The following is a 57,671-nucleotide window of genomic DNA, read 5'->3' on the forward strand; positions in this document are numbered from 1 at the left end:
TTTGCGCCTGCGATCGCGTAGCCAACAAGGCAAAAGCCAGAAGCGCAGGTGCAAGGCGCTTCATGCGCCCACCAGCGTGATGTTGATGTCCGCCAAACCTTCGCGCAACGCCTTCGCTTTGGTATATTCGGGGGAGTTGTAAAAGGCCAATGCTGCCTGGCGGGTGGGCCATTCGGATACTACCACCGATGCACCTTCTGCGCCCTCACCTTCGAGCACCGTGGCACCGGGCGCGCGGATCACATAGCGACCGCCGTGCTGTTCCAGTATTTGCGCCGCTTGTTGTGAATAACCGCAGGCCATAAAGGCATCACGGTCCTTGAGCGTTGCGGTGACGACAAGCCATGCGGCCATTGGGTAACTCCTGCCCGAAAATGCTTCAGCGCAGTCGACACCCGCCGCAGGGGGCCGAACAGGTCTGTCCTCGGGTTATCCGCAGAGCGGATGAAGCGCCACGGCTTGTCCAGCACTTTTCGCAACGCATTGAAATTACAGCGTGCCTAGCGCCAGATCCTGCAAAGCACCCTGAAACCGGAAGGGGGTGCTAATATCGCCCCCCTTGTCGTTGAATTCGCTGCAACGTGCGCATCAAACGCAGGCGCAAACCGTCTTCCATTCAAGGTAATTGTCCATCGCTTGACGCCCGCTATCGCGGCCCCAGCCCGATTGCTTGACCCCGCCAATCGCCAGCGATGCATCGTACATCGCATGACTGTTGACCCACACTGTTCCAGCACGAATATCGGATATCATCCGGTGCGCGGTTGAAAGGCTTTCGGTCCACACGCTGGCGGCAAGGCCATATTCGCTGGAGTTGGCCGCAGCGACCACTTCTTCGGCATCATCGAATGCCTGCACCACCAGCACCGGGCCGAACACTTCCTCGCGCACGATCTCCATGTCGGGCTTTACATCCACCACCACGGTTGGCGCAATAAACGTGCCCGCATCGCCAAACCGCTCACCGCCGGTCAGCATCGTTGCGCCGTCTGTCTTGGCGCGGTTCAAAAAGCCCTCCACCCGTTCGGCATGGCGGGCAGAGACCACTGGCCCCATCTGCGTATCAGGCGCAAGGCCATGCCCAAGCTTCAGGCCTTTGGCATAAGCCGCCACGCCTTCGACCACTTCATCATGCACACTGCGATGCACATAAAGCCGCGATCCGGCGATGCACACTTGCCCGCCGTTGAAGAAGATCGCGTTGGCAACGCCCGGAACGGTGATGCCCATATCGGCATCGGGAAACACGATGGAGGGCGATTTTCCGCCCAGTTCCAGCGTCACCCGCTTGAAATTGGTCTTGGCCGCATCCAGCACCGCGCGGCCCGTGGCAGTCGATCCGGTGAATGCGATCTTGTCCACCTGCGGATGCGCGGCCAGCACGGCACCTGTTTGCCCGCCAAGCCCCGTCACCACATTGAGCACGCCCGCAGGCAAACCTGCCTCGGCCATCAGTTCAGCCAGACGCAGCGCGGAAAGCGAGGTATCTTCGGCAGGCTTCAATACCACCGTACACCCTGCCGCCATCGCCGGGGCCAGCTTCATCGCGGTCAGCACCAGCGGCGAATTCCACGGCACGATGGCCGCCACCACGCCCACCGGCTCGCGCACGGTCCACGTCCGCATCTGGCGTCCGGCGGGCTGATAGTTAATCGAGCTTTCGAGCGTTTGCCCTTCAATCGCCATCGCTTGGCCCGCAAAAAAGCGGAACTGGTTCACCGCGCCCGGAATCTCGGCCCAGCGCCCTACGAACAGCGGCTTGCCCTGATCCAGCGTTTCCAGCTCGGCCAGATCATCGATATGCGCCTCGATCAGATCAGCAATCTTCCACAAGATGCGCGCGCGCTCCACCGGCATCGTCGCGCGCCAACCGGCCAAAGCCCCACGCGCCGCCGCCACGGCGGCATCAACATCACTCGCGCTGGCCGCTGCGATTCGCCCGGTTTCGATGCCGGTTGCAGGATCAAGCGTGGCAAAGTCTGCGCCGCCCTCGGCCTGCCCCCAAACCCCGCCAATAAACAAACCTTCGCCCTGCGCACGGCGGACAAGGAATTCGACGTTACCGGGGCGAAGCTTGATCGGATCGAAAGCCATGACTGCATTATGCTCCTGATGTTAGGGCCAGACTGCCCCCCTGCCCGCATCGGGACCAGAAGGGCATGCGTGAAAAGTCGCCAGCCGGATAACTCTGTCCCGAATCGTACAGCCACGCGCGCTGGCGCATAGCAATCAGGAATCAAACGACGCGGCGATTGTGCTGCATATTTTAGACAGACGCGGGGAAGACATGACCTACAGATTGGGTGTGGATGTTGGCGGCACGTTCACCGACCTTTTGCTCTTTAACCAGAGCACGGGCGGATTCTGGCGCAACAAGACGCCATCGACCCCGCACGACAGTTCGGAAGGTATCCTGAACGGGGTTACCGCGATCTGCGAAAGCGCAGGGATCAGCCCGTCGGACGTCGAATTCTTCCTCCACGGCACCACGGTTGCCACCAATGCCGTGCTTGAAGGCAAAGGCGCGCGCGTCGGCCTGATCACCACCGATGGCTACCGCCAGGTCCTGCAAATCGCGCGCAGCTTTGTGCCCGGCGGCCTTGCCGGATGGATCGTCTGGCCAAAGCCGGTGCCATTGGCCGCATTGGAAGATACCATCGAAGTGCGCGGGCGGATCGATGCGCAAGGGCGCGAAATCGCCCCGCTTGATGAAACGCAAGCCCGTCAGGCACTCACCACTTTGCGCGATAGCGGCATCGAAGCGCTCACCATCAGTCTGGTCAATGCCTACCTCAACGGCGCGCACGAACAACGCATCGCCGAACTGGCGGCAGAGCTCATGCCCGACATTCCGCTCTCGCTCAGCCACGCCGTCCTGCCCGAAATGCAGGAATACGAACGCACGCTGACGACCGTAGCAAACGCTGCGGTGCGCCCCGTCGTGGGCAAATATGTGCGCAACTTGCGCGACAGGCTGCGCGGCGCTGGCATGGCAGGATCGCTCTCGCTGCTCCGCTCCGACGGCGGCTTGATGTCCTCTGAAAAGTCCGAAGAGCATCCCGTATCGCTGCTGATGTCAGGCCCCGCAGGCGGCGTCACCGGCGCGATCTGGGTGGGCCGCAACGCCGGGATCAAGAACATCCTCACCTTGGACGTCGGCGGCACCTCGACCGACGTCGCCCTGATCGAAAACCTCGAGGCGCGCCGCCAGCGCACCACCGAAGTCGGCCACCTCTCGGTCCGCGCTTCGGCCTTGGACGTAAAGACGGTTGGCGCGGGCGGTGGCTCGATTGCCTATGTGCCCGAACTCACCGGCGCGCTGCGCGTGGGACCACAATCGGCAGGCGCCGTCCCCGGCCCTGTCGCCTATAGCAAGGGCGGCACCTTGCCCACCGTCACCGATGCCAATGTCGTGCTCGGCTATCTTCCCGAAAACCTTTTGGGCGGCAAATTCAAGCTCGACCGTGAAGCCGCAAAAGTGGCCGTGCAGACCATCGCCGATGCGCTCGGCATCGGCCTGATGGAAGCCGCGCGCGGAATCATCGATATCGTCAACGAAAATATGTTCGGCGCTTTGCGCATGATCTCGGTCCAGCAAGGTTACGACCCGCGCGATTTTGCGCTGATGGGCTTTGGCGGCGCTGGTCCGCTCCACGTCAATGCCGTCGCCCGCCTGATGGGTTCATGGCCCGCGATCTCGCCGGTCAGCCCCGGCGTGCTCTGCGCGTTGGGCGATGCCACCACCCGCATGCGCACCGAAACCGCGCGCTCGTTCAGCCGCCGCGTCGATGAAACCGATGAGGCCGAAGTTCTCGCCCTGCTCGATAGCATGGCCGCACAGACCCGCGCCGAATTGACCGCAGAGGGCATTGCCGAAGCCGACGTCACCAGCCTGTTCGAACTCGACATCCGCTATGAAGGCCAAGCCTTCGAAGTGCCGCTCTCGATCGATGCCGAAGTCTTGCGCCGCGATGGCCTCAACGGCGTCACCGCGCGCTTCGATGCGGAACACTTGCGCCTGTTCACCTTCAACATGGACAGCCCGCACGAACTGGTAAACCTGCGCGCCGTCGCCATGGGGCCAGCGCTCGATCTGCCTGCCCAAAAGCTGGAACAGGGCACAGGCGATCCCTCCGCCGCCAAAATCCGCGATCACGAATTGTGGGCCGATGGGGCGATGGTCCCGGCGGTGATCTATGACCGCGCCAGGCTGCGCGCCGGAGACGTGGTTCCCGGCCCCGCCATCGTGGTCGAAATGGATTCCACTACCCTTATCGAAGCCGGTTGCACCGGCACCGTCGACCCTGTCGGCAACATCCTGATCAATCTCGTTTGAGGAGGCAGGCCGATGCCCGCAACCATTATCCAAGCCAACGCCACCCCCTTCAACGCGGTCCCGGTAGACCCCGTCACGCTCGACATTATCGAAAACGCGCTGCGCAATGCGCGCATCGAAATGGACGCCACCCTCGTCCGCACCGCAATGTCTCCGGGCATCCGCGAACAGGGGGATGCCTTCCCGCTGATCGCCGATCACACCGGCAAGATGATTGTTGGCCAGTTCGGATCGTATATCGGCCCGTTCCTCGATGGTTTTGATGGCACGGTCGAAGACGGCGATCTGATCTTCCTGTCCGATCCCTATTCGGTGCAGGGTGCAATCAGCCACTCGAACGATTGGCTCGTCCTGCTGCCGGTGTTCAAGGATGGCCGCCTGATCGCCTATACCTCGATGTTCGGCCACCAGTCCGATATCGGCGGCATGGTCCCCGGCTCGATGCCGATCCACGCCACCAGCATCTTTCAGGAAGGCGTGCGCATCCCGCCGGTCAAGATCTGGAAGCAGGGTGTCTATAACGAAGACCTGATCAAGCTGGTCATGCACCAGACCCGTACCCCCGATTGGTGCAAGGCCGATCTCAACGCGCTGATCGCCTCGTGCCGCGTCGCCGCGCGCCGCGTGATCGAAATGGCGCACCGCTTTGGCGATGATGTGTTCACCTCGGCCACCACGCTTTTGCTTGAACGCAATCACCGCGCGATGAAGCAATTGATCGCCAGTTCGATCAGCGAAGAGCCGGTGACGTTCGAGGATTACATCTGCGACGATGGCATGGGCTATGGCCCCTACAAGATCAAATGCACGATGTGGCGCGAAAATGGCCGCGTAGTGCTCGATTTTGCGGGCACCGATCCGCAAAGCCGCGCCTCGATCAACATGCTGCTCAATGAAAACATGATGCGCATGTTCTTCGGCATTTACATGATCATGATCTTCGATCCGCAAATCCTGTTCAACGATGGCTATTACGATCTGATCGATATCCGCATCCCCGAAGGATCGCTGCTCAAGCCGAAATTCCCTGCCGCGCTGTCGGGCCGCACACATGTGCTGGGCCGCCTGTTCGATATCCTTGGCGGCTTGCTCGGCCAGAAGACGCCCGAATTCCTCAACGCCGCCGGGTTCTCCTCGTCGCCGCACTTGTTCTATGCGGGCACCGACAAGCAGGGCAAATGGTTCCAGCTCTTCCAGATCGGCTTTGGCGGTATTCCGGGCCGTCCGATGGGCGATGGCCCCGATGGCCACTCGCTGTTCCCCGGCTTCACCAATGTGCCCAACGAATTCCTGGAACGCTACTTCCCGCTGGTGATCGAACGCTATGAAACCGTTGCGGATTCGGGCGGCGCGGGCCTCCATCGCGGCGGCAATGGTATCGATATGGTCTATCGCTTCCTTGAACCCGGCACCATCGCGATCCACGATGACCGCTGGTTCGTGCCGCCTTGGGGCGTCAACGGCGGCCAGCCCGGCGCCCGCGCACGCAAGGTGCTGATCAAGGCCGATGGCACTGAGATCGTCGTCGGCAACAAGATCGAGGATTACCCGGTCGAACCCGGTGACCGCTTGCACTTCATCACGTGGGGCGGCGGTGGCTGGGGCGATCCGCTCGACCGCGACCCCGCATTGGTCGCGCTCGAAATCGCACAAGGCCTCGTCACCGCACAGGGCGCCTTGCGCTATGGCGTGGTGCTGGCGGGCAGCGCTGTGGACGAAGCCGCCACGCAAGCCCTACGCACGAAAATGCGCACCGAACGCGGTGCAATGGGCGTATTCAACTTCGGCCCCGATCTCGAAACCCTGCGCGCCAATTGCCTCGCCGAAACCGGCCTGCCCGCCCCCAAGCCGCCGCGCTGGGCCAACGCATAAGGACCAAAACAAGTGGCCAATCCCATCCTCCGCCAGAAGCTCGCTTCGGGCAAATTCTTCGTCATCCCCGGCATTCAGGACATGATCACGGCGGTCATCGCCAACAAAGTCGGCTTCGATATCGTCTATGGCACGGGCTATTGGCTCACCGCCTCGGCCTATGGTCTGCCCGATGCCGGGATCGCCACTTACACCGAAATGCGTGATCGCATGGCAACGCTGGTGCGCACCAGCAATGCCGCCGTCATCGCCGATGGCGATACCGGCTATGGCGGGCTGCTCAACGTCCACCACACCGTCAAGGGCTATGAGGCAGCAGGCATCACCGCGATCCAGATCGAGGATCAGGAATTCCCCAAGAAGTGCGGCCACACCCCGTTCAAGCGCCTGATCTCTACCGATGACATGGTCGAAAAGATCAAGGTCGCCATCGATGCGCGCACCTCTGACGATTTCGTGGTCATCGCCCGCACCGATGCGCGCGAAAGCGAAGGCCTTGATGGCGTGCTGCGCCGGATGGAGGCCTATTCCAAGGCAGGGGCCGATGTGCTCTTCCCCGAAGCGCTGCACAGCCATGACGAAATGGCCAAGGCCTGCGCCGTGCTCGATAAACCCTGCATGGCCAATATGTCGAACCACGGTAAAACCCCGGTCCCGCCTGCCGAGGTCCTCAGCGAAATCGGCTATGCCTATGCCATCTACCCCTCGCTCACCAGCCTTGCCGCCTGCGCCGCGATGGAAAAGGCGCTGCGCGATCTGAAGGATCACGGCATCGGTCAGCCCGATGGCCTGTTCGATTTCTCCGAGTTCTGTTCGCTCATCGGGTTTGAAGATGTGTGGGCATTCGAAAAGAAATGGGGCAAGGCGGGGGCATGACCACGCGCAAAATAGCCGCCGCCGTGCTGCATCAAAGCGGCAATAACCCCAGCCCTTACGCCGACAACAAACCGCTTTCGGTCATGTCACTCGACCTCGCCGATCCCCGGCCCGGCGAAGTTCTGGTGCGGATTGATGCCGCAGGCCTGTGCCATTCCGACCTTTCGGTGATCAACGGAGACCGCCCGCGCCCGATGCCGATGGCACTGGGCCATGAAGCGTCTGCTACCGTGCTCGCGCTCGGCGATAAGGGCGATGGCAGCCTGTCCGTGGGGGATCGCGCCGTGCTCGTGTTCCTGCCCTCGTGCGGCCACTGCGTTGCTTGCGCATCGGGCGAGGGATACCTCTGCGCCAATGCCGCCGCCGCCAATGGCAAGGGCGAATTGATGCACGGCAGCTCGCGTCTGTCTTGTGACGGCAACCCTGTCCACCACCACCTAGGCGTCTCTGCCTTCGCCACCCAAGCCGTGGTAGACCGCCGCTCGCTGGTCAAAATCGATAGCGATATTCCCCCTGAAACCGCCGCCCTGTTCGGCTGCGCGGTGCTCACCGGCGTTGGCGCGGTGATGAACACCGCTCAGGTCCGCCCCGGCGAATCGGTGCTGATCTATGGCCTTGGCGGCGTCGGCCTTGCCGCACTGATCGGTGCGCTCGCCGCAGGCGCGCAACCCGTCGTCGCGGTCGATCCGTCGCCCGAAAAGCGCGCGCTCGCATTGGAACTCGGCGCTGCCGCCGCCGTCGCTCCGGGTGAGGACACGGTGCTGTTCGGCACCGATGTCGTCATCGAAACCGTCGGCAAGGCCGCTGTCTTGGCCCAAGCCTATAAAGCCGCGCGGCGCGGTGGCCGCATCATCACCGTCGGTCTGCCTAACCCTGCCGAAATGCTTGAAATAAATGCGCTTTCACTGGTGGCCGAGGGCAAGACCCTGATCGGCAGCTATATGGGCTCGTCCATCCCCTCTCGCGATATCCCGCGCTACATCGCACTCTGGCGCGCAGGCCGTTTGCCGGTTGAAAAGCTGCTCACCTCGGTCAGTCCTCTCGAAGAAATCAACGAGCTGATGGACAAACTGGCGCAAGGCAAAGCGGTCCGGCAGGTGATTATTCCGGCTTGGTGACACAATCTCCGAATTCGGACAGATTTTATCCGACAGGCGGATAAACGCTTGAACAATTCGGTCAAATGCCATTCTCTTGTCACTCTGCGCCAACGGCACAGGGCTTCAGGAGACTCACATCATGGAAAAAGGCGTTCCAATCCGCTCGATCACGCGGTCCATCGCCGCGTTAAAGGCGATCAACCGCCACGGCTCGCTCTCGATGATGGAGATCGCCAAATCCGCCGAAGTACCCTACCCCACCGCCTGCCGCATCGTGCAAACGCTGCTGTATGAAGGCCTGATCGAACAAGAACCCGCGCGCAAACGCTATCGCCCCACCGCGCTGGTGCAAACGCTCGCCACCGGTTTCCAGCATGATGATGAACTGGTGCGCATTGCCCGTCCGCACATCGTCGCGCTCACCGCGCGCGTCGGTTGGCCCGTATCCATTGCCATCCGCGTGGGCCGCGAAATGATGCTGCGCGATAGCACGCACGCCAATTCCTCGCTCACCTTCGAACACTATTATCCCGGCTTCACCCTGCCGATCCTCGATAGCGCCTCGGGCAAAGTCTCGATGGCCTTCGCCGATGATGAAGAGCGCGAGATGATCCTACGCTTCATGCGCGTCTCGCAGGATATTGATCTCAATTACCTCGCCACCGCCGAAGTCAGCCTCGATGTCGCGCGCATCCGCGCCGAAGGCTATGCCATGCAGGGCCGGAACCACTTCAACCTGACGCCGGGCAAAACCTCGTCGATTGCGGTGCCCATCTTCAAGAACGGTCACTTCCAGGCCGCGATGACCATGGTCTTCTTCGTCGCCGCGATGAAGCTATCGGCTGCACTTGAAATGTATCTTGATGAGCTAAAGGCCACCGCCGCCGCGATCAGCCACGATCTGTCCAACACCCCCATGGGCAACGCGTAATCATCCTCCCTGTTTTGCCAAAGGCAAAACGGGGAGGAAAAATCGCCCCCGTCACAACCGCGCCGTCACCGCCTTTGTCTCAAGGTACGCGTCCAGCCCCTCTTGCCCGAATTCGCGGCCCCAGCCTGATTGGCCATAGCCGCCGAACGGGATGTTGGTCCCCACCGCGCCGTGGCAATTGATCGAAACGTGGCCTGAGCGGATGCGTTTGGCCATGCGGTGCGCGGTCGAAAGATCGCGCGTCCACACACTGCCCGACAGGCCAAAGGGCGTATCGTTGGCAAGGGCGGCGATCGCGTCCAGATCATCGGTTTCGATCCTCTGCACCGCCATCACCGGACCGAAAATCTCCTCGCGCATCAGCGGCATGGCATTGTCACAGCCGGTGAAGATGGTGGGCTTCACGAAATTGCCCGCACGATCCAGCCGCTCACCGCCTGCCACCAGCGTTGCCCCATCGGCCTTGGCGCGCTCAATATAGCCCATCACTTTTTCGGTATGCGCCGCTGAGATCAAGGGGCCTTGCGTGGTCGCAAAGTCCAGCCCGTGGCCCAGCGTCATACTACAGGCAAAGGCGGCAAGGCCTTCCACCAATTCGTCATGAATGGCCGCATGCGCAAATATGCGTGTGCCCGCCATGCAGTTCTGCCCTTGCAGAAAGAACGTCGCCATCGCCACGCCGGGAATGGCGAGCGAAAGATCGGCATCGGGCATCACCACCACCGGACTTTTGCCGCCCAGTTCAAGGCTCACTTTTTTCAGGTTGCCCAGCGCCGCCTGTACGATCCGCCGCCCCGTCGCGGTCGATCCGGTAAACGAGATCTTGTCCACACCGGGATGCTCGGCCAGCGCCTGCCCCGCCTGCGCGCCAACGCCGTTGATAATATTGACCACACCCGCCGGAAGCCCCGCATCGAGCACGATCTGCCCCAGCGCCAGTGCCGAAAGCGGCGTCTCTTCCGATGGCTTGACCACCACCGTGCAACCCGCCGCCAACGCCGGTGCCAGCTTCAGGATCGCGGTGGAAAGCGGCACGTTCCAAGGCACGATCTGCCCCGCCACGCCAATTGGCTCGCGCAAGGTATACGTCAGCGCCTCGGTCTCTGCCGCGATGTGGCGCGGGGGCGCGATGGTCGTGCCCGCAATCCGCATCACTGCGCCCGCGTAGTAATCGACCATTTCGACGCAATTGGCGGTGGTCAACCCCGCGATGAAATGCGGCATGCCGTTGTCGATAATGTCGAGTTCGGTCAGCAGCGTGGCATGGGCATCCATCACCCGCGCCAATTTGTGCAGCATCGCGGTGCGGTCGGCCACGGTCATGCGCCCCCACGGCCCTTCAAACGCCGCGCGCGCTGCTTTCACCGCGCGGTCCACTTCTGCCGCGCCGCCGGTGTGGAACTGCGCCAATACCAGCCCCGTGGCCGGATCGCGCGTTTCCATCTCGCCTGCTCCGTCCACCCATGCGCCATTGATCAACAGGCGGTGCGGCCGCGCCAGAAACGCCGCCGTTTCAGGCGCAATCGCGTGTCCATCAAAGGGTTGGATCATACCGCCACCGTCCTTGGATCATAGGTGAACAAGCCCAGCGATTCCTCGTCCTTCATATCCTCAATGCCGAACAAGTCCGTATCCTGCCCCTGCATCCGATCAGCATTGGCGTTCGATTCAAGCTGGATAAATGTCGTGCGTTCGTGCCGCGCCTTTTCATACCGGGCAAGGCCTTCGGCAACGCTGCCCGATGCCGACAGCGCGCGGGCCAGCACGATCCCGTCCTCGATGCTGCTGGTCGCACCCTGCCCCAGAAACGGCGTCATCGCGTGGGCGGCATCGCCCAGCAGCGTCACATTGCCATCCACCACCCAGCTTTTCAGCGGACGCCGCGCATTCAGCGCCCATTTGTACATCGGTTGGCCGAACGCGGCATCAATCAACCGCTGCGTATCGCTGCACCATTCCGCATAGATTCCGCGCACTTCTTCAGGGTCGGCCAGCGTGGTCCAGCTTTCATCCTGCCAGCCTTCCTGGCGCGCAAAAAACACCAGATTGAGGATCTTGGCATGGCGCACATTATAGCGCGATATCATCCCGCCCGGGCCGATGATGATGCCGGGAAAATCGGAAAGGTCCTGAATCTCCGGCGTCACCGGCACCAGACAGCGCCATGCCACATGCCCGGTGAAATACGGCGGCTCCCCCTCAAACCGCTGGCGGATAACACTTTTAACGCCATCTGCACCCACCAGCACATCGCCTGTAACAGTCGTACCATCGGCCAGCGTCACGCTACTGCCAGCGCTTGCCACCACGGGCGATCCCGCGCGCATATCAACGCCCGCCTCCCGCGCAGCGGTGCACAGCACATCGTGGATATCGGCGCGGTGGATGGTGATATAGGGCGCACCATATTTAGCGCGCTGCACGCTGCGATCAATCGCCACCAGCGTGCGGCCATCGCGCCAGTGCTGAAAGCGTTGGCGCGATGGCTCAACCCCCACCGCCACCGCCTTGTCGCACACCCCAATGAAGTCCAGCCCCTTCATCGCATTGGGCGTGAGCGTCAGCCCCGCGCCGATTTCGCCAAAAGCAGGTGCCGCTTCCAGAACCGTCACGGGGAAGCCCTGCTGCGCCAAGGCGGTCGCGGCTGTCAGTCCGCCAATGCCACCACCCACGATCAGGACGTGCTCGCTCCGGCTCACTTCAGTTGCCCCGGAATATGGCTTTCATGGTTGGCCAGATACCACTCGGCGATCTCCTCGCGCGTGGCCCACCACACGCCGGGCAGGCTCTTGGCGTGTTCGATGAATTCGCGCAGCGCCCGCACGCGGTGGGCGCGGCCCGATACGTGGGGATGCAGCCCCACATTCATGATCCGGCCGGTCTTCGCACCCTCGGCATAAAGTACATCCAGTTCCTCGATCAGCGCATCGCGGAACTGGTCAGTCGTATAATTCTTGCGCGTGATAAACGTGAAGTCGTTGATCTCGTTCGAATAGGGCACTGATACGATCGGACCGCTCGGCGTGCGCAGCAAATAGGGCTGATCATCATTCATGATGTCGCAGTAAAACGTGCAGCCATATTCGGCGAGGATATCGGCGGTCTGCATCGTTCCGCGAAGGCTCGACGAAAGCCAGCCCTTGCTCTTGCGCCCGGTGAACTTTTCAAACTGGTCAAGGCTGCGCAGGATGATGTCGCGCTCCTTTTCGGGCGCATGGGCAAAGCTCGATAGCAGTTCGCCCTGCTCCCAGTTGTGCGTCAGCAGTTCCCAGCCGCGCTCCAGCACCGCATCGGTCATCGCGCCGCGCCGTTCGAACGTGACCGCATTGGTCGTGCAACTGGCCTTCACGCCCAGTTCGTCAAACAGCTCGAACAACCGCCAGATGCCCACCCGCTGGCCATATTCGCGCCAGGTGAAGTTGGGAAAGTCGGGCGTATTGCCGGGCAGCACATCGGGCAGGATCGCAGGACCGCCCGCGTAATAAGGCTTGTCGGTATCCTTGGTCAGATCCCACGTTTCCAGATTGAACGTCAGAATCAGCGCCACTTGCGCGCCATTGGGCCAGACCAGCGGCTTGCGCTGCGGCATCGGGATATAATCGTATTCCATCAAGCGTTCCCTGATTCCTATGCCGCGCTCAGGCGGTCACTATCTCAACCGCCACGCGCTCGGCTGATTCCAGCGCGCCTTCCAGCCCGCGTGATGCAATCGCGGTATGTTCGCCGCAAAAGTGCACGCGGCCAGCAGGCTTGGCCATTTCATCCACCCAGCGCACCTGACCCGGGCCAAAGTACGACACATCGCCGCCGTTGAACCGCTCGCCAGCCCAACTGAAATAGCTGTGCGCCGCGATCTTGCCCTTGGCCGCAGGGCGCAAGGTTTCCAACTGGCGCACGACCATCGCCTTGGCCATATCCGGCCCCATGCGGTCCCAGTACAGCGCCAGATTGCCGCGCGATTGCACGATAAAGCCGGTGATCTCCTCCACACTCGCGCCATAACGCTGCGGCATCACATTGCCCAAAGGCCCGTCGGTCCACATGCCCGGTGCCAGCTTGTCCTCTTCCCAGAACGGCGCGGTGGCGGTGACGAACACCATCGACAGCGGCTGATAGCCAAGCTGGCCCACCGCCTGCGCCTGAAGCCCCTCCAGCGCGGGCAACATCTTCACATTGCGCAGCGCCGAAAACGGCAGCGAACAGACCACACGGCCTGCCGTAAACATCGCCCCATCAGCGCAATGCACGCTGACTTGCGCCCCGGCCTGCGTCACCGCCACAACCTCGCGCCCCAGCAGCACATCGCCTTTCAGCAGCTTGGCCATGCCCGTGGCCAGATGGATATTGCCGCCCTTCACCCCCAAAGACTTGGTGCCCGCCGCAATCTGCGCTTTCACAAAACCGTCGTTGTATTCCATCATCAGCGATGATGTTTCCCATGCATTGCTGCCGTAATAGGGCGCGATATCGTTGCACAGCCGGATCGCGGCTTCCGAGAGCCCTTGCGCGCGCAGCACTTCATGCAACGACACATCCAGCGCCGCATTGACTGGCTCGTGCCACGTCGTCCAATCGGCCAGCCGGTTGCCGTCAGACACCGCTTTGCCCACCACTTCTGCTGGCAACAGCATCTTGAACTTGTCGGGCAGCGGATTGCCGGGGAACTGCGCCCACTCCGCCCGCGTCATCGGCTTGCCGTTGATCCACAACAGCGGCGGCGCACCGTGCCGCCAGCGCGATCCCACTTCCTGCATTTCCACCCCGGCACGGGTCGCCGCATCAAGGCCCCGGCCATAAGCCTCACCCATCGAATTGAAGCCCATTTCGGGATAGCCCGGCTGATCGAGCAGCGTGCGGATGCGCCCGCCTACCTCGGCCCGCGCTTCCAGCACGGTCACCTTCATGCCCTGCTGTTCCAGCATCCACGCCGCTTGCATGCCCGATACGCCCGCGCCCAGCACGATCACGTCGGCCTGCCCGGGCTTGGCCAATGTCGGCGGCTTAGCCTTCTCTTTCAGCGTAAATCCGGCGAATGCGGGATTGCTCGCAACCAGACCCAGCCCAGCTGTTGCCAAGGAGAATGTGCGCCGGTTCATCGCCATTGTTCTGCAATCCTTGAAACATCCGGCGCCAAGGCCGCTAGCAAAGGGAGCTGACCTTCACCAATCCTTGCAATCTGTGGCCGATCAGGCCCCGCTGTCGATCAACCGGATATGGCTCACCACCTGTCGGATAGAGACGCAAGGCTTTCGGAAATTTCGCCAATCGCCGATAGCGCATATCCTATATCCGATACGAACTTGGCCGAACCGGAGGCTTCATGCAATTGATCAGAACTCTGAGATACTTTGGCCTTGGCTTCCTTCTGGCATTCACGCTGCCGATCACGGCTGTGTTTGCGCAAACCGCTGCCAACGCGCCCGATTCGCCCACCACCCCGCGCCTCACCGTCGGGCAATTGCGCACCAAATACGCCGATAAGCAAAGCCGCTTCATGCCGGTCAAAGGCATGGAGATCCATTACAAGGACGAAGGCCCGCGCCGCGCCCCCATACTGCTGATGATCCACGGTTCGCAAAGCAGCCTGCGCACGTGGGACCGCATCACCGCGCTGATGAAAAAGCGTTACCGCGTGATCCGCCTCGATATCCCGGGTTATGGCCTGTCCTCGCACACCACCGATGAAGCCGCCCAAACCGTGCAGCCGGTCGAAGTGGTCGAAGGCCTGCTCGATGGCCTTGGCATCAAAAAAATCGCCGCCGCCATTGGTGTCTCCAGCGGTGGCACCATGGCGATGTATCTGGCGGCCAAGCGCCCCGAACTGGTCGAGCGGCTGATCCTGTCGAACACCCCATCTGATCCGGTTGATACCAGCCATCTGGTGCAAACCCCGGCGTTCCTTGCCGCGCAAGACCGCGCGCGCAAAACCGGCTATCAGGACCTCGATTTCTGGGACCAGTACCTCTCGTTCTTCGCAGGCGATCCCGCACGTATCAGCGCAAAAACCAAGGCCGAATACTGGGACTTCAACCGCCGCAGTCCCGAAAAGCATCCCATCGCCATGGTCGCGCGCATCGGTGATGGCAAACAGGCTGCTATCGAAATGGCCAAGATCACCGCCCCCACCTTCCTCCTCTGGGGCAGCGGCGATCCGCTCCTGCCCGAAGCCGCCGTCCATGCCATCACCCGCTATCTGAAGAACGCCACGATCTCCAAAGTGCTGATGCCCGATGTCGGCCACTATCCCCCCTTGGAAGTGCCAGACCGTTTCGCCCGCTGGATCGAAACATATGTCGAAGCCGGAGTGCCAAAACCGTGAAACCGCGCACGCTCTACGAAAAGCTGTGGGATGCGCACATCGTCGCCGAGCTGGGTGCTGATGAAGCGCTACTCTATATTGATCGCCACATCGTCCACGAAGTTTCCAGCCCGCAATCCTTCGTTTCCATGCGCAAGGCAGGTCGCCAGTTGCGCCGCCCCGAAACGCACCTTGCCGTGGCCGATCACGCCATCCCCACCCGTCAACGCGATGTGATCGATGAGCCACAGGCCGCTGCGCAAATCGCCGAACTTGAAGCCAATGTGGCCGAATTTGGCCTCCCCTATGCCGCGCTGTCCGGTCCCGAACAGGGCATTGTCCACGTCATCGGCCCTGAAACTGGCTTCACCCTGCCCGGCACCACCATTGTCTGCGGCGATAGCCACACCACCACGCACGGCGCATTCGGCGCACTTGCCTTCGGCATCGGTGCTAGCGAACAAACCACGGTCATGGCCGCACAAGCCCTGCGCCAGACCAAAGCGCGCACGATGAAGGTCGAACTCATCGGCCACCGCCACCCGCTCACGTTCGCCAAGGACATTGCGCTCGCCCTAATCGCCAAGATCGGCGCAAATGGTGCGGTGGGCTATGCGGTCGAATATGTCGGCCCCGCCGTTTCCGCCATGGCGATGGCCGAGCGCATGACCTTGTGCAACATGACGATTGAGGCCGGCAGCCGCATCGGCCTTGTCGCGCCCGATGAAACCACTTTCGCCTTCATCAAGGGCCGCCGCCTTGCCCCCAAGGCCGCCATGTTCGATGCTGCCTGCGCCTATTGGCGAACCTTGCCCAGCGATGCAGGCGCGCATTATGATAAAGTTGTCACGCTCGATCTGGCGCAAATCGCCCCGCAAGTCAGTTGGGGCACCAGCCCGAACCAGACCCTGCCCGTCACCGCGCACCTGCCAGACCCTGCGCAAATCACTGACCCATCCGAACGGCGCGAGGCGGAAAAGGCGCTGTCCTATATGGGCCTTACCCCCGGCGCGGCACTGCAAGGCACGCCCATCAGCCACGTCTTTATCGGATCGTGCACCAATGGCCGGATCGAGGACTTGCGCGCCGCCGCCGCGATCGCATTAGACCGCAAGGTGGCAAGCGGCGTTAAAGCTATCGTCGTGCCCGGCTCTGCTGCCACCCGCGCCGCTGCGCAAGCCGAAGGGCTTGACCGCATCTTCACCGCCGCCGGTTTCGAATGGCGCTTTGCCGGGTGTTCGATGTGCGTAGCGATGAACGATGATCGCCTTGCGCCCGGGGATCGTTGCGCCTCCACCAGCAACCGCAATTTCGAAGGCCGTCAGGGCGCAGGCGGACGCACCCATTTGATGAGCCCTGCCATGGCCGCCGCTGCCGCCATCGCGGGCCACATTGCCGATGCGCGGGAGTATATCGCATGACCGGCTTTACAACCGTCACCGGCCCCGCCGCCGCAATGCCGGAAGAGAACATCGATACCGATATCATCTTCCCCGCGCGCTTCCTCCTGCTCACCGCGCGCGAAGGCTTGGGGAAACACGCCTTCCATGATCGCCGCTATCATGCCGACGGGACCGAGGTGGCGGGCTATGTGCTCAACACCGATCCCTTCCGCGCACCTCCGGTCATTGTCGCAGGCGCAAACTTCGGTTCGGGCTCCAGCCGCGAACAGGCGGTCTGGGCGCTGCACGGCCTTGGCGTGCGCGCCGTGATCGCGCCTGCGCTGGGCGAGATTTTTCACAACAACTGCCTGCGCAATGGCGTGATCCCGGTGATCTTGCCGCCCGAAACGGTCGCGCAAATGCTCGGCTGCGCCGCAGCGGGCACGGCTTTCACCGTCGATCTTGAAGCGCAAACCGTCACCGTCGCAGGCCAGCCCCCCACCCCCTTCGCCATCCCGCCCGAAAGACGGCTTGCCTTGCTAAATGGTTGGGATGAAACCGACCTCGTGCTAGCCCGCTTTGCCGATGACATTACCGCTTTCGAGAACACCCAACGCCAGACCCAGCCCTGGCTCTATGCTTAAGGACCCCGCCGCATGAGCAACGACGCTGCTGACCTGCTCGCCAATTACAAGAAAGCTTATGATCGCCGCGTCGGCTTCGGCAGCCGCCCGGCGCTGATCCTGATCGATTTCTGCATGGGCTATTTTGACGAAACCTGCGATCTTTACGCAGGCGTCGATGATGCGCTCGCCTCGGCCCTGCGCGTCCGCGCCGCCGCCCGCGCTGCTGGCGTTCCGGTCATCCTCACCAATGTGGTCTATCACCCCTTGGCGCTCAACGGCGGCCGCTTCTTTGAAAAAGCCGCCCCGCTCAAAAACTTCCTCGAAGGCAGCCCGATGGGCGCATGGGGGCCGGGGCTGGAACCCTTCGCCGATGAACTGGTCGTCTCCAAGCAATACCCCAGCGCCTTTTTCGGCACCTCGCTCGCCTCAACCCTCACCGCCATCGGTGTGGACTCGGTCCTGCTCACCGGCCTCACCACCTCGGGCTGCGTCCGCGCCACCTGCGTCGACGCCATGAGCCACGGCTTCCGCACCGCCGTCATCGCCGACGCCTGCGGCGACCGCCACCCCGCCCCCCACGAAGCCAACCTGTTCGACATGAACGCCAAGTATGCCGACGTGGTGAGCGAGGATGAGGCGGTGGCATTTTTCGCCGGGTTAAGCCGCTAGTACCGCAATGTCAGGCCACCTTGGATCATCAGCGGTTGTCCCGGCAAATTGCCCCGCACCCGGTCAACGATAAACATCTTGTCAAACAGATTGCGCGCCGAAACAAACACTTCCCAATTGCCCTGTGGCGGACCGTAGGACGCCGCCAGATTGACTTGCGCCCAGCCGTCAATGCGCCCGCGCTGGCCATCGGGCGTTTGCGCGATCAGGTTCACGTCATCGGCGAACATCGATGATTGGCTGACAACCTCAACTTGTCCGGTAAAGCCCTTGTGCTCTATGCCCAACGCCGCAGAAAACAGCCATTCGGGCGAATAGGGCAGGCGATTGCCTTGAACATTGCGGGCTACACCGCAAGGAATCACACCGCTGCCTGTCGCAACATTGCTGCCAGTCGTTGCGCCATCAAAACACGGCGCAGTTGCGATCCGCGTGCTGTTGTAGCGTGCGGTGGCCACCCAAGTTGCCGCCATCCGGCCAAACACATCCGTTTCGCGCGTGGTCCAGCCGGCATCGCGCGATGAAAGGTTAAGCGAGAGTTCCCCGCCCCGGTGCAAAGTCCGGCCCGCCGATGTCAGCGTCGCCCCGATCCCGCCAGCCACAGATTGCGCGATGATCTGGTTTTCAAAGTCCATGACATAGAACGTGGCATCGGCGCGCACACCTTTCACCAGATCGCCGCGAATACCCGCTTCCCAATTCCAGCTCAGCTCCGCATCAAGATCAACCGATCCCCCTGTTGCGGTGATGATATCTTCCACGCGCGGCGGCGCAAAGCCGCGATGAACCCCGCCATAAAGTGTAACCGCAGGTGCAATATCAAAGGTCGCGCCAATGCCCGGCAACACTTTATCAAGACTCTGGCGGGCCGCTGTTAAAGCGGTCACCGCGCCGGTCGGACGGCCCCCGGCAATCACATCCACCGGCAGATTGCGCCGTTCGAAATCGATAAACTCACCACGCAGGCCGGGGGTGATCGATAGTTTGCCAAATTCGAAACGCGATTGGATAAACGCAGCAAAGGCCGTCGCATCACGCTCGTTGTTTTCCCGAACGCCAGCGTTCACGCTCGTTCCGGGCGCGCGCGCATTGGGAGTGTCACCATTCCACTGGCGGCGGCGCTGGCGCTCTTCATGATAGCGTACACCCAGTTCGGTTTCGCCGCCAATGCCCAGCAAGGCATGGTCAATCGAGAGGCGCGTTTCGGCACCCCAAGTATCATAATCACGCAAACGCCCTTCGTTGCCGCAAGTTTGCAGCAAGTTCGCCATGCCCCCGCAGGCCGGATCACTGGCATCGTTTGGCCGCTGGCCGCTGTTCGATGATTGCCGCCACCAATCACGCGTGAAATAGTGATAATAGGCCGAAGTCTTGAGCGTCAGCCCTTCGCCCAAGGCCCAGCGGTGCGAAAGCGTCCCATTCCAGCGTTCGGTCTGGAAATCGTCGTTCGCAAACAGGTTCCCGCGCGGATCGGCATTGAACTCGGCCCGCGTCAGGCCGGAATAGGTCACCTGGCTGTTCTCGTTAAAGCGCGATACCTTGAGCGTCACTGCGTGGTCTGCGCCAAACTCCCAATCCCCTTTCAGGAAGATATCGGTAAAGCGCAGCGCCTGATTGTCGCGATTGCCGTCTGTCTGCTTGTGATTGACATGCAGCAGCATCCGCCCGCCCAGCGCACTGCCGCCCACCATACCATCCAGATTCAGCGTATCTCGGTTGCCATAACTGCCGGTCACCCGCGCCATCAGCTCTTCGGGCGCGTCAGGGGTTATGTAATTGACGACACCGCCGATGGTCTGCGGGCCAAACCGCACTTGCGCGGCCCCCTTCAGCACTTCAATACCAACAAAACGCTCGATCGGCGGATGATAATAAGCCGCATTATCGCCATAGGGCGCATAGCCTAGCGGGATGCCGTCTTCCAGCAACAGCACTTTGGTTGAACGCACCGGGTTCAGCCCGCGAATACCGATATTGGGCCTTGCCCCTGCGCCTTCTTCATCGCGTGCAAAAACGCCCGTCACCTGCCGCAGCGCATCATTCACCGTGAACACGCGCGAACGCTTCAAGTCCAGTTCGGAAACCGATGATGCTGATCCGGCAATGCGCGATGCTGCCAAATCATCCCCAATCACAACGATATCTGGCTTGTTTTGGGAGATGTCTCCTGCGTCCTCAGTTTCGGCAGCATAGCTCGACACCGAATATCCTGATGCGGCAGCGCAAAGCGCCCATGCCAGAACGGTCCGTGAGCAGCGACTGGACATTGTCGTAACTTCCTTTGATGCAAATGACTCGCAGAAGCATTATTAGTTACGCCAGTGTTCCACAATCCTGATATGAAATGTTACAATCTGGAGATAGGCGGCAGCACAAATTCGCCATCACACAACCTGCCGCGTGGCAAACTCACCCCCTTATCGCATCGGCGCTATTGGCGCGCGCCGATGCTTTAACCTGGTCAATCAGTTCAATCAGCCGCGCAGCATCGTGGCCGGTGGGGCAGCGGTGCGGTGCCCCGCGCACCGCAGCGGCAAATTCGCGCAACTGCTGTTCAAAGAAGTGGCCCGTGCGGCGTCCGCCCATCCGGCGCGGATTGATGAGCACGCCCTCGGACGGGGACACCAGAACCTCGCCATTCCATTTCAGCACTTCGCCATCCTCGATCTCGGCCACACCGCCTGCAAAGTGCAGGACCTTGCGATCAAACACGCTGCGCTGGTTGTATGAGATATGGACGCTGGCCATGCGCCGTCCGGGATAGGCCATAAGGATCATCGCCTCATCTTCACCGCGCCAGCCCGGCTGCCAACGCGCGGCTTCGGCATGGACCCGCAGAGGATCATCTGCACCCATCACCAGTTGAACAAAGTCCAGCGAATGGGGCGCAAAGAGGGACAGGATCAGCCCGTCTTCGGGCGAGCGCGTTGCCCACCACGGCGCTTGCGGCCCGTCCCAGAACACGCAGGATGTTACCGAAACCGCGCGCAGCGGCCCCCAGTCCGGCATCCGGTCGAGCAGCGTGACAATCGCTCTATTGTGCCGGTAGGTGTGCCCTGCGGCCAGCACGAGCCCGCGCTTGGCCGCCTCAGCCTCAAGCAAGCGCGCCTGCGCCCCGGTTTCAGCCAGCGGCTTTTCCACCAGCGCGTGGCGTCCGGCGGCAAGCGCCGCCAGCGCCTGTTCGCCGTGCAGCGCGTTGGGGCTGGCAATCAGCACAGCCTCGACTTCCGGCATCGCCAAAGCATCCGCCATCGACGTAAGCGCCGCGGCCCCGAACGGCCCCGCTGCTGCTTGCGCCGCTGCCGGATCGGGATCGACCGTAGCGACAATCCGCACTGCATCAGGCACCGCAGCCGCTGCCGCCAGATGCGCGCCCGAAATCCGCCCGCAACCGATCAAGGCCACGCCCACCGGCTTGACCACCGGATCAGGCACGCGCCAGTTCTCCTGTGGCTACCGCTTCGCGCTCATGCACAAAGCGCCAGATCATCAGCGCGGCAAACAGCTTGGTCAGCCCCGGCACCACCGAATAAGCCACAATCGTGCCCGCAATCGCGCCTGCACTTTGCATGAGCCCTGCGCGTGCCGCGGCCGAATCAAAACCCCAGCCCGAAAGGATCGCACCCACCACCAGCGTGCCGCCCAACGCAATCCCGGCCTTTTCGATAACCGACCAGATCGCGGAATAGGAGCCCGCACGGTTTTCGCCATGCACATCGCGCGCCTCGGCAATGCAATCAGACAGCAGCGATAGCACAATCGTGCCCCACCCCGCGTTGCAGGCCGCCATAAGCGCCGCCATGGCATAGGCCACCGGCATCGGCATATCGGCCATCAAACCCCACGCCAGCGTCACCATTCCGTGCCCCGTTGCGGCGATGACGTAAGTCTTCTTTTTGCCGATACGTTTGGAAACCATCACCCACAGCGGCGATCCGGCCATCACAGCCACAGCCATGATGGCAGACATCACGCCAATATCGTGCAACGGTTCGGGACGCGCCATCGCGTATTTCACAAAGAACGGGAAGCTGGCGTAAGAAATCCCCGCCCCCACCGTCATCAGCACGGCTGATGCACACAAGATGGCAAAGCGCCGGTCGGCAAAGGCACGTGGCAAATCGCGCAGGCCCAAAGTGCGCCCGGTGTTCGCCCGATCCGGAATGCGCGCAGCAAAGCGCCATGCCACCAGCAAGCAGCCAAGGCAGATCAGCCCCAATACGACCATCGTGATCAGATGCCCCTGCCGGTCCATGCCCAGCCGGTTCACCAGCATCGGCGCAAATGCGGAAGAAACCAGCACACCAAGTCCGGTAAACCCATGCTTCCAGCCCATCAGTTCGGTCCGCTCTGCCGGATCGGCCGACATTTCGGAAAACTGCGCCAGATAGGGCACCGAGAACATCGAATAGACCACCATATAGACGCTGAAGGTGACAAACACCCACGCCACCTGAAATGCGGTTGAGGCTTCGGGCACAGCGAACGGCCCCAGCATCGCAAATGGTGCGCACAGCCCGCCAATCAACAACCAGCGACGGCGCGGAAAACGCGATGCGATGCGATCCGAAGCAATGCCGATCCACAAATCGAACACCGCGCCAAAAAACACTTTGGGCACGAATATCGCCATGCCCGCAATCGCAGGCGGAATGCCCATCACGTTGGTCAGATAGAACAGCAGCAGCAACGATGGCGCATCACGGAACAATTGGCTGGCCACCTGGCCCAAGCCAAAACCCGCCTTTAGCGATGTTGGCAAACGGCCTGTGGCCGATGGGTTAGCCGCCACACCTGTTTCTGCCGCCATGGTCGGGGAATCCTTTGCGCAAGATCGCTATCTGGTCAGCGTTCCCGATCCTGCCAGAATGCCTTGGCGCAGCGCCTATCCCCACACCTAACGCAAACTGTCCGATTGGCGGATAACACTGTCAGATTCGCTTCAAAGCGCAAGGATGGCGGCGGGGTCTTTCAGCACCTCGGGCCGCTTCGCCGCTGTTGCCTCGATCCACGCCGGTGGCAGCGAATCCATCGTGGCATTTTGCCGCCCGATGCCGATGGCGGTCAGGTGGCCGGGGCGGTCTCCCATTTGCATCCAGGGCCGCCACGAACATACGTTGGTAAAGCTCACTTCGCTCGTCACGCGGGTTGCACCGGGACGCTCCAGATCGCTTTTCTTGGCGTGGAAGGTGTTGCTTTCGGAATAGCGGAAAGGCCGCGCCGCGCCGGGAAAGGTCATCGCGGTGCGCGAACGCTCGGTCACCCACACATCATCGCCGCGCACATCAAACGGCAGCACGTCATGCTCCATCTGCAACCCCGGCACATCGCGGCCCAGATGGAAGGAAAGATCGCGGCCAAAGCGGAATTTCGATGGCGGCAATCCGCCTGCGGGCACCTTGCAATCCTGATTGGTGTAAGGGTTGCGGAACGTCTCCAGCGCCTTGCCCGTTTCGGGATCGGTAAACCACGCCAGTTCAAAATTCACCACCGCAAACCCGTCGGCCACTTGGGTATAACGCGAGAACACGGCTGATACGACCGCGAACAGCGGGTCCATCCGGTCCTCCACCACGCCATAATACCGCGCCGAAACCCAACCAGTGATCAACCCCTCGTCCAGCGCCCCGCGCATCATGATGAAGGTGCGCAGCCGTCCTTCTGCGCTTGCCACATCAAGCGCCACTCCCGCCTTGCGCCGCGCACCCGCCACCGGGCTTGCCAGCGCAACCGCACCAAGGCCCATCCCGGCCAAAGCAGTCCTGCGATCCATCGTCATACGCGGCGTCCTTCAAGCATAGGGAAAGCTTCCATGCCACGGCCACCCCCGCCACGCTCCCGCCCGCTCTATCCGCAAGGCGGACAGGTGATCTAGTCCTGCCCTCATGTGCAAACGCAATTGCGCCTAAGCGCGGCTTTGTGCATCACGCGGGCCAAGCAAGCCCACCCGTGAGAGGAACCCGCACGTGTCCCAACCCTTTTTGCTGATCGAACGCGATGGCCCCGTTGTCATCGCCACGCTGAACCGCCCGGAAGAGCGCAATGCCATTTCCGAAACCGCCTATAGCGAAGAGATCGCCGATTTCTGCGCCAAGATGACGCGGGATCGCTCTGTGCGCGCGGTGGTGCTGACGGGCGCGGGCAAATCGTTCTGCGCAGGCGGCAATATCAAGCACATGTCTGAAAAGACCGGCATGTTTGCAGGCACACCCTATGAATTGCGCAATTCCTATCGCACCGGCATCCAATTGATCCCGGCAGCGCTCTATGAACTCGAAGTGCCGGTTGTGGCCGCAGTCAATGGCGCGGCCATCGGCGCGGGGCTTGATCTTGCCTGTATGTGCGATGTGCGCATCGCATCGGAAAAGGCCGTGTTTGCCGAAAGCTTTGTAAAGCTGGGCATCGTCCCCGGCGATGGCGGCGCATGGCTGCTGCCGCGCATCATCGGCATGGCCCGCGCCAGCCTGCTGACTTTGACCGGCGATACCATCGATGCCGCCAAGGCGCTGGAATATGGCCTCGTTGCCGAAGTCGTCGCGCCCGATCAGGTCATGCCGCGCGCGCTGGAAGTGGCGCATTCGATCGCGGTGAACCCCGGCCACGCCACGCGCATGGCCAAGCGCCTGCTGCGCGAAGGGCAGGATATGAAGCTGGCCCCGCTGCTCGAACTCTCTGCCGCCTATCAGGCACTGGCGCACCACACGCACGATCACTCCGAAGCCGTAGCCGCCTTCGTTGAAAAGCGCCCTGCCGCTTTCACCGATAAGTAATCGCAGGCCGGATATTCCACGGGGCCATTGCCGCAGCGCGCGGCCCCGTGGCAAAACGCCGCGATACGATCTTTCGGGGCGATTTAGCGATGACGGCCGATGCCACTTTTCTGGATGCCTTGCGGCAAGCGCTCGGTTCCGATGCCGTCGATATTGCGGCAGATTCGCTCGCCTACTTTGCCAACGACGTTTATCGCACCGGCGGGCTGCCGCTGGCGGTTATCCGCCCCGCCAGCGTTGAGGCGCTGGCCGAAGCAGTAAAGCTGTGCGCCGGTGCCCAAGTGGCGATGGTGCCGCGCGGCGGCGGCGCATCCTATACCGATGGCTATATCCGCCCCGAAGGCGGGCACATCCTGATCGATACCGGCGCGCTGGACGATATCGTGATCGATGAAACCAATGCGGTTGTCACCGCAGGCGCGGGCGTGACTTGGGCAAACCTCAAGATCGCGCTTGAGGCCAAAGGCTTGCGCACGCCATTCTGGGGACCATTCTCGGGCATCGCCGCCACCGTCGGCGGATCTATGAGCCAGAACACGCTCAGCCACGGCGGCACCGCGCATGGCATTTCCGCGCAATCGGTGATCGGTTTCGATGTCGTGCTGGCCAGCGGCGAAGTGCTTACGACCAACGCCTGCGATGGCATGCGCTTCTATGGGCCGGATATGACCGGGCTGTTCACCGGCGATTGCGGCGTCTTCGGGATCAAGGCGCGCATCCGCCTGCCACTCTTGCCAGTGTTGCATCATGCCGAGACGGTATCCTTCGCGTTCGACAGTTTTGCCGATTACCATACCGGCGTGCGCAAGGCCCAGCTCGCGCGATTGGACGACAGCCACTTCGGCCTCGACCTGGCCCTGTCCCAAGGCCAGATCGCGCGGCAGGAAGGTGTTGGCGCTCGGCTGAAGATCGCCCTGCAAGTGATGCAGAAAGCGCCGGACAAGCTCAAAGGCCTTGCCACGCTCGTCAAGATGGGCCTCGCCGGAGAAGACCCGATGCGCGCGGGCGCTTATATGTGCCACTTCATCGTCGAAGGCTTCGACGGCCAAGACGCCGCGCACAAGGCCAAACAATTGCGCCGGATCGTGGGCGCACATGGCCGCGAGATTGCCAATTCAGTGCCCACATTCGTGCGATCCGTCCCCTTTGCGCCGCTGTTCAACATCCTTGGCCCCGGCGCGGAACGCTGGGTGCCGATCCACGGCGTCTTCGCCCACGATAAAGCCGTAGCCTTCGACACCGCCTTCAAAGCCCTGCTCGCCGCGCGCAAAGCCGATATGGACAGGCTGGGCGTGTGGACCGGCACAATGTTTTCCCCCGTTGGCGCATCGGGTTTCCTCTATGAAATCGCGCTCTATTGGCCCGACGCCCGCACGCCCTATCACCTCACCACGCTGGGCGATGAATATATCGCAGGCCTCAAGGATTTCCCCGCCAACCCAGCAGCCCGCGCCTATGCCGATGACCTCAAGGAAGCCATCGTCAGCCTGATGCAAGACCACGGCGCAGGCCACTTCCAGATCGGCCGCGCCTACCCCTACCAATCCCGCCTCTCCCCCGCCGCCAAGGCCCTGCTGGGCGCGATAAAGCGCGAACTCGATCCGCAAGGCCTGATGAACCCCGGCGCGCTGGGGCTTTGAAGAGGGGCGGCTTTTCGGGATTGCGGCACAAAAGATGCCGTTCTGGAAGCGACCCCGTATTCGCCACTCCCGGTCGCTCGCTGGCGCCTATTCCCTCCTGAACTCGAAGCGACAAGATCCAGCGCCTTGCGCGATAGTCGAAGGGCGGCTGAAGCGGATGCCTTTTGGGATGCTGTCAATCCAGACCCGGTCCCATTCGCAAAACAAGTCGAGCAGATGTTCAGCATCGTGACGTGCCAAGAAGGCTTTGTAACCACAGACCTTTACGACCGACACGAAGCCATCCTCCAGCTCCGAAAATGCGATATCGAACATCGCCCCATAGGTTTGGTTGATTTGGGCTGTATACCTTCGGGTTGCTTCGAATGGGTCTTTGGACAAGCGATACCAAAGCCAGATTAGAAGACGGCTTACACCGTTCGAGAATGTCGTGATTGACCGGCCAACTGCGGTCTTTGCGGCGGTTTCATCCAGCCCATAGGCTCGCCATTGATGATAGGCGCACACGGCACAGCTTCCCATAAGGATATGCTGCTGCGAAGGCCGATCTACAGCAAACCTTGTCTCGGTTTCCATGAGATTGGCCACGGAAGCGTCAAATTGCGTTCGCTGGTGCTTGGGAAGGCTGTTTCTGAAATGGCGCAGCATCGAGCGATCAGCCGCAGTCATGGGAAATGCAAGATCATGCATCCCGGTTCTCCGAGGACAGTGGATTCAACTAGTGCGAGAGTCCAGCCCGCACAGCGAACCGGGACGTCAGAATGACGACACGGCCTCCTCCTCCATCCTCAGCTATTTACAGCAGCGTCGGCCTCGAAAAATTAACGCTAGATCAGTCGAATTGCAATCAAAGTCATTGGTCCTGCCCGGCCTCAACCCGTCCAGGGTGGGACGGCAGGAATCCACCCACTTTCAGCCATTCGACATCAACAACCCTTGCCCTAAAAGCAGCCGTCCCACCATCGTCGCCCCGGGCTTGACACGGGGTCAGGCTTTTCTTTGCGGCGTGCGGTAAGAAAAGTGGTTCGCGCCAAGACCGCAGAGACATATCGTGGGGAGGCACAGGGGATCGCGGATCGGTTGGAGGTTCCATACATTCTCCACATCTCTGCGCTCTTGGCGGTCTCTGCGCGAAACGAAAAAGCGGGACTCGGGGTCAAGCCCCGGGTGACGGTAGAGGGGGGAGATGTGGGCATGGCAGCATCGCCAAAAGCTGCCGTGCCAGACAAACATCCTCCCTGTTTTTGCGAAGCACAAACGGGGGGGTGGCAGGCACCGCAGGTGACTGACGGAGGGGTTGCTGCCCCTCCACCACCAGCTCCGCTGGCGGTCCCCCTCCCCGATTGTCCTTCGGAAAATCAGAAAGGATCAATGCGCTTCCTCGCGATAGGCCCCCAGCGTCGCGATCAGGACCACGACCACCGCCAGCACTGCTGCCGAGGATAGCAGCGCCGCGTCGTAGCCGCCCAGCGCGTCATAGGCCTTGCCGAACAGCAGTGGCCCCAGCCCTGCGCCAAGGCAGAACACGCCCAGCACACCGCCATAAGTCGCGCCGTAATTGGCAATCGCGGCATAGCGTCCGGTGAAATAGGCGAGCATGTCCACTTCGGCCCCGGCGGCAAGGCCGAGCATCAGCGCCGCTGGCACCACCGGCCCGCTACCCCACAGCAGCAGCGCGGCCACGACCGGTGAGAGCAGGAACAGCGCTGCCACATAAGGCGCGTGGAACCGGTCGAACAGGTATCCCACCACCAATCGCGCCACGAGCACCGCCGCGCCAACACCCGCCGCCACGCGCGCCGCCTCTGCCGCTGCCATGCCGCGATCCACCAGCATCGGCACCAGATGCACGATCAATCCGGCCACGATCAGGCCCAGCAGGAACGCGATGACCAGCAGCAACAGCGTCTGGCGGTTCGCCTCGAACCGGCCCTGTTGCTTTGCGCCTGCCACGGGCCGGTCAGACGTGCCGATCATCAGGCTGGCAGGCAGGCCGACCGCCAGCGTCACCGCCGCCATCACCAGCACCGCGCTGCGCCACCCGCTTTGCGCAAAGACCGGGCCGAGCAAGGCAGGCGCGAGCATCGCCGCCGCGCCTGTGCCCATCAGCATCAGCCCCAGCGCCAGCCCGCGCGCCTGATCAAACTTCAGCAAAACGATCCGCGCCCAGATCGCAGGCGTCGTGCCCGCGCCCGCCAGCGCCACCAACAGCCACAGCCCGTCCCACGCCAAGACAGAATTGCCGGTGCGTGATAATGCCAGCAGCGCGAGCGGCGTCAGAACGAAGCTGGCGACTGCAATCGGCCGCGCGCCCACACGATCGGCCAGCCAGCCTACCACTGGCGCGGACAGGAATATGCCGAACTGCTGAAACGTCGCCGCCCCCGAAACCGCCGCGCGGCTCCACCCGAATTCGGCCTCCAGCGGTTTGACGAACAGGCCCAGCGAATAGAACCCGATGCCCATCGTGCCCACACCAATGGCCAATGCGGCGGCCAGAACCAATGGCCAGCCTTGCGCCAGCTCCGCGCGGGCTTGGGGGGTAAGGGTTAGGGCCATGGCTTATCCTTTATCGGGCTATCAAGGAATGCCCACCCCAAACCAAAAACCCCCGCACGGCACAAGTCCGTACGGGGGCTGGCCAAGCAACACGTGAGAGGGCGCTGCTCAGGACTGGTTATTCGGGCTTGCGCATCGGCAGCGCACTGGGCGCGGGCGGCGGTTTGGGCGGGGTCCAGCCCGCTGGCACCGGTGCAGGCTTTTGCTCGCGCGCGTAATTCTCAAGGCTCGACAGCGAAGGACCGTAATCCTCGGTCGGCGCATGCAGCCACTTTTCGTCCATCGCGCGGGCAGCGGCCACGATATCGGCGGGCAGTTCTTTTTCACCGGCCACGGTAGTGAAATGGGTGAAGTAATTGATCATGCCCTCGGCCTGGCCCATCAGCATCCACGGTAACCACGGCGTCACGCGGCTCCACGCACCGATGTGCGGGATATGCGTCAGGTGCGGATTCTCAACGTCTTCGCGCTTTACCGTATAGATGAAGTGTTCCGAAACGCGGTTCATCACGCCCGAGCTTTCGCGCACCCACTTATCGGGCTGCAAGGCATTGGGATAGATCATGTCGATCCCGGTTTGCAGGATCATCGAACCATCGGGTCCATATTCCCAGTTTTGCAAGAACGGGATCTTGGTCGGTTCGGCCTTTTGCAAGCCGCCGTACGATGGCGGGCCCTGGATGAATTCGCTGATAGTGAAGTTGAACGGATCATTGGCAATCGGCACCACCTTCACCCGTTCACCGGTATAAGGATTGTCCCATTCCTTCATGATCTCGCCCGTCACCGGATCGCGATAGAACACGATTTCACGCAGCATCCGGCGATAGCTGCCGTCTTCCAGTTTCTTGGTCCGGACAAAGCTGAAGCCTTCGACGCCAAACAGCGTGCGGACTTTTTCGTTGGGCCGTACGCCCATCGCCTTACCCTTGATCCAGCCACACTTCTCCTTGGCCGGATCAATGTCGGCATCGATGCGGGCATATGTATCGCGCGTCCACTTGGGGTCTTTGAAATCGATCTTGGTGATAAAATCGAACTTCGGTTTGCCCTTGGGTGTTTTGCCCGCAGCAACAGCCGCAGTCGGCACAGCAGCCATGCCCGCCACCAGCGCGGCAAGGCCCAAGCTCTCACGGCGGGAAAAAGTGTTATCGTCCATTCGCGCCTGTTCCTTTGAAACCGGAATATCTGTATGGCCAACTTTGCGCCGTTTCATACAGCCTGCACTGTCCGGCCCGTGGTTGTCCGCCAAGCGGATAGCACCCCGCTGTGACCCTTGCCGAACAGTGCCCCGGCGGGCCATGTCAGCGCAAGCTTGATCGGGTTTGGCGCGATCAGCCAAGCGGAGTCGCTTCAATGCTCAATACTTTCCAGCAAGCCGATCATCCCATCCTGCCAAAAGCCACGGCTGATGAAGCCGCGCGGCAAGAATTCACCAAAAGCTTCAAGGGCTTCATCCAGTCAACGCTGCTTCCGGGCCTCACCCCGGTCTATCAGGGCCGCGTATCGAAGCGCTTTGAAAAGGACCATGGCCGCGCGCCGGTGGATCGCCGCGATATCCGCAGCGGCATGGTCAAGGACATGTATTTCCAGCATTATGCCGCCGCCAACCGCATTGCGCAGGAATTGCTGTGGGAATCGGTCACTGGCTCGATCGATCGCCAATTGCCCGAACTGATCGCCAAAGCGCGCGAACTTTCCGCCTCGACCAAGGCCGAACTGGTCATGCCCGAGGGCTTTACCGCGCCGCGCTATATCACCGCGCTCGACATTCACTGCATGCCCGGCGGCTATTGCGGCGAAGTGGCAGCGGGCGATATCTCGGTGGGCGCGCTCTATGATCGCGGCGTCTATCTTTATGCGATGGGCTATACCGGGCCGGACAACGATGATCTGGGCCGCTCGGTGGTGAATTATCTGAAGCGCCACAAGCCCGATTTCAAACCGCGCCGCATTCTCGATATGGGCTGCACCGTTGGCCATTCGACCCTGCCCTACAAGGAACTGTTCCCCGATGCCGAAGTGTGGGGCATCGATGTGGGCGGTCCATGCGTGCGCTATGCCCATGCCCGCGCGGCCGGAATGGGGCTGGAGGTAAACTTCGCGCATATGAATGCCGAAGAAACCACTTTCCCCGATGAGCACTTCGATCTGGTGGTCAGCCACATCCTGCTGCACGAAACCAGCGGCAAGGCCATGCCCCGCATCTTCAAAGAGGCGCACCGTGTGCTCGCGCCGGGCGGATTGATGATCCACGCCGATTTGCCGCCGTTCGACCTGATGGACCCGTTCACCCAGTTCATTCTCGACAATGAAACATGGTACAACAACGAACCGTTCTGGGGCGCAATGCGCGATATGGACCAGTTCGCGCTGGCGCAAAAAGCCGGGTTCGATCTGGCAAACGTGAAGTTCGATACGGCGCCGATGGCGGTGATGGAATTTGCCGCCGCCGCCGAAGGCTACAGCCAGGAAGCCTCCGAAGCCGTGGCCGAGCGTGATTTCACCGCCGGTGAATTTGCCCCCGGTGGTGGCTGGGAAGTGCTGATCGCGCACAAACCGTTGACACAGCAGATTGCCGCATGAACGGAATTGATATGACCGAAGCTGAACGCCCTCACGTCATCCGCCACGCGCGCGGCAAACGACCCGAATTTTATGATACGCCCGGCCTCGATCAGGCGATGTCGATGATCATGGTCTTGGCCAACGAGATGTCTGTGCTGCGCGACCGGCTCGACAGCGCAGAGCGCGCAGCCAAGGCAGCAGGCCTTGATCTTGCCGCCGGAATCGAAGCGCTCGAACTTGATCAGGCTGCATTGGAGGAGCGCGAAGAACGCCGTCAGGACTTCCTGCGCCGCCTGTTCTATCTGCAATTGAAAGACGCTGACGAAGCCGCGCAGGCCCAAACGGCCGAAGGCTTTACCGCGACGATTGAAGAGATCGCCCTACAGGATTGAGCTTGTCGAGGGGGAGCGGTGGGGAACGCGATCCCCGCCTATTTCCGCATCAACCGCACCGGCAGTTCATCCCGCACAAGCCCGTCCAGCTTGACCCGCGCGCGCCGATCCGCACGCCCGAACGCATCGACAAACAGCGTTGAAATCCGGGCGGCATCGGCCAGTTGCTCCACCTGCTTTGGCCCCGGCAGATCATAGCGGCAGATCGCACCGCCAAAGTAATGGTCCACCCCGTCCAGCACCAGACCATAGCGATGGCTGCCCGCCGCCGCTGCCTCAAACGGCATCAGATGCCCGCGCCAGCCTTCGCCATTGGTGGCGGTGATGCCGGGCACGATGTCCTTGGTGCCGGTTTGCACCAGTGCCGGAACCGCCAGCGCGGCATAGCCTTGCGCGGTGCACAAGGCCGGGATCGGCGCAGGCGGGCTGAACGCCACGACCGCGCGCACATTGGGATCGGAAAGAGGACCGCTCAACCCTTCGGGCACAACCGCTGCCGCGCCGCCCATCGTCAAAGCCACCAGCCCGCCATAGGAATGCCCTGCGGCAATCCACGGGCGTTGGCCAACATACGCTGATAAAACCCGCATATCCTCGATCCGCGCCTTCCAGCTGGCAAGGCCGGGAAAGTCCTTCGTGCGCGGATGTTCGACTGAGTCGACGTGTAGCGGCGCAAGGATTTGGAAGCCCGCCGCTGCCCAAGGTGCGAACACCCCTTCATAAAAGCGCGGCGATGATGCCGCACCATGGCTGAACAGGATCTGCGCCTTGGCTTTGCCGCGCGGTTTCCATTCACTGATGCGCACCTCGCGGCCATCCGGCCCCGCTAGCGTGAACTGGCGTTCCACCACTGGCGCTGACGCCATCGCGCCTGCTTGTGATGCCGCCAGCAGCGCACCGCTACCCGCCAACATGTCTCTGCGCGACATCTTCATTTGCGCCGAACCTTATGCAAAGCTTGCGCGCGCAATACAGCGTTGGCGCGAATGTCGGCCCAGAACTGACCAACGTCATGAAAATGCATCGATCCCCCCGGCAACGGATCAAGCCCCAATCCGGGCGCGGGCCACGCCACGGCAATGCCGCGCTGGCATTCCACAGCCACGGCCTGCCCCTGCAAAGCCTGCATGGCCCCCAGCCCCAGCGCACCGGGCACCACGCCTTTCGCTTCGGCTGAAAGCGCCAGCGGGCGACGCGCATCGAAAGTCACTGGATTGATGCAAGCAGGCTTGCCACATGGGCCGCGCCCTCGCTGTGACCCGCCAAAATTAACGGGCGGCCCTTGTTCTCGTGCGCCAAGTACCAGTCAAACGCCCTCGCTACATTTCCATAGGCCAGCGCGTTTGCTTGGTGCTGCCGCTGCACCGCGCTTTCATCGGTCCATTTTGAACCCATCAGATCCAGCGGATCAGGATTGAAAGCTGTGGCCGAGCGAGTCGTCGTCGGGTGAACCAAGAACACATCCACCGCTTGGCCAGACTGGGTATTCGCCATGCCTTGTGGTGCCTGTGTTAGTGGTGCCAGTGCTCCCTGTGTCCAATAAACCGATTGGCCATAATCCGGGATCGCGATTTCTGCCGCACGCCCGCGTTCCGGCGCAACCAACGCCATCAGCAAAAGCGTAAAGGCGAACTTCACCGCGCCAGTCCGGGCAGAGGGTGCAAAGTTTGCGTGCCAAAGAGCATCAGGGCCATCGGTAAAGGCGTCTCCCTTCGCGGCCAGCCAGAAGCGGCCAACGAAGGGAGACTGCCAGTGCAGGCGCGCGAGGCAAAGGCACGCCTACGGTTAACCGCGCATCGGATAAAGGTGCGTCCAAGTATCCGCACCAAACGCCCCATGCCCGAAAACTCTATAGTAAAGATATAGTTAACCAGCTGGAAAACGCACCTCTTACCATGTCGGAAATGGAGGCATAAACGCTGAAAGCGAAAAGAGGCGACCGCGCTCCAGAGCCAGATATGATACATACCAAAAGTTAATAGGTATCTGTCGATCGTTAAGGAAACAAACTTGCATCGGCTTTGCCAGTTGTTCAACAGCCCCGGCCTAATCCAGTATTTCCGAATATCGGAGGGGATTTTAAGATGTTAGCGTGGTTCGAGACGGTTGCTCCTATCCGTCAAAAGTTCCGTATCCTGTTAATCGTTTTGACGCTGGCCGGATCGCTCAACTTTGCGGGTGGTGCTCTGGCCACGGTCTTTCCGCAATCGGCCCAAGCTATCGGGCTAGGCTTTGCCGCCCTTTCCACCGCGCTCATCGTTGCGATCATGGTCATTGCCTCGGACCGGGTCTGCACGCCTTATGTCAACACGGTTGTGCGGATGGAGGCCCTTGCCGATGGTGATACCAACAGTCCTATCGACTACGGCCATCATGGCGATTGTGTGGGCCGAATGACCAGAGCCATGACCAAATTCCGGGCAAACAGCATCAAGGTTGACGAACTCGGCACTGCGCAAAAACGCATCATTGATGCAATGAACCATTCGCTTGCGCGTCTTGCCGAAAATGATCTGACTGTCGAAATCCACGACCCCTTCCCCGGCGATTACGAAGATCTGCGCATCAATTACAATCGCGGTGTCAAAACCATTGCCAGCGCTTTGGGCGAGATTCGCGGCCTGGCCGACAGTGTCTTGCGCGGGAGCGACGAAATCAACGCGGCTTCGGCCGATCTGGCCCAGCGTAACGAACGCCAGGCGGCCAATCTGCAAGTCGCTTCAAACGCAATGGGCGGCGTCACCGCCGCTTTGGCCCACACCGCAGCGCAAGCGCACGATGCGAACAAATCCGTCGCCAGCGCGGTTGGCCGGGCGCAGGAAGGGCAGGATATCGCCTCGTCGGCCACCACATCGATGCAGGAAATCGAGCGCTCATCTGAAGAAATCTCGCGCATTGTCAGCCTGATCGATGGCATTGCATTCCAAACCAACCTGCTCGCACTGAACGCCGGGGTTGAAGCGGCACGTGCTGGAGAGGCTGGCAAAGGCTTTGCCGTGGTCGCCACCGAAGTGCGCGCGCTAGCGCAACGCTGCACCGATGCCGCGCGCGATATCAAAGTGCTGGTCACCGCCAGTTCCGCCACGGTCTCGCAAGGCGTCAACACGGTGGAGCGCACCCGCGAAGTGCTCGTCGAATTGTCCACGCGCATCTCGGAAATCGATACCTTCATCAGCGAAGTGGCCAGCAAAACAGGCCAACAAGTGTCGCAATTGCGCGAAGTGACCGCCAACGTGGCCGAAATGGACCAGATGACCCAGCAAAATGCCGCGATGGTGGAAGAATCCGCCGCCGCCGCGCGCAGCTTGGCACGGCAGGCCAATACCCTGTCATCCAGCGTCGGCGCGTTCCGGATTGATGACAATGTGCGCCAGATGGCCCCACGCCCCGGTCAGCCACACCCCGCCACCCGTCCGGCCCCGATCGCCGCCCCTGCCCCTGCCCCTGCCCCTGCCCCTGCCAAGACGCTGCGCGCGCCAATGGTGCAAGGCAACCTTGCCGTTGCCGGTGAAGATTGGGACGAATTCTAAAGCCACGCTATTTCAACAATTCGCGCGCCTGGTCCCTGATCCGCATGGCCAGCGCGCGATACTCTTCGGCATTGGCGGATCGCGCGCGCCATGCTGCGGCAATCTGGCGGCTGCTTGACCAATCACTGACGGGCAAGCGCACCACCATCGCATCGCCGCCCACCTCGGATCGCAGATAGAGTTCGGGCAGGATTGCCAGCCCCACCCCGCTGCCCACCATCTGGTGGATCGAATCAAGGCTCGTGCCTTCGTAATCATGCAGGATTTCTGCACCGAACAGCGCACAGGCGCTTTGCACGATCTGGTGAAAGTGATGGCGGTGATCCAGCGTCAAAAAGCGCGTGCCCGCAAGATCGGCGCACTCCAGTCGCGGCTTGGCGGCCAGCGGGTGATGATCGGGGGCCACCACCGATAGCGGTTCATTAAACAGCGGCAGGATTTCCAGATCCTCGCCCGCAATCGGCTGCGGCCCCACCAGCATGTCCAACCGCCCCGCCACCAGATCGCGCGCTTGCTCGGCCGGAATGCCATCGCGGATATACAACCGCAGGTCCGGCTGTTCGGCATGGAGCGCGCCGATGATCGCGGGCATCAGGTATGGCCCCAGCGTCGGCGTCACCCCGAATCGGACAATCCCGGCCAATTGATTGCGTGATCGCGTGGCAAGCGCGCGAATATCGCGAATCTCCAGCATCACGCGCTTGGCCCGTTCGGCAATTTCTCGCCCCACGGGTGTCAATTCAGGCAGGCTTGACCCGCGATCAATCAAAATCGCGCCCAACCGCTCCTCCAGCGTTCGTAACTGATGACTAAGCGTTGGTTGCGAAATGTTGCACAACTGCGCTGCACGGCCAAAGTGTCGCAACTCGGCAACAGCAAGGAAATACTCGAGTTGTCGTAATGTTGGCACAAGGCCTCCGATAGATTTTATCTATCCTTTTGTGCCCAATCTTTCGATTAGACGCAAGGGCGGTTGCTTGTCATGAAAGACTCGCAAGGGAACAGAAAGGATGCCCCCCAGCAATGGCCCAGTTCCAGCAGTCCGGTCTAGTCACCCCGATGAAGTGCCGAACAGACGCTGGACTGACCGCCCTTTCCCCCTTGTCCGGAGACGGTGCGCAGCCAATCCGCGCCGTCTCCGCGCAGATTTTTGAAGACCAGTTTTCGAACATGCCGCGTGGTCGACTGACCCAACCCCCGGCGCGCGGCGTGCCACAGACCGGATGCCTGAACAGCGATGGCTCCCATGCCACTGCCGGCACCTGTGGACTACTGGCAGTGCGCGCCAAACACCCTGGCGGCGCGCACTGCCAGACCAATTACCAAGAGTGGCTGACTCCCGCCTGAAAGGCACCAAGACCATGTTCGCCCTGCTCACCGCCGCTGTTCTGTCGCTGGCTCCGCACACGCTGGAGGCCCACCACGATTATCGCCTGGCCACCAGCAATGGCCCGCAGGCGAACCGCGTTGAAAAGGACTGCCGCGCCACCGAAGGCATGGTCGTTTGCGCCAATCGCGCCAAGGCGCACCTGCGCTGGCGCATTACCAGCGATGATCTTGATGGGCAGGATAGCGCCAAAGGCCACCATGTCACCGCCTTGCGCACCCAGCACTTGCGTTGCGCCAATCCGGTGGAAGATGGCCTGCGCTGCATAAAGCCTACCCCCGCCCGAAGCTTCACACTGGGCAATTAGGGTCAGGCCCCACGCTCCAGCGCAGCGATGATGTGCTGGGCCAGCAAATGTGCCGTGCCTGATAACCCCGGCGCTTCAATCAGCGCAATTTCTGTATCATACAGTGGCGGCAGGCTGGCCCCTTCCGGCCCCGCATCGCCGCCCACCGCCATCAATCCCGGTGGCACCATTTCCAGCGGCAGCACGGTGATCCCCAGCCCCGCCCGCACGGCGGAAAGGCTGCCTGCAAGGCTGGTCGAGGTATAAGCGATGCGCCATGGCCGCCCGATGGCATCCAGCGCCTCGGTCGCGCGTTTGCGATAGACGCATGGTTCGGGCGATACGACCAGCGGCAGGCGCACCCGGTCGGCCACCGCCTGCCGGTCACGCGCCACCCACACGAGCGGTTCGCGCCACACCCGCACCCCGTCCTGCCGCTCTTGCGCAGGTTGGCGTTTGACCAGCACCAGATCGAAATCACCGGCGTGGAATCGCTCAACCAGGTTCAGCGTCAGATCGCAGGTCACTTCCAGTTCAACCAGCGGGTGCGCTTCGGCAAAGGCGGCCAGCACGGCGGGCAAATGCGCGGTGGCAAAGTCTTCAGGCACTCCGATCCGCACCGATCCGGCAATGTCAGGCTCAAACATCTCGGCCAAAGTCGCATCGTGAAGCCGCAGGATCTGGCGCGCAGGGCCGATCAACCGCTCGCCCTCGAACGTCATCGAAAGGCTGCGCGGTGTGCGCAAAAAAAGCCCCCGCCCCACTTGCTCTTCCAACCGCTTTAACTGCAACGAAATCGCCGATTGGGTGCGCCCCAGCCTTTCGCCCGCGCGGGTAAAGCTGCCCGTATCGGCAATCGTCACAAAACAGCGCAGCAGATCGATATCCAAGTTTCGTAATGCCATAGCGGCGCCTCTATCATTTACAAATGCAATGTTCAATATTTCAGATATTCGTTTCACAAATCTTTGATCGTGCTGCACCTGCTCACTCAACGAAAGGTTCAACACATGGCCCAGACCGCAATTTCCCGAACGCAGACAACAAGCATAACCCGCGCAGATGTTGCGCTTGGCATCATGGGCGCACTGCTTGCCGCCGCTGTCGTCACCGGCAATGTCGCGCTGACAACGCCTGGCGCGGCGCTGGCGGGCCTCAGCTTGCTGGTCACGCTGGTCGTCATCGCCTTTGCCCGCCGCCAGCTGCGCGCCGATCCGCGCCGCGCAACCTTCACCCGCCTTGCCACCGGGCTGGCGCTGGGCACTTTGCTCATGGCCTTTGCCTCTGACGCGCTGCTGTTGGCTGCGGGCTGGATCGTAACCGGACGCATGATGGCAGGCCTGATCGGCCATGTTGGTGGTTGGGACGAAGCGAAAGACGCCGCCCGCCGCGCCACCATCGCCTTTACCATCAGCGATCTGGCACTCACCGGCGCGGTCATCACGCTCGCGTTCATCGCCGGATCAACCAGCATCGTCGCAATCACCGCAGCGATCCCCGCGATGGCCGCTTCAATCACGCTCACCGCCGCGCTGCTGTTCGTGCTGGCCGCGATGGCCCGCTGCGCCACGCCGCCGTTTTCGGGCTGGCTGGTCGGCTCGCTCGCCGCACCAACGCCCGTCTCGGCGCTGATGCACGCAGGCTTCGTCAACGCCGGTGGCTTCTTGCTGGTACGCTTTGCCCCTGTCCTCGAAGCCTCGCCGATTGCCGGTTACACGCTGTTTGCCGCAGGCGTCATCGCCGCACTGGTAGGCAGCGCGATCATGCTGGTGCGCAGCGATGTGAAGGGCGCATTGGCCGCCTCCACCGTGGCGCAAATGGGCTTCATGCTGCTTACCATCGCGCTGGGCGCTTATGTCGCCGCGCTGTGGCACATGGTGGCGCATGGGCTGTTCAAGGCTTGGTTGTTTCTCGGCTCATCAGGCACGATTTCCACTGCACCGGTAGGCCCCAGAGGCCTTGCACGGCCGATGCCTGCGGTCATTGCGCTGGCAGTGCTGATCGTCATGGGCCTTGCACTCAATGCCGCCATCGCACCAGCCCTGCTCCCGCTGGGCCTCGCCCTTGCCGCCCTGCTCGGTGCGCTAACAGTCGCCGCCCGTAATGTCGGCCGCAGCGTCGACAATATCGCCCTGCTTGCGATTCCGCTGCTGCTGATCGCACTTAACGCCGCTGCGCTAACGGCATTGGGCACCGTCCAGGCCAATGCCGCTGCCCCGCTCCTGCCACCACTCGCCCAGTTTGCGCTGCTCTCGCTGTTCCTCGGCCTGTGGGTCGCCCAGCAGCGCGTGGGTGCGGGCGAGCGGCCCTTGCACCCTGCCATCATCGCCCGCCTTCTCAATGTCGGCACGCCCACCCCATCTTCTGGCCGGAAGGACTAACCCGATGCACGCAATAACCGGAACGCTCGCTGCCAATATCTCTGGCCATCCCGCTACCATCGTCAATCACAGCGAAACCCGCGCCGAACTGGCCGCACTGATCGATATTGCAGCCAACACCGTCGCCCCGCTCTGGCCGCTCGACAGCGCAATTGCAGTCAACCCGCTCTCTGGCTTTGAAGACCTGCCGTTTGAACAGGCGATCGGCGAAGCGGCTGCGCTGTTTGGCGCACGCGGATCGCTATCTTTGGCGCAATGGCGCGCGCTGATGGCCGAAGGCCGGATTGATTACGTTGCTTTGCGTAAAACCATCGTCGCAACGCTCGGCGGCTTGGATAGAGCGTTTGCCTCGCTCGGCCCCGATCTTAATGCCTATGATCTGCTGCTGGCGCGGTTGAACGATCTGCCGGTAGACGATGCCGCCCCTGCCCGCCGCCAGCTTGCCCCCGGTATTGCCGTGCTCACCCGCTGGATCGCCGCCTTTTTTGATCGCAAGGCCGCGCTCCCGCTCTATGGGCGTGAAAGTGGGCTATATGCTTGCGTGACCGAAAGCCTGCGCCACGATCCTGCGCTGCTGCGGTTAACAGACACCGCCGGCAAAGCGCTCATCCACAAGGCCCCTGCTGATCCACTCGAACTCATCGGCATCGCCATGCGGCGCGCCGAAATCGCGCAGGAAAACCGCATCACTTGGCTGCGCAGCCTTGTTGCCACCCTGCCCGGTTGGGCGGGCCACTTGCGCTGGCGCAATGAACACGGCGGCACCACGGCTACCGCAGGTGCGCCTGCCACGATGACAGAGCTGATCGCGCTGATCGCAATGGTGCAAAGCGCCACCAATCCCGCCCTCAATTCCACAGGCCCCGCGCCAGCACCAAAACTTGGCCACCTCACCGAGATCACGCTGCTCGGCCACTTCGGCCTGCCCGCCACGGCCCCTGATGAATGGAACGATGAAGCCCGCGCCCTGTTCAAAAAGATCGCGTGGATGGATGAAACCGCGCTCGGCCTGATTTTCCAGCAGGCCGCCGAGGCCAGCTACCTCGCCACAATTGCGCCTAAGCTCGAAAAAGCCTCGCAATGGCGCGAATTGAACCTTGAGCGTCCACAAGCGCAACTGGTGTTCTGCATTGATGTGCGGTCTGAACCGATACGCCGCGCGCTTGAGAGCCAAGGCCGCTTTGCAACGCTGGGCTATGCCGGGTTCTTCGGCCTGCCCATTGCGATCAACCCCGCTTGCGCTGCGCCCACCCGCAACCAGTTGCCGGTGCTCCTCTCGCCCTCGCATATCGTGCCCGAACGGGCGGTTCCGGGGCGTGAGGCACAAGCCACGGCCATGCTATCGCGCCATGCTGCGCTGGACGATGCACAGGCCATGCTCGATGCCACCAAGGGCGGAGCCACCGGCTTTGCCACGGCAGAGGCGACAGGGCCGCTGGCCGCCATCGCCATGCTCGCCCGCACGCTTGCCCCGCGCCTGACAGATCAGGTGCGGCGTGCCGTGGTGGGGGAACGCGGGAATGCCCTCACGCCCATCGCCTGCAACGATCACGATCCGGCCTTTAGCCTTGATCAAAAGATCGCCTATGCCAAGGGCCTGTTCGCGCTGACGGGCTTAACCGGTAAAACCGCGCGTCTCGTCGCGCTGGTCGGCCACGGCGGCTGCACCACCAACAATGCCTTTGCCGCCAGCCTTGATTGCGGCGCATGCGGTGGCAACCCCGGCGGCCCGAACGCGCGTCTGATGGCAGCGATCCTGAACGATGCGCAAGTGCGCCAAGGCCTTGCCGCACAAGGTATTGCCCTGCCGCAGGACACGTGGTTCATCGCCGCCCAGCACGATACCACGCAGGATATCGTCAGCGTGTTTGACCGCCAGCTCGTCCCCGCCAGCCACTTGTCTGATCTAGAACAGCTTGAACGCGCGCTGACCCGCGCCGGAGCCGTGACGCGCGATGAACGCGCCAAAGCTTTGGGGCGCGGCGCGGATGATCTGCTGACAGGGGCTGCCCATTGGGGCGAAGTGCGGCCCGAATGGGGCCTTTCGGGCAATGCCGCCTTCATCATCGCCCCGCGCACGATGACCAAGGCCATCAATCTTGGTGGCAGCGCTTTCCTGCATAGCTATGATTGGCAGCAGGACGATGATGGCAGCGCGCTGACCGCAATCATGACCGCGCCGATGGTGGTGGGCCAATGGATCAACAACCAGTACTTGTTCTCCACCATCGATAACGAAGCCTATGGCGCGGGCGACAAGACCACGCAAAACGTCGTCGGCGGGTTTGGCGTGGTTCAGGGTAGCGGCGGTGATCTGTGCACGGGCCTGCCCCGTCAATCGCTGTTCCGCGATGATGGCGTGCCCTACCACACCCCGCGCCGCCTCTCGGTGATTGTAGCTGCCCCGCTGCAACGCGTGCAAGACATTGTGCTAGAACACGATTCTGTCGGCAGACTGGTGGAAAATGGCTGGATCAACCTCGTCGTGATCGATCCGTGGAAGCACAAAGCCCATAGCTGGGTGCGCGGCGGTTGGGTGGCGCAGCAGATGTAATCTGCGGTTGCAGCAAAAAGTCCAGGCCCACCCCCGTCCCCTCCCGTAAACGGGAGGGGAGGAAGAACGGGAAAGCCCTCCCGTTTACGGGAGGGCCGCGAGACTTAACGAGCCGAAGGCGAGGTTGGTCGCAGCGGGGTGGGCAATGGCACAGCGCAGCCAACCATACCCCACTCAAGCCAGCGGCAACAACCCCGTCAGCACCATACGCACCAGATCGGCCTGCCCCGCAGCGCCGGTCTTGCCATAAATCCGTTTCGAATAATTGCGCGTCGTCTCCACCGTCAGGCCAAGCTCCAGCCCCGCCTCGACCAGTGGCTCCCCGCACGATAGCGCTTGCGCCAGCGCAGCCTCACGCGATGAAAGGCCGTACACGGCTTGCAACACTTGTGCGCCAACGCTGGCGTCCTCGCGCCGATCCGTGCGCACCACGCCGATTACTTGGGGCCGCGCGGCCGCTTCGGGCAAGGGCAGATCGGCGCGGCGCAGCAGCAGATCGATGCCGCGCCGCGCATCAATCCGCACCACATGCACCGCCGCATCGCCGTGGCGCGCCAGCGCTGCACAAGCCTGCTCCACCGCGCGCGCCGCATCGGGCAGCAAGGCCAGCCTGCGCCCTGCCGCTTGTCCCGGCTCGGGCGTGAACGCCAGCAACGTCTCGGCATGGGGATCAGCTGCCATCACCCGCCCGCTGCCATCCAGCGCAATTTGCCCCACGCCTAACCGGCCCAGCGCCGATTGCGCCAGCGCCGCCTGCAACCGCTGCGCATTCAACGCCACCAAAGTGCGCAAGGCTGATGCCAGATGCGGCGCTATCGCCGATAGAGTCGCCACCGCAGCCGCTGAAAAATCCTCACGCAGCCGCACCAGCACCAGCCAGGCATCCGCCGCCCCGCCCGCACTAACCCGTAGCCAGCGCGCATAACGGATGCCCATGTCCTCCAGCGCCGCGCGCTGCACCGCCAATTGCGCCGGATCATCATAATCCAGCATTTCATCCAGCGAGTAGACCCGCTCGGGCCGCAACTGGCCAAAAGGATGAAGCCGCAAAGCGTGCAGCCGGGCAAAGTCCAGACGCGGTTCTTGCGCCGCGCGCGGAGCCATCACATGGATCACCGCCGATTCCTGATCGGGCGCCGCATTGGCAAATTGCACCACCATAAACGCCCGCCGTGCCCCTGCCCGCGCCACCAGATTGCGCATGAACAGCCCGAACGGCGGTTCTTCCTGAATTCCCTCGATCAGGGGCAGGAAAAGCTCACGTTGATCAGCCGAAGTCGAAGCCATCGCCCACGCTCCCATGTGGGAGCGCGTGGGTCAAGTGGAAGCTGGCCTAAGGTCCTTCGACAAGCTCAGGACGAGCGGGAGGAGGGAAGAATGGCGCAAGTTCTGCCCTCCCGTTCACGGGAGGGCCGCGAGACTTAGAGAGCCGAAGGCGAACTTAGTCGCAGCGGGGTGGGCATGCGCTGCTCATCCAGCAGGCAAAGCCGCAATCTCGGCCAGCACCACCGCTGCATGTTCGGTCCGGCAGATCAGCAGATCGGGCATGTACGTTTCGGCCTGGTTATAGACCAGCGGCGATCCATCGATGCGCGAACAGTGCAGCCCGTGCGCGAGTGCGACCGCCACCGGCGCGCAGGAATCCCATTCGTACTGGCCGCCTGAATGCAGATAAATATCGGCATCGCCGAGAATCACCGCCATCGCCTTGGCCCCTGCACTGCCCATTGGCACCAGTTCTGCGCCCAACTTTTCAGCAATCGCCACCGCCTCGCGCGCGGGGCGCGTGCGGCTGACGACCATGCGCAAGGTTGCAGGCGCAGGCGGCACGATCTGCGGTTGATCGGTGCGCAAGACCACACCGGCCCCCGGCAGCGCGACCGCGCCAATGCTGGCCACGCCATCAATCGCCAGCCCCACGTGGACCGCCCAATCGGCGCGCGATTCGCCATATTCGCGCGTGCCGTCCACCGGATCGACAATCCACGTGCGGGCAAAGTTCAACCGGTCAAAGTTGTCCTTCTCCTCTTCCGAAAGCAGCCCGTCATCCGGGCGCTGTTCGCGCAAGGCATGGACAAGGAATTCGTTGGCCGCAGCATCGCCCGCTTTGCCCAGCGCCTTTGCCCCGAACACGCCGCTTTCGCGCACGGTCAGTAGCAATCGTCCTGCATAATCAGCAAGATGTGCGGCAAGTTCGGCATCAGTCATCAAGGCATCCTCATCAGCGCGTGCGCACCTGTGCACACCTGGTCCGATCGGCAAAGCTCCCAAACAGGAGCAAAGATCATCCGCCGCGCGAAACCGGAATCAGCGCGCCCGAAATATTGCGCGCCGCACCGCTCGCCAGAAACACAATCACTTGGGCCAAAGACGCGGGCTGCACCCATGCCGAGAAATCCGCATCGGGCATATCGGCGCGGTTGGTGGGGGTATCGATGATGCTCGGCAGCACGGCATTAACGGTGCAATCGGTGCCCGCCAGTTCCGCCGCAAGGCTCTCGGTCAGCTTGTGTACCGCCGCCTTGGATGCAGCATAAGCGCCCATGCCAGCCCCTGCCACCAGCGCCGAACCTGCACCAATGTTGACGATGGCCGCGCCCGCCGTAGTGCTGAGCACGGGCATTGCGGCGCGCGTCATATTGGCACATGTCATGGCATTCATGGCGAACATGCGCGCCCATGTGTCTGGCCCGCCATCGGCCAGCGGTTCCCACACAAACCCGCCCGCCACATTCACCAGCACATCAATGCCGCCTTGCGCCGCACCCACTTGCGCCACGACATTGGCCGCCGCCACCGCATCGGTCAGATCAACCCCGCCGATATCAATGCCGCCGGGGTTTTCGTCTGCTGCGCTTGGCGCAAAGTCCACTCGCGCCACACGGTCACCATTATCGCGGAATGCCTGCGCCACGGCACGGCCCAGCACCCCGAATCCCCCGGTCACGATGATTGAACGCAATGCCACTCTCCTGAAGTTTGAATTTGGACCAACCGTGCGGGATCAGGCCCGCAGCGTCAACCGCGCTTGCCCAACGTGCAAAATTACGCAGGGATGATATTGGGGCGCTGATATGAATTGCTGGCGCTGTTTAATCGATTGAATGTTATCAGCTAATGTTTGCGCACTATACCTTCAAAAAGGCGCATCATGGCCGAAACCAATTCAATAGTCAGCCAGATCGGCGATCTTGCTTCGGCAGGTGAGCGCATGATCGAGCGTCTCCGCCGCAAGGCCTTCCTTCCCGAAAGCCGCGCAATTGCTCGGCTGCTCGACAAATCGCATCCGTATGGCCGAAGACGATGGCCGCCGCCTTGGCTATTCGATGGAAGACATGTTGCGCATGCGCGAAGTGCTGGGCGCCTCGCCTGCCCGCGCAGCAGGCGATGTGCCCGCAATCATCGCGGTGCAGAATTTCAAGGGCGGCGTCGGCAAATCCACAGTTACTACGCACCTGGCGCACTATTTCGGCGTGCCGGGGTATCGCTTGCTGGTGGTCGATTGCGATAGCCAGGCGACGACGACAACGCTGTTCGGCTTCAACCCGCATTTTAACATCACCCGCGATGAAACGCTTTATCCCTATCTTTCCATCGACCCGACACAGACCGATCTGCTCTATGCGGTCAAGCGTACGCCATGGCCCAATGTCGATCTGATCCCGTCGAATCTTGAATTGTTCGATGTGGAATATGAACTGGCGGCATCGGGCGCGGATGGATACGGCCCGCGATTACGATATCGTGATCCTCGAACCGCCGCCCGCTTTGGGCACGATCAGCCTTCCGGTGATGCAAACGGCCAATGCGCTGCTGGTGCCGCTGGCGGCCACAACGCCCGACTTCTGCTCCACCGTCCAATTCCTATCGATGATGGACCAGGTGATTGCCCAGTTGATCGAGGCAGGCATTGCGGTCGATTACACCTTCGTCCGCCTGATCTGCTCCAAATTCGATGGCGGCGATCCCAGCCATGAAATGGTGCGCACGATCATGGAGCAGACCTTCGGCCCTGCCCTGTTGCCCGTGCCAATCCTTGAAAGCGCAGAGATCAGCCATGCAGCGCTGCGCATGATGACGATTTACGAACTGGACAAGGCCATTGGCACTCCGCGCACGCACAAACGCTGCAAGGCCAACCTTGATGAGGCGCTCGGCCAGATCGAACAACTGGTCCGCGCCGGATGGGGCCGCGTGGCGCCTGCCAGCGAAGTTGATGTAATCCATGCGTGAACTTGATGCTTTCTTACAGAGATGCGTTCATCATATGTTCTGCACTTTCCGATTCGGGGTGAGCCATGGCGCGTAAGCAATCTGATTATCTCGCCGCCCCCAAGCAGGACGATCAACCGGTCAAGGCGGCGCGGATCTATGAAGGCGCTTTTGGCTGCCCGGCGGTGACGGTGCAATCATCAAACCGTCAGGGCGTTACTCTGCGGCTCCACGCGGGCGCTGGTGTGGACAGCAAACGGATATTGGAAATCATCCGTGATGCCCTGGTTGATCTGGAGGAATCGGGACAAGGGCTTCAGCGCTGATGGCGATGCGCGCACACATCCAGTGTCTTGAGCCCGGAGGTTTCCCCGGGGAAACTTCTGTTGGCCAAGGATCTCGTGCGCACCGCAACTCTCCGGCAGCGCCCCTGCCCCACCCGCCCTTCACGCGCCTATTTCGACATTACCGGCGGGCGCGAACGCTGGCTGTATAAAGTGGCACGCAAGCATGCAGGCTGTAAGGGCGAGGAGGGCTTTGCCATTTCCACGCCGGTCCTGTTCGAGAAATCAGGCGCAGAGGGTGAATACCGCCGGTTCAAGTTTGAAACCCCGAAGCGGGCCGAGAAGAACGCACTCCCCGGCTACGGCTTGGCGGTAGAGACCGGGAAGGGTGCAGAACCCTTGCTGCGAATGCCGTGCGTGGATGGCAAGGACGGCGCGCAGACCATTCCGCAGCAAAGTCCCGATACACAGAATTCCGATTCATTAGGCACCGAAGGCAAACGGTCTTTGGCTGCGGATCAGGATTTGTTTCAGCGCGGTACGGCCCACACCAGTCGGACCCGCAAAAATGTTTCCCCGGGGAAACATCAGCCCGAGCTGATCAACGCCAGCGGCCTGGTCCGCAAATCCATCGCAAGCTTGAGCGATTCTGCGACCCGCGGTTTCATGACCGATGAGACAATCGAGCACTTGCGCCAGACCTGCCCGGGTTGGGATCTTCATACACTCCATGCCGGATTTGAGACATAGGTTAATGCCGATAGCGCGCGGCTACCCGCCAATTGGCAAAAAGCCTTCATCGGTTGGGTTCGCCGCCATCACGAAAAGCACGGCCAATGCGCCTCTGAATGAGAGCGTCGATACATCAGGAACAACATTTACGCAGGCGTCGACCTTTCAGGAACACATCATGCCGCTAAATGACCGGTAATCTGCTGAGTCGCAGCAGATCTGTCCGGCTTTAACTGTTCTAACTCTTTATAAACCCATCTAACCTTTACCGAAGCCTATATCGGCTTTGGATTATCGGATGAAAAACTTCGGCAGGCGTGGCACGAGTTTGGCACATGGGGAAGCAACCCGAAACCAAAGGCGCACTTTATAACTAAAGTTTAGTGCTTTTCATCACAACTTACGGCCGCGTCATGCCTTATATAGCATCATGAAAACAATATTGATGGACCTTCAAAAACAGTTCAGCAATAATGATCAAGAATCGGTATAGAAGTTACGTCCTCAGGGGTCACAATGAAGCATCTTTTGGTTTCTCTCACCGCCGCATCATTGATTTCAGCCCCTGCGGTTGCTGCACCCAAGCAAGCCAAGCCCTCCAACGCCGAAAAGCTGCAACGCAAGGCTGTCGCTGATGTGCCACGCTGCGACCGCAAGTTGGGCACCATTTCGATCATGGATGGAGATGATCCTACAGGATGGGCGCAGTTCAGCCTGGCACCCCCGCAAAAACTGCTCAAGGTAATCGTACAGCGCTCTGGTTGCTTCAATCTGGTTGATCGGGGGAGCGGCCTGAATGCCGCACGGCTTGAGCGCGAAATTGGTGCGGGCTTGGGTCTTCAACGCAAATCCAACGTCGGCCAGAACCAGATCAAGGCCGCCGATTATGTGCTTGTCGCCGAAGTACAGGCTTCAAACGGTAATGCTCAAGGCAGCGGGGCCGTCGGTGCCATCGGCGGCATTCTGGGCGGTCCGTTTGGCGGATTGCTTGGTGGCATCCGCAGCCGCAAGCTTGAAGCCAATACCGTGCTATCGGTCACCAACGTCCGCACTACTGAAACCATCGCCACAGTGGATGGCTATGCGGCCAAAAACGATATCGGCATTGGCGGCGGCGGTGTGTTTTTCGCAGGGATCGGTGCAGGGGCCGTGGGTGGCGGTTATGATAGCACCGATATCGGTCGCATTGTCACGCTGGCATTCATTGATGCCTACACCAAGCTCGTTACCGAACTGGGCGGCGTACAGGCAGGCAGTGCCGGCACCGCCGAGGCATCACCCACCAAAAGCTTCACTGCCATCGGGCCAAGCGCGATGCGCAAGACAGCAGCCGCAGGCGGCGCTGTGATCCGCACGCTGCCTGTGGGTTCCATCGTCTATCCCACTGGCAACAAGCAGGGTTTGTGGTGGGAAGTTGCCGATGAAAATGACAATGTGGGTTGGGTATTGAATACGAAATTGCAACCGGCAAACTAAGTAGCGCCAATAGGTTAAGCTTTCTATACAAACAGAAGGGGAGCGAAACTGTTGCGCAACGGAGCGGTAATTGGCACTTGGTTCAGGGAACTATTCTTTGGACAGGAGTGATACTGATGACTGACCCTAAAGCCATGATTCAAACCATGATCGCGCTTGCCTCGGCTTCGTTTGGCCTTGTGGCAGCACTGGCGTGGAACGAGGCGATCAAGGCGACTTTGGCCCTGCTGGGCATGGGCGATGATCTGGCCGGGCTCTACAGTTATGCCATTATTGCCACTGTTCTGGCGATTGTAGTGCTGCGGCTATTGGGCCGGATCGCGGCGAAGATCGGCGGCGATGCAGCTTTCGTGCGCGAGGCTGAGGGCTGATACCGCTTCGGAGCGTGACAAGCGGCTTGCACAAGTCTATATTCGGACCGAATTAAGACCGGAGCCGGACCCATGGGCCTTGAAACGCGTATCAAACCGATCAGCTATCTCAAGGCCAACAGCGCCGAGGTGATCCGCGAATTGAACGAGGGCGCGCCGCCTTTGATCATCACCCAGAACGGTGAGGCAAAGGCGGTGTTGCAAGATGCCGCCAGCTATTACCAGATGCAGGAAACCCTTGCGCTGCTGAAGATTCTGGCAATGACGCGGGATAATATTGCGGCAGGGAAGGTACAGCCTATCGAGGGCCTTGCTGATCGCATTCGCGCTAAGGCGGTGAAGCGGACAGGCAAATGATCGCCAGCGCTACTGTCATTATTGATGACGAAGCCGCAGATGAACTGTATGAAATTTATGTAGCACGATTGGATCAGCACGGACCAGATGGCCATGATGGAGCCGAGGCTTTGCTGGATGGCCTTATGGCGACAATCGAAAGCTTGACCATGTTTCCCGAACGCGGCCCGATCCCGCCCGAACTCGAAGCGCTGGGCGAACGCCATTGGCGGCAGATTTCACACGCGCCCTATCGCATTATCTATCTGCTAGAGGGCGATGCCGTCACCATCGCTCTGGTCGCCGATAGCCGCCGCGATTTTGGCAGCCTGTTGCACAAGCGCCTGTTGAACGCGGGCTAATTCAGGCGATGCCGTGTTCACGCAGCAGACCGGGGATGCGCGATTTCAACTGGAAAAAGCCCTTGGTGCAGTGCGGCCATGCAAGCCGGTCCCAGTCGCGCTGGTGTTCTGCCAGTGGGATGCCCTGCGCAGCAAGGGCAGTGGCCAATTGCGCCAAGGCGCTGGCGACAGGCCCTGTAGGCGCAAAGCCTGTGACGATTTGCGTGCAGCCGTAAGCGCGGGTGAACTCTACCAGGTCGTCTGCATTCTCCCGCGCAGGGCACTGCCAATGCGCCGATGCACGGGCCAGCGCGTCTGACAGCGCCATATCGTCTGCGGCGGACCGCGCAAGGTCGGGCAGTGTGGCCACCGCGCGGATGTCCATCGCTGGAAGCACCGTCTCCAGCGCGCAATCCTCGAGCGTGATCAGCACAAGCGTCGGTTTCGCGGGATCGGGCTGCTGTGGCGTGCGCAAGGGGATACGCGGGGTCAGGGGCGTGTCCTGCGGGATGCGCGCCTCCTGCGACAGACCCTGTGCCTGCAATGCGCCGCCGGTCATCGTGGCGATGCGGTCTGCATCGGCGAGATAGGCTTTGCCCGCCGTGTGCAGACCGGCCACCCAGCGCCAGCTCAGCGTGTTTGAGGCAGGGTCGGCATCGATCAGGCGGTCATAGGTCCAGGCCGCGCCCGATTGCCACGGCAGGCCCAGCGTGAAGGTCCAGATCGAGGCGACCTGCATCCGCGCCCAATTGTGGAGGTAGCCCGTTTCGGCCAACTCGCGCGCCCAGTGATCGAACGCGGCGATGCCGGTGCGGCCTTCGATGGCGGCGGTGATGGCGCGGGCGATGGCGGGATTGGCCTGCTGCGATGCGGCTTGTTCCTGCGCTTGCGCCCACACCCCGGGGCGCGCTTCCAGCCAGCCCTTCCAATACGTGCGCCAGAATACTTCGGCGATAAACTTCTCTGCGCGATCAAAGGGATGTGCGGAAAGCACCGCGCGCACAACTTCGTCCTCGCCAATCACGCGGCGGCGCAGCGCGGCGGACAGGCGCGAGACGTCACTGTGTGCGCCATCGGTGGCCACGAAATTGCGCCGCGCGGCATAAGCGCTGCCTGCTTGTGGCACGAAGGCCTCCAGACGGGCGAGGGCTGCGCTGCGGGTAAGGGGAAAATCGGTCATCACCGCCGCATTACGCGGGCAGGGCGCGGGCGACGACGTGGCAGCATGGCCATGTTGTGTTGCAGGCAGGTTGAGGGCAAAAGCCGTGCGATGTTCAAACCTTTCGCCAATTTGCCGCGCCCGGTGGTGGTGCTGGGCCTTTCGGGATGGTTGCCGCAAGCGATTTGCCTTTGGCTGGTGGCAGGCGGCGGACCGCTGGGATGGAGCGCGCTGGCGGCGGGGTGCTTTTATGCCGCGCTGATCCTGTCGTTCCTTGGCGGGATGTGGTGGATGACCGCGCTATTGCGCGGCGCGCGCCATGCCGAGATTTATGTCGTGGCGGTGCTGCCCAGCCTGATCGGGCTGGCCGCGCTTGTGCCTTGGACGCTGGGCTGGAACTGGCCGGGGCCTGCGCTGGTACTGCTGGGGCTGTTGCTGCTCGCCAGTCCGCTGGTGGACAAGTGGCTGGCGCGGATGATGGAATTGCCCGCCGGGTGGCTGGCCTTGCGCATGGCGATGGCGGGCGGCTTGGGGGCCTTGACGCTGGCGCTGGCCTGGGCCGAACAGGGGTTGGCGGGGCGGTAGATTTCCTGCAACAGGTGTGAGCGTTGCGGGTCTTGGAATAGTTTCACGCAGAGACGCAGAGAAGAAGGGGAGGCGCAGAGATGTGGCGCGTAGCCGGAGGCCGCTTTCCTTCTGTAAGCGTGCGTAAGAAGAGCGGCTGCGCCGCAACAGCCCTCCCCCGCGTCTCCTTTCTTCTCTGCGTCTCAGCGTGAAACAATCTTCAGCTATGCAGATAGACCGCGCGTTCATGGCTGAACGCCTTGAAGCCGAAGTAGCCGTGGTAGCTGCCGCTGCCTGAATGGTTCACCCCGCCAAACGGCAGGTTGTTTTCCAGATAGTGCGAGAACACACCGTTGACGGTGACGCCGCCCGACGAGGTTTCGTTCAAAACTCGCGCCACATTGGCCTCGTCAGGGCTGTAAACATAGAGCGCCAGCGGCTTGTCGCGTGACTGGATATAGCCGATGGCCTGATCGAGCGTTTCGTAAGTCATCACCGGGATCACCGGCGCGAAGATTTCCTCTTGCAGGATCTTCATTTGCGGGGTGACGTCGGTGAGCATCGTGGGGTGGATCGTCAGATCATCGGCTTCGAGCATGCCACCTGCGGCCACGGTTGCGCCCTGTGCCACCGCATCATCGAACAGCGCCTTGACCCGCGCGAAATTGGCGGGGTTGACGATCTGCGCGATGGAATCCTTCTTGATTGCGCCGTCTTCATAAAGATTGGCCGCAACATTGGCCTGGAACCCTTCGACCAGCGCTGCCTGGTCTTCGGCGCGCACGAAGACATAGTCCGGGCTGATGCAGGCCTGCCCGCCGTTGAACTGTTTGGCTGCGGCCAATTGCGCCGCAATCTTGCCGATGTCTGCGCCCTGATCGACGATGACCGGCGATTTACCGCCGAGTTCCAGCGTGACACTGGCGAGGTGCTTGGCGGCGGCAGCCATCACGATTTTGCCGACGCGGGTGCTGCCGGTGAAGAAGATGTGATTGAACGGCAGTTCGAGCAGCGCGCTGGCGACGCTGACATCGCCTTGCAATACCGCCACTTCGCTTTCATCAAAGGCATCGGCGATGATCGCTGCGGCCACTTTTGCGGTGGCTGGGCACAGATCGGTCAGCTTCACCATGCAGCAATTGCCCGCAGCAACCGCGGCAGCCACAGGGCCGAGCGCGAGGCCGAGCGGGAAGTTCCACGGGCCAAGGATAAGGCACACGCCGCGCGCTTCATAGATGATCCGCGCCTTGTCAGCCGGGTTCATCGACGTAGCAACTTCGGTCGGCGTCATCCACGCATCGAGATTATCGATATTGCGCTGGATATTGCCGGTGACGTTGAGCACTTCGGTGACGCGGATTTCGCCCACCGGTTTGCGCGTGTCTTCCAGAACGGCGGCGATGATCGCATCGGTGTGCGCTTCGACGGCGGCTTTCAGCTTGGCCAGCTTGGCCTTGCGCTGATCGGCGCCGGTGGCCTTTACCTTCCACTGGTTGGCCTGTTGCAGGGCGAAAATGCGGGCGATGTCTGCGGAAAGATCGGCTGCTGTTGGCTGGGTCTGGGTCATGGGAATGCTCGGCCTTGAACGGTTGGTATGGATTGACCCTGCCAACCGCACCGGTGCGAGGCAACGTCTGCCGCGCATGCTTGCCAGTCTGTGAAACGTTAGGCAACCGAACTTTTATCCATAAAGGCCGACGAACACGCCCCATGCCGCCAACGGGCCGATGCCCACTATGATCGCGGTATAGCCGATCAGATTGCGCAACATCACAGGCCGCTCTGCCTCTGGCGAATTGGCCACGATCAACGCGCCATTGGTGGAAAAGGGCGATGTATCGACAATGGTATTGGCTATGCAGATGGCCGAGACGACCGCGATGGGCGACAGGCCCGATCCCGCCAGCAAGGGCACCGCCAGCGGGATCACCACGCCCAGAAGCGCGGTGGAACTGGCAAAGGCCGAGACGATACCGGCAAGATAGCACAGCGCCAGAACGCCCAACTCCGCCGAGCCCATCGTGGCGATCATCGTGGCGGCGGCATCCATCGTGCCCAGTTTTTCCATCAGGCTGACATAGATCACGATGCCCGAAATCAGCAGGATGGTAGACCAATCGACGTGCTTCAACGCCCCGTCCTGCGTGCGCGGTGCGACGATGGACAGCGCAACAATCACCAGCAGCGCCATGAAGCCGATGTCGATCTTGAACACCAGCGCCCCTGCGGCCAGCGCGGCAAGGCCCGCCAAAGTCCAAGCGCCGTCCCGGTCCAGCGGGGCAGGAGCGGGAGAGGGTGCGGCATCGGGTGGCAAGTGGAGATGCGCCACTTGCGCGCGGCGGGCATAGACCGCCCAGATCATCAATGCGATCGCCGTGTTGAACACAGCACTGGCCAGAAACAGGAACATCGGATCGGGCGCAATCGCGCTGCGTTCCAGCACCTTGTTGGCAATGCCGCCATAGATCGAAACGGGCGAGAACGATCCGGCCTGCGCGCCATGCACCGCCATCAGCCCCATCATCAGCGCCGAAAAACCGTGCGCGCGGGCAAACCGTAGCGCGATGGGGGCCACAATTGCCACGGCGGCGGGGCCAACCGCACCCAGCGCCGTCAGCACACCCGCCACCAGAAACACCAGCGCGGGCAAAAACGCGGTATGCGTGCCCAGGGCGTAGGCCGTGCGCGCCACCAGCCAGTCAATCGCGCCATTCCTGCTGGCGATCCCGAACAGATAGGTGATACCCAGCAGCGTCAGGAACAGGTCTGCCGGAAAGCCCGCCAATACGTCCTTCACGCCCATCCCCGCGCCGAACACGCCAAGCCCCAACGCGGCGGCAAAGCCGATCAGCCCCATGTTCACTGGCAACCGGATGGCTGCGGCAAAAATCGCGATCAGGATCACGATGGACGCGATGATCATGGGTGGGGTTCCTCTCTGTGACTCATTTTTATTTACCCGCAACCCGTTCGTGTCGAGCGTAGTCGAGACACTGGCGGAAGGCGCTTGATCAGGCCCACCCCCGACCCCTCCCGTAAACGGGAGGGGGGAAAGAACATCTACGTTGACCCCCTTCCCGTTTACGGGAGGGGTCGGGGGTGGGCACTTCTTTAATCCCTGAACAAACCGCCATGCGCCTCACGCAGTACATTCTTCTGCACTTTGCCCATCGTGTTGCGCGGCAATTCATCGACGAAAATTACCGCGCGCGGCGCCTTGAACCGCGCCAGACGGTCTTTCAAAGCCACTGCAATAGCGTCCTGATCCAGCGCGGCATCGGTGGATTTGACGACGGCGACCACGGCCTCGCCCAGATCAGTGTGGGGCACGCCGATCACCGCGCTTTCGGCGATGCCGGGGATTTCATCCAGCGCAGCCTCGACTTCGGCGGGATAGATGTTGAACCCGCCTGCGATGATCACATCCTTGGCGCGGCCCACGATGTGGACATAGCCTTCCTCGTCAATCCGCCCCATATCGCCGGTGATGAAAAAGCCGTCGGCGCGGAATTCCTGCGCGGTCTTTTCGGGCATTTGCCAATAGCCCATGAACACGTTCGGCCCGCGCACCTCGATGCCGCCGATCTCGCCCTGCGGCAGGATCGTGCCCGTTGCCTGATCGGCGATACGCAGCGCCACGCCGGGCAGGGGAAAGCCGACGCTGCCGGGTTTGCGCGCGGCGTCATAGGGGTTGGACGTGTTCATGTTGGTTTCGGTCATGCCATAGCGTTCAAGGATGGCCTGGCCGGTGAGCGCGCTGAATTCCTTGTGCGTTTCGGCAGAAAGCGGGGCCGATCCGGATATGAACAGGCGCATACCCGAGGCCAGTTCGCGGGTGAAACCGGGATGGGCGAGCAGCCGCGTATAGAACGTCGGCACGCCCATCAGCACGCTGGCCTGGCCCATCAGGCGGACCAGCGCATCGGCATCGAATTTGGGCAGGAAGATCATCGCCGAGCCTGCCGCGATTGTCACATTGGTGGCGACGAACAGCCCGTGCGTGTGGAAGATCGGCAGGGCGTGGAGCAGGCGGTCATCTGTGGTAAAGCGCCAGTGATCGACCAGCGTCAGCGCGTTGGAAGCAAGGTTGGCGTGAGATAGCATCGCGCCTTTGCTGCGCCCGGTCGTGCCCGAGGTGTAAAGGATCGCGGCGAGTGTATCGGGGGTAAGGGGCGCGCGCTCGAAGGTCTCGGGTTGATCGGCGGCGGCTGCAACAAGCATGCCGCCAGTGCCTTCGCTATCGAGCGTGAGCAGTGCGGGCACGCCGATTTCGGCGCAGAGGGCCGCAAGCGGCGCTTCGTCTTCTGCGCGGCACAGCAGCAGGGAAGGCTGCGCATCGCCGAGGAAATAGCGCAATTCGCCCGTGGTATAGCCGGTGTTGAGCGGAAGATAGACTGCCCCTGCCTGCAAGGCGGCGAGCCAGGTCAGCAGCGCGGTTTGCGATTTTTCCACCTGGATAGCGATGCAGTCCCCCGGCTGCACGCCTTGGGCGCGAAAGGCATTGGCCAACTGGGCCGAACGGCGCAGCGCGGCTTCGTACGTCAGCACCGCGCCATCGGCGGCGATCAGGAACGGGGCCTGCGGGGTCGCGCCGCACTGGCTGAGGAACAGCGAGAACATGTCTGGATTTGGCGTAGCGACCACTGGACACCTGCAATGAGAGAATGTCAGCGGTGCCTAAGTGCGGTGTCCTGTCCGCGCAAGATCAGAACAGGGCGTCGTCGAACAAATCGTCATCATACACAGCGGTAGCAATGTTGCGCTGGCTGATCGCGCAAGGTTCCATGCCGGGCAGGAGGTGGCGGTTGTGCACTTCGCGTTCGCACGCCATCGTATAGGCCGCTTTCAGGCGTTCCATTACGGTCCAAGCAGGGCTTGCCGGATCGTCCGCCGGTGCGGCATCATGGGCAAGCAGGCCCAGATCGGCGATCACGTTTTCAAGCGATGCGACGACGCGGATGCTGTCTTCCAGACCGCTCACCGCATCGGTAATCCGGCCTTTGATATCGGCTGCGCTGACATTGACGCGGCCCATGCCGCTGGCCGTGTGGGACGAGGCCGAGCGCAGGGAAGCGAGCGCACCCGATAGCGCTTCGCTGACGCTGGCGGGTTCGGTTGAGGCGAGCTTGGCAACCGCTTGGCTGCGCGCCATCAGGGCTTCGGTGGCGGCGACCAGTTCGTTGGTCCACACATCGATCAGGCCGGAATTCGATTTGATTTCGCGCGCGATAACCGAAACGGGGCGGTTGATTTCGGGCAAGTGGCGGCAGCGCAAATTGGCGTTGACCGACATATAGCCCACTTCGCGGCCCAGATCCTGCACGCGCATCACGCCTGCCGCGATGGTTTCCATCGCATCGGTGACCGATTGCAAGGTGCCTGCCGCGTCCTCGTCGGCCGCGCGCATATGTTCTGTAAGATCAACGGTTTCGACCACGGCGGCTTCCATCTGGCCGATGAAACTGCCGCTATCGGCCACGGCATCATCGCTACGTGCGAGATCAAGCAGGCGATAGGCCTCGGGCACGAGTTTGCGCAAAGTGTCCAGCAATTGCCCGGCATCGTGGGCGAAATCTTCGCGGATTGCGGCAAGCTGTGCGATGCACAGGCGCGCAATATGCGCGATGGCGGCAGCATTTGCGCCATCGGCCGAGGCGGGCGCGAGGTCATCAAGCAGGCGGCAGCCCAGTACGACATGTTCGATCCGCTGGCGCGCGCTATCGCCAATCTGGATGGAGCCCAATGCCGCACCGATCATCTGGCGAATTTGCGCAGCGATGCGGCCTGCTTCGGCGGCAACTGCGGCAAGGCGTTGCTGGTGATCTTCCACACTGTGTGCCGCGCCGATCAGGCGATCAGGCACAGCGGGGATCACTTTGGCGCATTCGCTGGCCAACTGGCGATCGGCGCTGTTCACGCGCACAAGGCCGCGCAGCAGCCGGTCAATTTCAGAGGCAAGGGCTGCCACTTCCTTGCGGCCATCGCCCAGTTGCGCGCGCATTTCATCGGCAAAACCGACGAAATCCGAATATCCTGCCG

The 57,671-nt window shown here is 61.8% G+C and carries 51 protein-coding genes and 2 pseudogenes (2 of these 53 cut by a window edge); 26 read left to right on the plus strand and 27 right to left on the minus strand.

What is annotated here, in order from left to right; translation table 11 throughout:
- The 3 genes from IP81_RS14200 to IP81_RS14210 form a co-directional block, all read right to left on the minus strand.
- On the minus strand, positions 1 to 64 hold the start of the coding sequence (locus IP81_RS14200; protein ID WP_054108667.1) for an alpha/beta hydrolase. It extends 947 nt beyond the left edge of the window; the window shows 64 of its 1,011 coding nt (coding positions 1–64); its start codon is at positions 62 to 64; its stop codon lies beyond the left edge, outside the window.
- Positions 61 to 354 carry a DUF1330 domain-containing protein gene (locus tag IP81_RS14205; protein ID WP_054108668.1) on the minus strand — a complete coding sequence of 98 codons (294 nt, stop codon included), beginning with the start codon at positions 352 to 354 and terminating at the stop codon, positions 61 to 63. The genes IP81_RS14200 and IP81_RS14205 overlap by 4 nt, the downstream gene beginning before the upstream one ends.
- Positions 355 to 588: 234 nt before the next feature.
- The gene (locus tag IP81_RS14210; protein ID WP_054108669.1) at positions 589 to 2,094 is read right to left on the minus strand and encodes an aldehyde dehydrogenase; all 1,506 of its coding nucleotides are present in this window, start codon (positions 2,092 to 2,094) and stop codon (positions 589 to 591) included.
- Positions 2,095 to 2,287: 193 nt separating this feature from the next.
- Here IP81_RS14210 and IP81_RS14215 point away from each other — a divergent pair, with 193 nt between their 5' ends.
- From IP81_RS14215 to IP81_RS14235, 5 genes are all read left to right on the plus strand, one after another.
- A complete protein-coding gene (locus tag IP81_RS14215; RefSeq protein WP_054108670.1) occupies positions 2,288 to 4,336 on the plus strand; it encodes a hydantoinase/oxoprolinase family protein in 2,049 nt (682 codons plus the stop codon).
- A 12-nt stretch (positions 4,337 to 4,348) separates the two neighbouring features.
- Positions 4,349 to 6,208: a hydantoinase B/oxoprolinase family protein gene (locus IP81_RS14220; RefSeq protein WP_054108671.1), complete on the plus strand. Its 1,860-nt coding sequence runs from the start codon at positions 4,349 to 4,351 to the stop codon at positions 6,206 to 6,208.
- Positions 6,209 to 6,220: 12 nt separating this feature from the next.
- Positions 6,221 to 7,084 (plus strand): oxaloacetate decarboxylase, encoded by an 864-nt coding sequence (locus tag IP81_RS14225; RefSeq protein WP_054108672.1) that lies wholly within the window; start codon positions 6,221 to 6,223, stop codon positions 7,082 to 7,084.
- A complete protein-coding gene (locus tag IP81_RS14230) occupies positions 7,081 to 8,202 on the plus strand; it encodes a zinc-binding dehydrogenase (protein WP_054108727.1) in 1,122 nt (373 codons plus the stop codon). Before IP81_RS14225 ends, IP81_RS14230 begins: the two co-directional genes overlap by 4 nt.
- A gap of 121 nt (positions 8,203 to 8,323) precedes the next feature.
- A complete protein-coding gene (locus IP81_RS14235) occupies positions 8,324 to 9,115 on the plus strand; it encodes an IclR family transcriptional regulator (protein ID WP_054108673.1) in 792 nt (263 codons plus the stop codon).
- A 51-nt stretch (positions 9,116 to 9,166) separates the two neighbouring features.
- On the opposite strand, the gene IP81_RS14240 is transcribed toward IP81_RS14235, so the two are convergent.
- Genes IP81_RS14240 through IP81_RS14255 form a run of 4 tightly spaced genes read right to left on the minus strand, consistent with a single transcriptional unit; the run spans position 9,167 to position 14,217 of the window.
- Positions 9,167 to 10,666, minus strand: a complete 1,500-nt coding sequence (locus IP81_RS14240; RefSeq protein ID WP_054108674.1) for an aldehyde dehydrogenase — start codon at positions 10,664 to 10,666, stop codon at positions 9,167 to 9,169.
- On the minus strand, positions 10,663 to 11,814 hold the full coding sequence (locus IP81_RS14245; RefSeq protein ID WP_054108675.1) for an FAD-dependent monooxygenase: 1,152 nt from the start codon (positions 11,812 to 11,814) through the stop codon (positions 10,663 to 10,665). The genes IP81_RS14240 and IP81_RS14245 overlap by 4 nt, the downstream gene beginning before the upstream one ends.
- Positions 11,811 to 12,725: a polysaccharide deacetylase gene (locus IP81_RS14250; protein ID WP_054108676.1), complete on the minus strand. Its 915-nt coding sequence runs from the start codon at positions 12,723 to 12,725 to the stop codon at positions 11,811 to 11,813. Before IP81_RS14250 ends, IP81_RS14245 begins: the two co-directional genes overlap by 4 nt.
- Positions 12,726 to 12,753: 28 nt before the next feature.
- Entirely contained in the window at positions 12,754 to 14,217 is a 1,464-nt protein-coding gene (locus tag IP81_RS14255; protein ID WP_054108677.1) for an NAD(P)/FAD-dependent oxidoreductase, read from the minus strand.
- A gap of 218 nt (positions 14,218 to 14,435) precedes the next feature.
- Between IP81_RS14255 and IP81_RS14260 the strand changes: the two genes are divergently transcribed.
- From IP81_RS14260 to IP81_RS14275, 4 genes are read left to right on the plus strand one after another with little or no spacing between them, the layout of a single operon-like run.
- Positions 14,436 to 15,434, plus strand: coding sequence for an alpha/beta fold hydrolase (locus IP81_RS14260; protein WP_054108678.1), 999 nt, complete (start codon positions 14,436 to 14,438; stop codon positions 15,432 to 15,434).
- The gene (leuC, locus tag IP81_RS14265) at positions 15,431 to 16,834 is read left to right on the plus strand and encodes a 3-isopropylmalate dehydratase large subunit (protein ID WP_054108679.1); all 1,404 of its coding nucleotides are present in this window, start codon (positions 15,431 to 15,433) and stop codon (positions 16,832 to 16,834) included. Before IP81_RS14260 ends, leuC begins: the two co-directional genes overlap by 4 nt.
- Positions 16,831 to 17,439 (plus strand): 3-isopropylmalate dehydratase small subunit, encoded by a 609-nt coding sequence (gene leuD, locus IP81_RS14270; RefSeq protein WP_054108680.1) that lies wholly within the window; start codon positions 16,831 to 16,833, stop codon positions 17,437 to 17,439. Before leuC ends, leuD begins: the two co-directional genes overlap by 4 nt.
- 12 nt (positions 17,440 to 17,451) lie before the next feature.
- A complete protein-coding gene (locus IP81_RS14275) occupies positions 17,452 to 18,090 on the plus strand; it encodes an isochorismatase family protein (protein ID WP_054108681.1) in 639 nt (212 codons plus the stop codon).
- Here IP81_RS14275 and IP81_RS14280 read toward each other — a convergent pair.
- The 4 genes from IP81_RS14280 to IP81_RS14295 all read right to left on the minus strand — a co-directional run bounded on the left by IP81_RS14280 (position 18,087) and on the right by IP81_RS14295 (position 23,869).
- Positions 18,087 to 20,357, minus strand: coding sequence for a TonB-dependent receptor domain-containing protein (locus tag IP81_RS14280; RefSeq protein ID WP_054108682.1), 2,271 nt, complete (start codon positions 20,355 to 20,357; stop codon positions 18,087 to 18,089). The two genes, IP81_RS14275 and IP81_RS14280, sit on opposite strands and share 4 nt — an antisense overlap.
- Before the next feature lie 142 nt (positions 20,358 to 20,499).
- Positions 20,500 to 21,525: a Gfo/Idh/MocA family protein gene (locus IP81_RS14285; RefSeq protein ID WP_054108683.1), complete on the minus strand. Its 1,026-nt coding sequence runs from the start codon at positions 21,523 to 21,525 to the stop codon at positions 20,500 to 20,502.
- Positions 21,518 to 22,900 carry an MFS transporter gene (locus IP81_RS14290; protein WP_054108684.1) on the minus strand — a complete coding sequence of 461 codons (1,383 nt, stop codon included), beginning with the start codon at positions 22,898 to 22,900 and terminating at the stop codon, positions 21,518 to 21,520. Before IP81_RS14290 ends, IP81_RS14285 begins: the two co-directional genes overlap by 8 nt.
- 132 nt (positions 22,901 to 23,032) lie before the next feature.
- On the minus strand, positions 23,033 to 23,869 hold the full coding sequence (locus IP81_RS14295) for a DUF1838 family protein (RefSeq protein ID WP_054108685.1): 837 nt from the start codon (positions 23,867 to 23,869) through the stop codon (positions 23,033 to 23,035).
- A gap of 187 nt (positions 23,870 to 24,056) precedes the next feature.
- Here IP81_RS14295 and IP81_RS14300 point away from each other — a divergent pair, with 187 nt between their 5' ends.
- On the plus strand, positions 24,057 to 24,860 hold the full coding sequence (locus IP81_RS14300) for a crotonase/enoyl-CoA hydratase family protein (protein ID WP_054108686.1): 804 nt from the start codon (positions 24,057 to 24,059) through the stop codon (positions 24,858 to 24,860).
- Positions 24,861 to 24,907: 47 nt separating this feature from the next.
- Positions 24,908 to 26,500, plus strand: a complete 1,593-nt coding sequence (locus tag IP81_RS14305; protein ID WP_231626815.1) for an FAD-binding oxidoreductase — start codon at positions 24,908 to 24,910, stop codon at positions 26,498 to 26,500.
- An 87-nt stretch (positions 26,501 to 26,587) separates the two neighbouring features.
- Here IP81_RS14305 and IP81_RS14310 read toward each other — a convergent pair whose 3' ends face one another.
- The 3 genes from IP81_RS14310 to IP81_RS14320 form a co-directional block, all read right to left on the minus strand.
- A complete protein-coding gene (locus IP81_RS14310; protein ID WP_054108687.1) occupies positions 26,588 to 27,190 on the minus strand; it encodes an L-2-amino-thiazoline-4-carboxylic acid hydrolase in 603 nt (200 codons plus the stop codon).
- Positions 27,191 to 27,868: 678 nt separating this feature from the next.
- On the minus strand, positions 27,869 to 29,059 hold the full coding sequence (locus IP81_RS14315; RefSeq protein ID WP_054108688.1) for an MFS transporter: 1,191 nt from the start codon (positions 29,057 to 29,059) through the stop codon (positions 27,869 to 27,871).
- Between the two features lie 118 nt (positions 29,060 to 29,177).
- Positions 29,178 to 30,218, minus strand: coding sequence for a DUF1838 family protein (locus tag IP81_RS14320; RefSeq protein ID WP_054108729.1), 1,041 nt, complete (start codon positions 30,216 to 30,218; stop codon positions 29,178 to 29,180).
- Positions 30,219 to 30,415: 197 nt separating this feature from the next.
- Between IP81_RS14320 and IP81_RS14325 the strand changes: the two genes are divergently transcribed.
- Both IP81_RS14325 and IP81_RS14330 read left to right on the plus strand, forming a co-directional pair.
- On the plus strand, positions 30,416 to 31,645 hold the full coding sequence (locus tag IP81_RS14325) for a class I SAM-dependent methyltransferase (protein WP_054108689.1): 1,230 nt from the start codon (positions 30,416 to 30,418) through the stop codon (positions 31,643 to 31,645).
- Complete coding sequence (locus tag IP81_RS14330; RefSeq protein ID WP_197274645.1) at positions 31,642 to 32,019, plus strand: hypothetical protein; 378 nt, start codon at positions 31,642 to 31,644, stop codon at positions 32,017 to 32,019. Before IP81_RS14325 ends, IP81_RS14330 begins: the two co-directional genes overlap by 4 nt.
- Positions 32,020 to 32,057: 38 nt before the next feature.
- On the opposite strand, the gene IP81_RS14335 is transcribed toward IP81_RS14330, so the two are convergent.
- From IP81_RS14335 to IP81_RS14345, 3 genes are read right to left on the minus strand one after another with little or no spacing between them, the layout of a single operon-like run.
- Complete coding sequence (locus IP81_RS14335; RefSeq protein WP_054108690.1) at positions 32,058 to 32,954, minus strand: lysophospholipase; 897 nt, start codon at positions 32,952 to 32,954, stop codon at positions 32,058 to 32,060.
- A complete protein-coding gene (locus IP81_RS14340; RefSeq protein WP_054108691.1) occupies positions 32,951 to 33,229 on the minus strand; it encodes a hypothetical protein in 279 nt (92 codons plus the stop codon). The genes IP81_RS14335 and IP81_RS14340 overlap by 4 nt, the downstream gene beginning before the upstream one ends.
- Positions 33,226 to 33,657, minus strand: coding sequence for a DUF3089 domain-containing protein (locus tag IP81_RS14345; RefSeq protein ID WP_054108692.1), 432 nt, complete (start codon positions 33,655 to 33,657; stop codon positions 33,226 to 33,228). Before IP81_RS14345 ends, IP81_RS14340 begins: the two co-directional genes overlap by 4 nt.
- Positions 33,658 to 34,103: 446 nt before the next feature.
- Between IP81_RS14345 and IP81_RS14350 the strand changes: the two genes are divergently transcribed.
- Positions 34,104 to 35,549, plus strand: coding sequence for a methyl-accepting chemotaxis protein (locus IP81_RS14350; RefSeq protein ID WP_054108693.1), 1,446 nt, complete (start codon positions 34,104 to 34,106; stop codon positions 35,547 to 35,549).
- 7 nt (positions 35,550 to 35,556) lie between these two features.
- Here IP81_RS14350 and IP81_RS14355 read toward each other — a convergent pair whose 3' ends face one another.
- On the minus strand, positions 35,557 to 36,459 hold the full coding sequence (locus IP81_RS14355) for a hydrogen peroxide-inducible genes activator (protein WP_054108694.1): 903 nt from the start codon (positions 36,457 to 36,459) through the stop codon (positions 35,557 to 35,559).
- Between the two features lie 113 nt (positions 36,460 to 36,572).
- On the opposite strand from IP81_RS14355, the gene IP81_RS20480 reads away from it, so the two are divergent.
- Both IP81_RS20480 and IP81_RS14360 read left to right on the plus strand, forming a co-directional pair.
- Complete coding sequence (locus tag IP81_RS20480) at positions 36,573 to 36,896, plus strand: hypothetical protein (protein ID WP_197274646.1); 324 nt, start codon at positions 36,573 to 36,575, stop codon at positions 36,894 to 36,896.
- A gap of 14 nt (positions 36,897 to 36,910) precedes the next feature.
- Positions 36,911 to 37,243: a hypothetical protein gene (locus IP81_RS14360; protein ID WP_197274647.1), complete on the plus strand. Its 333-nt coding sequence runs from the start codon at positions 36,911 to 36,913 to the stop codon at positions 37,241 to 37,243.
- Between the two features lie 2 nt (positions 37,244 to 37,245).
- On the opposite strand, the gene IP81_RS14365 is transcribed toward IP81_RS14360, so the two are convergent.
- Entirely contained in the window at positions 37,246 to 38,127 is an 882-nt protein-coding gene (locus IP81_RS14365; protein ID WP_054108696.1) for a LysR substrate-binding domain-containing protein, read from the minus strand.
- Between the two features lie 105 nt (positions 38,128 to 38,232).
- Here IP81_RS14365 and IP81_RS14370 point away from each other — a divergent pair, with 105 nt between their 5' ends.
- On the plus strand, positions 38,233 to 39,603 hold the full coding sequence (locus IP81_RS14370; RefSeq protein WP_157573240.1) for a proton-conducting transporter membrane subunit: 1,371 nt from the start codon (positions 38,233 to 38,235) through the stop codon (positions 39,601 to 39,603).
- 4 nt (positions 39,604 to 39,607) lie between these two features.
- Positions 39,608 to 42,157 carry a DUF2309 domain-containing protein gene (locus IP81_RS14375; RefSeq protein ID WP_054108698.1) on the plus strand — a complete coding sequence of 850 codons (2,550 nt, stop codon included), beginning with the start codon at positions 39,608 to 39,610 and terminating at the stop codon, positions 42,155 to 42,157.
- Between the two features lie 174 nt (positions 42,158 to 42,331).
- Here IP81_RS14375 and IP81_RS14380 read toward each other — a convergent pair whose 3' ends face one another.
- From IP81_RS14380 to IP81_RS14390, 3 genes are all read right to left on the minus strand, one after another.
- Positions 42,332 to 43,444, minus strand: a complete 1,113-nt coding sequence (locus IP81_RS14380; RefSeq protein WP_054108699.1) for a hypothetical protein — start codon at positions 43,442 to 43,444, stop codon at positions 42,332 to 42,334.
- Positions 43,445 to 43,627: 183 nt separating this feature from the next.
- A complete protein-coding gene (locus tag IP81_RS14385; protein WP_054108731.1) occupies positions 43,628 to 44,365 on the minus strand; it encodes a 3'(2'),5'-bisphosphate nucleotidase CysQ in 738 nt (245 codons plus the stop codon).
- A 76-nt stretch (positions 44,366 to 44,441) separates the two neighbouring features.
- Positions 44,442 to 45,119, minus strand: a complete 678-nt coding sequence (locus IP81_RS14390; protein WP_054108732.1) for an SDR family NAD(P)-dependent oxidoreductase — start codon at positions 45,117 to 45,119, stop codon at positions 44,442 to 44,444.
- 189 nt (positions 45,120 to 45,308) lie between these two features.
- Here IP81_RS14390 and IP81_RS14395 point away from each other — a divergent pair.
- From IP81_RS14395 to IP81_RS14425, 7 genes and pseudogenes are all read left to right on the plus strand, one after another.
- Positions 45,309 to 46,390, plus strand: a pseudogene (locus IP81_RS14395) (AAA family ATPase).
- Between the two features lie 65 nt (positions 46,391 to 46,455).
- Positions 46,456 to 46,695, plus strand: a complete 240-nt coding sequence (locus IP81_RS14400) for a hypothetical protein (RefSeq protein WP_054108700.1) — start codon at positions 46,456 to 46,458, stop codon at positions 46,693 to 46,695.
- A 123-nt stretch (positions 46,696 to 46,818) separates the two neighbouring features.
- Positions 46,819 to 47,505, plus strand: a pseudogene (locus tag IP81_RS14405) (replication initiator protein A); the annotation flags it as partial.
- A 396-nt stretch (positions 47,506 to 47,901) separates the two neighbouring features.
- Positions 47,902 to 48,861, plus strand: coding sequence for a CsgG/HfaB family protein (locus IP81_RS14410; protein ID WP_054108702.1), 960 nt, complete (start codon positions 47,902 to 47,904; stop codon positions 48,859 to 48,861).
- 116 nt (positions 48,862 to 48,977) lie between these two features.
- Positions 48,978 to 49,232, plus strand: a complete 255-nt coding sequence (locus IP81_RS14415) for a DUF5654 family protein (protein WP_054108703.1) — start codon at positions 48,978 to 48,980, stop codon at positions 49,230 to 49,232.
- A 72-nt stretch (positions 49,233 to 49,304) separates the two neighbouring features.
- Positions 49,305 to 49,589: a type II toxin-antitoxin system Phd/YefM family antitoxin gene (locus IP81_RS14420; RefSeq protein WP_054108704.1), complete on the plus strand. Its 285-nt coding sequence runs from the start codon at positions 49,305 to 49,307 to the stop codon at positions 49,587 to 49,589.
- Complete coding sequence (locus IP81_RS14425; protein ID WP_054108705.1) at positions 49,586 to 49,930, plus strand: type II toxin-antitoxin system RelE/ParE family toxin; 345 nt, start codon at positions 49,586 to 49,588, stop codon at positions 49,928 to 49,930. Before IP81_RS14420 ends, IP81_RS14425 begins: the two co-directional genes overlap by 4 nt.
- Position 49,931: 1 nt before the next feature.
- Here the strand turns inward: IP81_RS14425 and IP81_RS14430 are convergent, their stop codons facing one another.
- The gene (locus IP81_RS14430; RefSeq protein ID WP_082356180.1) at positions 49,932 to 51,089 is read right to left on the minus strand and encodes an FAD-binding domain-containing protein; all 1,158 of its coding nucleotides are present in this window, start codon (positions 51,087 to 51,089) and stop codon (positions 49,932 to 49,934) included.
- A 90-nt stretch (positions 51,090 to 51,179) separates the two neighbouring features.
- Here IP81_RS14430 and IP81_RS14435 point away from each other — a divergent pair, with 90 nt between their 5' ends.
- Positions 51,180 to 51,653, plus strand: a complete 474-nt coding sequence (locus tag IP81_RS14435) for a DUF3429 family protein (RefSeq protein WP_082356185.1) — start codon at positions 51,180 to 51,182, stop codon at positions 51,651 to 51,653.
- A gap of 199 nt (positions 51,654 to 51,852) precedes the next feature.
- Here IP81_RS14435 and IP81_RS14440 read toward each other — a convergent pair whose 3' ends face one another.
- The 4 genes from IP81_RS14440 to IP81_RS14455 all read right to left on the minus strand — a co-directional run.
- Positions 51,853 to 53,199, minus strand: a complete 1,347-nt coding sequence (locus IP81_RS14440) for an aldehyde dehydrogenase family protein (protein ID WP_054108706.1) — start codon at positions 53,197 to 53,199, stop codon at positions 51,853 to 51,855.
- A 114-nt stretch (positions 53,200 to 53,313) separates the two neighbouring features.
- Positions 53,314 to 54,555, minus strand: a complete 1,242-nt coding sequence (locus IP81_RS14445) for an SLC13 family permease (protein ID WP_054108707.1) — start codon at positions 54,553 to 54,555, stop codon at positions 53,314 to 53,316.
- A gap of 188 nt (positions 54,556 to 54,743) precedes the next feature.
- Entirely contained in the window at positions 54,744 to 56,276 is a 1,533-nt protein-coding gene (locus IP81_RS14450; protein WP_231626838.1) for a malonyl-CoA synthase, read from the minus strand.
- 61 nt (positions 56,277 to 56,337) lie between these two features.
- On the minus strand, positions 56,338 to 57,671 hold the 3' portion of the coding sequence (locus IP81_RS14455) for a hypothetical protein (protein ID WP_054108709.1). 391 nt of this gene lie beyond the right edge of the window; the window shows 1,334 of its 1,725 coding nt (coding positions 392–1,725); its start codon lies beyond the right edge, outside the window; the stop codon is at positions 56,338 to 56,340.

The sequence above is a fragment of the Novosphingobium sp. AAP83 genome (assembly GCF_001295795.1).
Lineage (GTDB): Bacteria > Pseudomonadota > Alphaproteobacteria > Sphingomonadales > Sphingomonadaceae > Novosphingobium.

Excerpts from the sequence above, each read along its gene's own strand:
- IP81_RS14420 (WP_054108704.1), top strand. The coding sequence starts at position 49,305 with ATGGGCCTTGAAACGCGTATCAAACCGATCAGCTATCTCAAGGCCAAC.
- IP81_RS14385 (WP_054108731.1), bottom strand. The coding sequence starts at position 44,365 with ATGACTGATGCCGAACTTGCCGCACATCTTGCTGATTATGCAGGACGA.
- IP81_RS14325 (WP_054108689.1), top strand. The coding sequence starts at position 30,416 with ATGCTCAATACTTTCCAGCAAGCCGATCATCCCATCCTGCCAAAAGCC.
- IP81_RS20480 (WP_197274646.1), top strand. The coding sequence starts at position 36,573 with ATGGCCCAGTTCCAGCAGTCCGGTCTAGTCACCCCGATGAAGTGCCGA.
- IP81_RS14280 (WP_054108682.1), bottom strand. The coding sequence starts at position 20,357 with ATGTCCAGTCGCTGCTCACGGACCGTTCTGGCATGGGCGCTTTGCGCT.
- IP81_RS14255 (WP_054108677.1), bottom strand. The coding sequence starts at position 14,217 with ATGGCGATGAACCGGCGCACATTCTCCTTGGCAACAGCTGGGCTGGGT.
- IP81_RS14220 (WP_054108671.1), top strand. The coding sequence starts at position 4,349 with ATGCCCGCAACCATTATCCAAGCCAACGCCACCCCCTTCAACGCGGTC.
- IP81_RS14350 (WP_054108693.1), top strand. The coding sequence starts at position 34,104 with ATGTTAGCGTGGTTCGAGACGGTTGCTCCTATCCGTCAAAAGTTCCGT.
- IP81_RS14295 (WP_054108685.1), bottom strand. The coding sequence starts at position 23,869 with ATGACGATGGATCGCAGGACTGCTTTGGCCGGGATGGGCCTTGGTGCG.
- IP81_RS14240 (WP_054108674.1), bottom strand. The coding sequence starts at position 10,666 with ATGATCCAACCCTTTGATGGACACGCGATTGCGCCTGAAACGGCGGCG.
- IP81_RS14205 (WP_054108668.1), bottom strand. The coding sequence starts at position 354 with ATGGCCGCATGGCTTGTCGTCACCGCAACGCTCAAGGACCGTGATGCC.
- IP81_RS14445 (WP_054108707.1), bottom strand. The coding sequence starts at position 54,555 with ATGATCATCGCGTCCATCGTGATCCTGATCGCGATTTTTGCCGCAGCC.
- IP81_RS14235 (WP_054108673.1), top strand. The coding sequence starts at position 8,324 with ATGGAAAAAGGCGTTCCAATCCGCTCGATCACGCGGTCCATCGCCGCG.
- IP81_RS14415 (WP_054108703.1), top strand. The coding sequence starts at position 48,978 with ATGACTGACCCTAAAGCCATGATTCAAACCATGATCGCGCTTGCCTCG.
- IP81_RS14430 (WP_082356180.1), bottom strand. The coding sequence starts at position 51,089 with ATGACCGATTTTCCCCTTACCCGCAGCGCAGCCCTCGCCCGTCTGGAG.
- IP81_RS14335 (WP_054108690.1), bottom strand. The coding sequence starts at position 32,954 with ATGAAGATGTCGCGCAGAGACATGTTGGCGGGTAGCGGTGCGCTGCTG.
- IP81_RS14310 (WP_054108687.1), bottom strand. The coding sequence starts at position 27,190 with ATGCATGATCTTGCATTTCCCATGACTGCGGCTGATCGCTCGATGCTG.
- IP81_RS14440 (WP_054108706.1), bottom strand. The coding sequence starts at position 53,199 with ATGACCCAGACCCAGCCAACAGCAGCCGATCTTTCCGCAGACATCGCC.
- IP81_RS14210 (WP_054108669.1), bottom strand. The coding sequence starts at position 2,094 with ATGGCTTTCGATCCGATCAAGCTTCGCCCCGGTAACGTCGAATTCCTT.
- IP81_RS14320 (WP_054108729.1), bottom strand. The coding sequence starts at position 30,218 with ATGGACGATAACACTTTTTCCCGCCGTGAGAGCTTGGGCCTTGCCGCG.
- IP81_RS14400 (WP_054108700.1), top strand. The coding sequence starts at position 46,456 with ATGGCGCGTAAGCAATCTGATTATCTCGCCGCCCCCAAGCAGGACGAT.
- IP81_RS14215 (WP_054108670.1), top strand. The coding sequence starts at position 2,288 with ATGACCTACAGATTGGGTGTGGATGTTGGCGGCACGTTCACCGACCTT.
- IP81_RS14360 (WP_197274647.1), top strand. The coding sequence starts at position 36,911 with ATGTTCGCCCTGCTCACCGCCGCTGTTCTGTCGCTGGCTCCGCACACG.
- IP81_RS14380 (WP_054108699.1), bottom strand. The coding sequence starts at position 43,444 with ATGGCTTCGACTTCGGCTGATCAACGTGAGCTTTTCCTGCCCCTGATC.
- IP81_RS14365 (WP_054108696.1), bottom strand. The coding sequence starts at position 38,127 with ATGGCATTACGAAACTTGGATATCGATCTGCTGCGCTGTTTTGTGACG.
- IP81_RS14330 (WP_197274645.1), top strand. The coding sequence starts at position 31,642 with ATGAACGGAATTGATATGACCGAAGCTGAACGCCCTCACGTCATCCGC.
- IP81_RS14425 (WP_054108705.1), top strand. The coding sequence starts at position 49,586 with ATGATCGCCAGCGCTACTGTCATTATTGATGACGAAGCCGCAGATGAA.
- IP81_RS14410 (WP_054108702.1), top strand. The coding sequence starts at position 47,902 with ATGAAGCATCTTTTGGTTTCTCTCACCGCCGCATCATTGATTTCAGCC.
- IP81_RS14290 (WP_054108684.1), bottom strand. The coding sequence starts at position 22,900 with ATGGCGGCAGAAACAGGTGTGGCGGCTAACCCATCGGCCACAGGCCGT.
- IP81_RS14370 (WP_157573240.1), top strand. The coding sequence starts at position 38,233 with ATGGCCCAGACCGCAATTTCCCGAACGCAGACAACAAGCATAACCCGC.
- IP81_RS14230 (WP_054108727.1), top strand. The coding sequence starts at position 7,081 with ATGACCACGCGCAAAATAGCCGCCGCCGTGCTGCATCAAAGCGGCAAT.
- IP81_RS14375 (WP_054108698.1), top strand. The coding sequence starts at position 39,608 with ATGCACGCAATAACCGGAACGCTCGCTGCCAATATCTCTGGCCATCCC.
- IP81_RS14315 (WP_054108688.1), bottom strand. The coding sequence starts at position 29,059 with ATGGCCCTAACCCTTACCCCCCAAGCCCGCGCGGAGCTGGCGCAAGGC.
- IP81_RS14275 (WP_054108681.1), top strand. The coding sequence starts at position 17,452 with ATGAGCAACGACGCTGCTGACCTGCTCGCCAATTACAAGAAAGCTTAT.
- IP81_RS14435 (WP_082356185.1), top strand. The coding sequence starts at position 51,180 with ATGTTCAAACCTTTCGCCAATTTGCCGCGCCCGGTGGTGGTGCTGGGC.
- IP81_RS14250 (WP_054108676.1), bottom strand. The coding sequence starts at position 12,725 with ATGGAATACGATTATATCCCGATGCCGCAGCGCAAGCCGCTGGTCTGG.
- IP81_RS14260 (WP_054108678.1), top strand. The coding sequence starts at position 14,436 with ATGCAATTGATCAGAACTCTGAGATACTTTGGCCTTGGCTTCCTTCTG.
- leuD (WP_054108680.1), top strand. The coding sequence starts at position 16,831 with ATGACCGGCTTTACAACCGTCACCGGCCCCGCCGCCGCAATGCCGGAA.